The organism is Levilactobacillus cerevisiae (assembly GCF_003946245.1).
Taxonomy (GTDB): domain Bacteria; phylum Bacillota; class Bacilli; order Lactobacillales; family Lactobacillaceae; genus Levilactobacillus; species Levilactobacillus cerevisiae.
The window spans coordinates 1-43575 of sequence record NZ_RHNN01000030.1; the positions used below are offsets into that span (position 1 = coordinate 1).

Genomic DNA, 43575 nt, shown 5'->3' on the forward strand with positions numbered 1-43575 from the left:
CATTCTTTGATTATACAAAAATATCCGTTGCCAGTAATCAAATTCATTTGATTACCAACAACAGATATTTTAGAACCATTTTTTTATTTTGGCATATTGCCTGGATCAATTGTGTATGGCAGATCATACACAGCGACCACTTAAAATGTACCACCATTTCAGCGATAGATCTGTGTAAGCCGTGAGGACGGGAAAAATCGTTACCGTACATGAGCTAAGAAAAATGAAGAGGTGGCGGATCAGCGGTAAGTCTGAGCTGAAGCTGGGTAGGTACAGAACCCTGTGTCGATGGCGTTAGGACGAGCGTTTTTTCTCGGCCTTACACCACTGGGCGAGCTTGAAGACTCGTTTTATGAGGCTTCAAGTCGAACCCGGAGACCGCTCTTTGGCTCCGGGTGTCCCCCCACAGGGTGGCGTACCTACCCAGCGAAGCGGAAATAGACCTACCGCGGTTCGTTGATGATGGTGAAGTTGGCATTTGCCGTTGCGTCAATGACGGGGTGTTCCTGCAGATAATCCGCAATGATTTCGCTCATCGCACCCTGGCTTTCAGCCACAATCTTGTCCGCACCAAACATGTCGTAGTGCCCACCACCAACAGCGCGATACTGGTTCAGCGCAATTTGTAGTTGCTGGTCTGGGGTGACCGGTTCACCGTGATAAATCAGCTTTTCCACGCGTTGACCAACGGGATTAGCGATGTTTAATGTGTAATTAATGCCCTCGTACATATCGTAATTATACTGGCGGTGCTTGGGGTGGATGAAGGCCGGATTCACAATGATCTCGCCATCCTTCACGCTAAAGTAGCGCGCACTGACCTCCAAAGCGGCCCGCAAGTCTGCCCCGGTAATTTTCAACAGGGAGAGGCCGTTGGGGTACACGTAGTTCGTCATGATATTACGCATGGTGATGGGATTTTCAAAGCCGCGCGCCTCGTTGTTAAAGAGGGCCGTTGCGGAAATGTCGGCTCCCATCGTGGCCATTTGAACTTTCTGGATGAACTCAATATAAGGTGTTTCATGAATACGGGCGTCAAAGGGATCATCAAAGGTCATGTCGCCTTGAATATGGCCGAGCGGCTGATCTAGCCAGTGGCCGACCGCGTTGTTCAGGCCGGTTGCGGCGGTGATTACCTTGGCATCCAAAGGCGCGTCCGCAGCGGAAACCAGCTCTGATTCGTGGTGAGTCACGGTCACTTTGCCATTGGCATCGTGGTCAAGGTCCAACGTAATCTTACCGACAGCCTGTCCGCGGAACCCGGGTTGGGTCGTGGGAATGTCAAAGACGTCAGTTGCCAGTTGACGATGTTGGTGGCCGGTGACCAAAGCGTCGATACCCGGAATGGCCTCTAAAATGTGGTAGGCTTCGTTTTCGCCGACGTGGATGTCGTTAGGCTGGCCGGTGGTTAAATCGCGCTCAAAGCCGCCGTGATAGCACACAACGACCACGTCAGCCTGCTCGCGGATGATCGGGACGTATTTCTTGGCGGCGATAAAGGCCGACTCGAACTGAAGACCACTGATGTTGGTGGCCTTTTCCCATTTGTAGACGGCCTGAGTGGTCAGACCCAAGACGCCAATCTTGATGCCATCTTTTGCGATAATTTTGTAAGGCTGGCCGTATTCCGGATCCCCGTTGGCATCTAAAATATTGGCGCACAAAATTGTCCGCTTGGCGTCACGAATGGCGTCCTGTAGGTATTCCTGGCCATAATTAAATTCATGGTTGCCCAGAATACCACAGTCGTAATTAATTTGATTATAAATGTTGAGCAGTGGTGCGGGGTTGCGGTCGGGCTGGACCCGCGCAACGTAGTAGGCCAACGGCGAGCCTTCGAGGAAATCGCCGTTTTCAATGGTGACCACGGGGCCCTGTTCCTTGGCAGCGGCTTGCTCGCGGGCGATGACCGTGGCCGCGCGGGCCAGGCCAAATCCCTGGTGGCTTCCCTTTTTCACGTAGTTCGTGGGGAAGACGTACCCGTGGGTATCACTTGTCGATAAAATTGTCAGCTTCATTAATGTCACCCTCCAATAGGAAGTCTGGCTGGCCACGGGTCACGTAGACCAGTTGCTGGCAGACCGTTCGCGAAAAGACGCCGAAATCTTTAACGTGTTAAAGAAATTATAAGCTAGTTTGCGTTGCGTGTAAATTTTACCTGGCAAAAATCGTGAAATTTTCTAATTTTTCTTCACCAAAACGATTGTAGGGGGTGAAATTAGGGCTTATCAGCGAGTCAAAATGAGCTGAAATGTTGTGGGTACTGTTCGTTCCCGGCGGCGGGTTCAAAACGCTCTGCTGTGGGGTCGGTTCCAGCCTTAGAAGCGGCTTCCACCTCGACTTTGAGCCACAAGGCGGTCTCAAAGGTCGTCCCATGCTCTAAACTGAGAAAACCGGTCGCACTGTTCGTTCCCGGCGGCGGGTTCAAAACGCTCTGCTGTGGGGTCGGTTCCAGCCTTAGAAGCGGGCTTCCACCTCGACTTTGAGCCATAGGGCGGTCTCAAAGATCGTCCCATGCTCTAAACTGAGAAAACCGCTCAGTTAAGACCATCGACACAGCTGAGCATTTTGACCCGCCTCTGGTCACTGACACTGTCCAAGCTGGGCTCATTTGGATTATCCCTGCGGCTGAGATTGGTTTAGAGCCGCCCCCCCACAAAACTTTGATGAAGTTAGACTGTAGACGCTAACTACAGGCAGATATGGTCGTTGAACTGAGATGACGTAGTGGCGCTAACGTCTTAGTCCACAACGACCTCTGACCATTACTGTTCAGTTTCCAGGTAACAAAAAACGGCGGCCAGACCTTAATCGTCTGCGTCGTCGCTTAGAGAAAAACGTATCTTACGTTTGGAGTGGGCTGGTTGCAGTAGCAGTGCCGCCCGTTATTTTTACTTGGAGGAGTAAAATTGGTAACTTATTCGTTTGGTTAGTCGTAAGTTATGCAATTACTATACCAACAATTTGTGAAGAAAATGTGACGGAAATATTACAAACAACCCATCCTGGTGAATCATGGCCCGTGAAAACGCTGCGAATAGCGGGAACTAACGAACAAGCCATCCCCGGTGTGACGGGGAAAAGCGGTCCAGTGGCGCGGACGCAAACGGAATAAATCACAAATGAAGAAAATTTTTCAAAGCGAATACTTTATGAAAACCAGCCATCCAATTTTCATAGAGGATAGCCTGCAGACAGAATTCGCTTGGTAGTTGCGGCAGCACGCTAGAATATGGGCAAAGTTGACTCACTCACACTGACATCGACTGTGGCCAATCAGCGCAGACAAACGTTGCCAGTCCAGCGATGGTCACACCAATGTCGGATTGAAGAACAATCTTAGCCGGAGGACCGCCCCTCAGGCCGCAGGCGCTCCCCACAGCAGACGGAATCTCTGGCAGCCGCAGGTGGTAATTAACCACTAATTTCGTGGATTGATTCTCCGTTAGCTGGACCGGCAATGCTAAGGCTAGTCGGTTGTTGCGAGCTCTTGCATGTAGAGCATCTGGTCCGTCGAAATCTGCTGATACAGCTCATCGGCCAGCGCGGGTGACAGTTCCTTCAGGCTCCGCTTCTGGCGAATATAGGTGTATTCATATTGGAAGGCCTGAATGAACAGCTCGTTCTGCTGATCGGTAATTTCCTTGGACACGTAGCGCCGGTGACGGGCGTTGTAGTAGTTCCGCACGGCATTGACTTCCGCTTGGTTATCCACGCTGGAAATGTCGGTCAGGTAAGCGACGACGTTGTTGTACACGTCCTGCTCAATTTGGAGAAAGGCTTCCCGGCGTTTTGCATCCTCTTCAGCGTCACGCCGTGGCCGTTCCCGGGGCGTTCGGCGTTCTTGTTGGACGCGTTGTTGGGCGAGCCAGCGTTCCTGTTCGGGCGTCCGCGGCTGTTGCTGGAGGCGCTTTTGTTGCAGGGCAATTCGTTGTTCTCGGTGGCGCCGGCGGTTAACCGTGTGGGAAATCCGGTGGCTTACGAAGCGGAACCATAACGAGAAATTCACAAAGGGATTGTTGTGGCTCATTTGGGATTTAATCAGTAAGACCCGGACGTAGCGACTGGCAAATCCTTGGGAAATGGTGCCCGCGTCGGCCATGTCTTGGACCGTTTTGACCTCGATCTGGGTGGCGTGGTTGAGAAGCTCACTCATTTTCTGTTTGTCGGGACGGGCGTCGGTGGCTTGACTGTTGAGGACCTCAATCACGGCCTGCGTGGCGCTCGGATCGTCCGGGTTTTCCTGGCTCAAGCGTTCGGTGGCGTAGGCTACCAAGGCTTTACGTTCGCGCAAGGCTTCGGCGGGGTCGACCGGCAATTTTTTATTTGGAAGCAACAAAGGTAAGACCAGTGTTGGGACTAGTAGGCTCAGTACAATCACGACCGCCGCGATGAAAATCATCGAGTTCCGGAAGGGGAAAGCCTGGCCATTTAGCGTCAAAGGTAGTGAGAAGGCCATGGCCAAGGTGATGGTTCCGTGGACGCCGGAGAGGGCACCGACGATGGCGTGGTGCGGCCGTTCTGATTTTTTCGACCGAATCAACGCCCAGTCGAAACGAATCCAGAGATACCGGAGGGTTAGCATGACTAGGTAGAGGACGACGGCCAGGAAAATGTAGGTCGGAATGGACTTTGAGCTATCCTGTTGAATATTTACCCAGACAGTGGGCAGGGAGACGCCCAGCAGGACGAAAACGAAGCCATTGAGGATGCTGGTCAGGATCCGCCAGGTCGTCCGCGATACCAGTTGGAGCTGGGTGCTGGACAGTCGCAGTTGGTTGTTGGAGACACTGTACATCAACCCAGCAGCCACGACGGCCAAGATACCTGAGAGGCCAACGTGTTCAGCGGCTAAATAAATCATGAAGGGCACTAAAATGTCGTAAGGGACAATCACGCTGGAGGAATCCTTCCCGGTACGAACCAGGAAGACCCGCGCCCAGACGGCGACGACCCCTAAAACGAGACCAATCAGCAGCCCGCCAAAGAAGACGATGAGAAAATGTTTGATCCCACCACCAACGGAAAATTTGCCGGTGGTGAAGGCGGTCAGAGCCAAACTGAAGGCAACCAAACCGGAAGCGTCGTTGAAGAGCGACTCGCGTTCCAGCATGCCCATGACCCGCTCCGGCACCGCCATGTTGGTGGTGATGGAGCTGACCGCGACGGCATCAGTAGGGGTCACAATCGCTGCGAGTGCGAAGGCCAAGGCTAGCGGCAGGGTGCCCAGAATGGCGTGACTGAGGTAGCCCATGAGCACGACCGTGAGAATGGCCAGCGCGACCGCCATGGACAGCACGGACCCCACGTTATGCCGGAGCTCCCGGGCGTTGGCGTTGCGGCCGTCGTAGAACATGAGCGGCGCAATGATCAGGAGCATGAAGACCTCAGGCTCGAGGATGAAATGGTGGTATAGGGGTACCAGCGAGAGCAGGGCCCCCGCAAAGATTTGGTAAAAGGCCTGCGGAATGGCGGGAAATAACGGGTAAATTGTATTCGCCACAATGGTTGCGATAACCAAGAGCAGGACGGCGTAGAAGACTTCCAAAAAAATCCCTCCCAATTGAGATTGAACGTTGGCTCTTATTTTACGCCAATCGGCTGAGAAAAGGGGGATCAATTCTCTGGGAGTTTAGTCAAACTCATGTTTAACCATTCACTTGGCGGTGGATGGGCGCTTGAGAGCGATTAAATTGTGTATTATGAATAATCATGCTGATGTTTTGGATATAAATACAATTAATAAAAAAAGAGACGCCAGGGGGGTTAGTTTGTAAAAGTCCGGAACCTATCAGAAGATAATTGATTGAGTAGACGAACTTTGTGCCCCTATTGGTTGCCGACGTTCCGGGAATTAATGTCTTTTCTCACAAGCGAGTGGGGTCAGTTCAAAATGGTTGGGAGACACAACCAACCCACTAAAAAATGTTGCCCCTAATTTAGAAAGTTTCCAAAAAAGGTTGATTATTCATTCAATTGTGGTAACATATAAGTTGGTTCTACTAGATGATTCGCTGAATTGTTTAAGTAAGCTTTGTTATGTTGTCTGTTATCGTTACTCAATCCAACGATAAGGAAGTGCTGAATATGATTAATTTGTACATTGCACCAAGTAGCGCATCCAGCCGGAAAGCACGCGCTTGGCTCAAGGACCACGACATTGCGTTCGCAGAACGGAATATCAAGTCCAAGCCATTGAACGCGGCAGAAGTTAAGCAGATTCTCCGTTTAACTGAAAACGGCAGTGAAGATATTATCTCCACGCGGTCTAACGTGTTCAAGGAACTGCACGTTGATTTGGACAGTCTGTCTGTCAGCCAGTTAGTCGACCTCGTTGTGGAATACCCAGACTTGATCAAGCGGCCCATCATTTTCGATGACAAGCGACTTGAAGTGGGTTACAACGAAGAAGAGATTCGGCGGTTCTTGCCTCGCGATGTGCGGACGGCGGAACTCCACCACTTGGAATCACAATTAAGCTCATAGAATGGATCGATCAGTTCTCGGGGGAGTGCTGGTCGGTTTTTTATTAATAAAATTATAAACCACGCTGCGTGGGCGACCGTTCCTGGTTACCGCACCGGCAGGGCAAGCAAAAGAAAAGCTGACTCGGAAATCATCCTGATTTCTTAGTCAGCTTTTTTGCGTTTGAAATTAGTGACTCGCTTTTAAGTAGCTCTGTGCCATCTGCGTGTATCCCAGTTGTTCCAAGGTTTCCGCAATGGTTGCGGTGATTGTACCGGTCGCCACGACGTCGAAACCAGCGAGCTGGGCGACAATTAGGCTCTCCACGCGGTGAACAACGGTGGGGTCGTTGGTGAGGCTAGCGAGGGTCGCGTGAATCTTCCGCGAATTAAACGGAGCGTGCCTTCCGTTAGGGGTTTCCACGGTAAGACCGGTTGGGTCCATCGTCGCCTGTGATCTTCTGATAACGTCCATCGTCTCTTACCCTCCTAGGTGTTTTGGGCGGTTGAATGGGTTGATTAGCAGCTCATTCAAAAATGCCCGTACAACTATCTTACGATGAATTCAAGAAAAAAACAACTAGATATGGGGGGTAAATTTCACCTATTTCTACATGTGGGGGCAAAACCACAGAGCGTGGTCGACCGTTTTTTACGTTAGATTCCTTTGAGGGTTTCTTGGGCGTGAATTTCCTGGGCCAACAGGGCGTTGGTTGGGGCCGGCACGTTTAATTTCGCCCCCAAAGCGGCAACGTAGCCGTTGAGAAAATCAATTTCGGTGGGCCGCTGGTTGGCCATGTCCTGGTGCATGGAGGGGTAGTGACCGCCATTGGTCTCGGGTGAAAATTGGGCGGCAATCAGCGCCGTGACGTCTTGCGCGTTGAAGTCAACTTCGGCGGCATCCGCGACGGCCTGGAACTCGTTGAGCACGGCATCGTTCAGCGTGCGCCAGTTAGGCAGGGCGCCAAACTCGCCGATGTTGCAGTCAAACAGGGTGCAGTAAGTGTTGAGCACGCTGTTCAGGCCAGCCTTCTTCCAAATGGCGGCCATCACGTTAGCGGCCGGACTGGCGTTGAGACCGGCACCGTTGAGCGTGGTCAGTAAGCCGGGGAGGTCGGGAAATTCGGCCGGTACCACGGCTTGGAGAGAAATACTACCGGTCCCCGTCACCTTGATGTGGCCGGGGCCAGTCATGCCCGAAGACCAGATGGTAGTGCCCACAACGATTTGCTTCTTAGGCACGTGCCGCTCAATCGTTTCGACGTTGCCGATTCCGTTGGCCAGCGTCAAGACGGCTGGTTGATTGGCCAAGACATCGCTGAGGGCCGTCAACATGTGATCCATCTGCATGGCTTTCGTGAAGAGAATAACCAGGTCAAATTGCTCGGTCACGTCCTGGGGCGCCTTGGCGGTCATGGGATAAACGTGATCCTGGCCATCGTCGGTTGTGACGATCAGCCCATCGCGGTTAATCGCGGCAACGTGGTCGGCCCAGTTGTCGATCAGCGTGACCTGGTTTCCAGCTTCCTGAAGTTTAACGCCAAACCGACTCCCCATGGCACCGGCGCCAGCAATTGCAATTTTCATAAAGAACACGCTCCTCAAGTAGTAGATTTAGGTGACGCACTGGCGGCAAGCTGCTGGAACACTAAACTGTCAGACTGCAGTTTGCCGGCCAAATGCGAAACACCCGTCATTAGTTTCAGTGTAGCAGTTTTACGCCAACATGTGGTGAGGAAGGTGTTGTTGGTCTGGGGATTGTTAGGGTGGCGTATGTAAATGGGAGGATAAGATGAAGGCGGTCAACTTAGCAAGCATTGATTGGGTCACCTATTTTAGTTTTCAGGCGTTCGTACACGACTACAGGTAAAATCAATTTTAAAAGGAGAACAACAGGTAGGATCACTACCAGGGAAGGTAAAATCAGTCTAAGCCGATAGGACGGCGAGAGTGGGTTCAGCCGTGGGGATTACCCTGGGGGGGTGGTCGCCTAGAAAATTGATGTGTTTGAGCCGCGAATCTTAACGAAAAAGCGGATAAAACACGATGAGTCGCACAATCTCCGTTGCAGGTAAAATCAATGTTAGCCGCAGGGAGGGTGGCAATGTGCCAAGCCGTGGGAATTGCCTTAGTGGCGTGAGCCGCTTAGGCAATTGATACCTTTGAGCCGCGATTCTTAGCGGCCCAAAGTAAGTCTGGAGACCGCTTTTTGGCTCCAGACGTTCGCCCACAGCGTTCCGGTCACATTGCCACCCTCCCGGAGGCGCGGCCAAGCCGCATTGATTTTTTACCTGCAACCGAAAGATTGACGATTGACATCGGCGGGGCAGTGGGCTAACATGAAAATCAATCATTAAATGAGAAAATAGTGAGAAACTTTATCATGAGGAGCGATGCGTATGCCAAAAGGTGTCAGTGCACAGGATCTGTTCAAATTAAAATCGGTGACTCAGCCGTTAGCCGCAGCTGGTCAAGTCTTTTTTGTGGAAAATGGTATCGACGAGGCAGCCAATGACTACCGCGCCCAACTCAAAAAAGTGGACGCCGCGGGTTATTCCCAGGTCGTGGCCACGAACGGTAAGCTAAACGTTCAGCCAGCCGTGGCGGGCAAGCAACTGTTCTACGTCGCCACAGTTGGGGACGCCAAGGCACAGCTCTTCCAAGTGGCCAGTGCTGGTGGGGAGCCACAATTGGTCACCACCGCAACGCCCCAAGAAGCCGTCAATACCGTGATTGCCGCGGCCGATGGCAGCAGCGTGTATTTCAAAACGACAGAAACGGCCGAACAGCCGAAATTGCCGAGTCCCCAAGCCTTTCCGCAAACGCGTCACGTGGAACGACTGGTTAACAAGGCGGACGGCTACGGCTGGTTACCGCTCGATGTGACCTACCGTTTGCGCCGCTTCCAGCCAGCGACTGGCTTAGTGGAAGAAATTCAGCAACAGGGATTTGATTTCAGCCTGACCTCCGTGAGCGACGATGGCCGCTACGTGACCGTTTTACAGGACGATGATCCCGCTGATGAGCGCAACTTTGCCCACGGCGCCTATAGTTTGGATACGCAGACGGGCGAAACGGTGGACCTGACCGCGAGCCTGGCAAATGGCCATTTTGAAGACGCCACCTTCGCGCCGGACGGTCAGCACGTCGCCCTGATTGGGGACGACGGCACGTCCGGGTTACATACGGTGGCCAACCTGTATTTGGCCAACCAGACGACCGGGGAACTCCAGAACTTAACCGCCGACTTACAAGCGGACCTCGCCCCAGAATTTGCCGGCGATTTCGTTCAGCAGGCCGGTGGCAAATTGGTGCGCTGGCTGAACGCCGACCAGTTTGTGTTTGCCGCTTGCTTCCATGCGCATAGCCAACTCTACGTGGGGGATGCGACCGGCGTGAAATTGGTGGACGACACCGCACGCCAGATTGTCGACTTCACCGTTGTTGATGCGCAAACTGTGGTCCTCGCCGTTTCGTATCAGGACAAACCGAGTGAACTGGTGACCTTGAACGTGGCCACCGGGCAGGAAACCGTTGCATACGATCCCAACGCCGCTTACGAAGACACCCACGAGTTTGCTCATCCCCAACACTTTGACTTTCAGTCCGCTGATGGTCAGGCGTTGGAAGGGTGGTACTTACCAGCGCAAACGCAGGCGCCCAAGCAACCCGTACTGCTCTACGTTCACGGGGGGCCGCACGCCAACTATGGGGACACGTTCTTCTATGAATTTCAGGTGCACGCGAGCCGTGGCTTTGGCGTGGTCTTCTTTAATCCGCGGGGGTCGACTAGCTACGGTCAGGCCTTTGAGAGCAACGTGAACGGTCACTACGGCGAGGATGATTTCAACGACGTGATGACCGGTCTCGACGTGGCGTTAGAGAAATTTCCGCAGCTCGACGCCGACCGCCAGTATATCGCTGGGGGCTCCTACGGCGGGTTCATGACCACCTGGGCAATCGGCCACACCAAGCGCTTTGCCGCCGCCGTTTCGCAACGTTCCGTCACCAATTGGATCAGTCTCTTTGGGACCAGCGACATTGGCTTTTACTTTAACCCCGAGGAACTCGACGTGGACCTCTTCGCGGAAGGCGGGGTTGAATCCTATTGGAAACAGTCGCCGCTGGCCTACGCGCAAAACGTGACAACGCCGATTCGCCTGCTACACGGGGAGTGGGACATGCGCTGTCCCATCAGTCAGTCGGAGGAATTCTTCACCGCGGTCAAACGCAACGGTGTCGATGCCGACCTGATTCGCTACCCCCAAAGCTTCCACGGCATTTCGCGTGGGGGACTGCCAAACTTACGGGTCCAGCGTTTGGACGATATGACGGAATGGTTTACGGCCCATCCGTCGGTGCAGAAGTAAGCGGTAGTTAACCTGACGACTGACTAGAAATAAAAATACAAATATTTATAATGGACTCACTCACTTAACAGGGGTGAGTCTTTTTGATACGGAGATGTCCGGTGATTACCCATTGGTTATGTACACAGGCGATTCAGAAGCGTATCCTAGCAGGTGACGCAATTTTTCTCGAAAACTGAATTGGTGAGTGCAACTTATATGGATAAAAAAATTATATCAGGGTCATTCTGGCTCTCATTTGGGAGTATTTTTTCACGGGTCTTGGGGGTTGTTTACCTGATTCCGTGGTTGGCGATGATTGGGTCGCCACAACATCAAACGGTCGCGCAGGCCTTGTTCAACACGGCTTACACGCCGTACGCGTTGTTCATCGCTCTGGGAACGGCGGGCTTTCCGTCTGCCATTGCCCGGCGCGTGGCGTTTTTCAATGGTGAAGATAGCTTTAATAACTCAAAGCACATCGCGTTTGCGGGCTTTGGCTTCATGGTGGTTTCCGGCGTGATCTGTGGGGCCTTGCTGTACGGGTTAGCGCCCGTGCTGGCGGCTAATAGTCCCGTGAGCTCGGTGGTCAATGCGACGGTTGCGATTCGGTGCCTGGTACCGGCGATTGTGATTCTGCCGTCGATGAGTATTTTACGGGGCTGGTTCCAGGGAAACGGGGACCTCAAGCCGTTTGGAATTTCCCAGCTGTGGGAACAGTTTATTCGGATTATTGTGATTTTGGGCGGCACCTACGTCCTGATTGAAGTCTGGCACCAGAGCTACGTCCAAGCGGTATTCATTAGTGTGGCGGCGGCCTTTGTTGGCGCGATTGCCAGCTACCTGTACCTGCTGGGTCACCTGTGGCGCCAGCGCAACGCGTATCGACGGTTGACGGCCAAGAGCCAGGCGGGGAAGCAACACGCCGCTGGACAGTTGCTGAAAATGATTGGCTACGAGTCGATTCCCTTTGTGATTGTGGGTTCGGGAATCACACTGAGTCAATTGGTGGATCAATTGTTCTTCAAGCAGATCATGCAAGGCCTGTTACACCAGTCGGCCGCGATGACCCAGTACGTGTTCACCATCTTCTCGGCCAATCCAAACAAGATTACCACGGTGATTGTCTCACTGGCGATGGCCGTGGCGGAGACGTCGCTGCCACTGTTGGCGGGAAAATTGGGTAACATCAAGGAAAATCGGCCCCAGATTGGCGCGCTACTGACGAATAATTTTCAACTGTTAACGTTCGTGCTGCTGCCACTAGTCATTCTGGTGAGCGTCTTTGCCTACCCGACCTACGGCATCTTCTTCAACTTTGATGGCGCCGGGGCCACGTATTTGGTCGCAAATGTGTGGCAGAGCCTGATTCTGGGCCTGGCACTGGACCTTCTAACAGTCTTACAGGCGTTGCGGATGAGTAAAAAGGCGACGACCTACCTCTTGACGGGGCTGGGCATCAAGGTGGCCCTGCAACTGCCGATGGTTTATCTCTTCCAAGGGTATGGCGCGTTGCTGACGACGGCGATTGCCTTTGGCTGGATCACGGTTGTCAGCTGGCGACTGATTCGGCGGAGTTATGCGGTCAAGCTGAGCGATATCATTCCGATTGCGCGGTTGAATTTGATTTTCGCTGTAGTAGCCACGATTCTCGTCGATGGCTGTCAGTGGGCATTTGGTCATGCGTTTTTCACCAGTAAACTGCTGGCGATGGGGTATGTTGGCGTGCTGGGATTGATTACACTGGGGATTTATATTTGGTTGGCCAATCGGTTGGGAGTTGCGCAGTTGATTTTTAAGCGCCCGATTAAAGTCGCTTTGCGGCGATAGCCCTGAGTTAATTTTAAAAGAATTATAGAAAAAGGGATGTTGATTCTCGACTTTGTGTTGAGAATCAACATCCTTTTGAATTGGATGAAATTCAAGTTCAATCCTTTCAGTGGATTGATTGTCAGTGACTCTTTAAGATTGAGATGAACCATTTTGCTCATCACTTTCCTTGAGTGATTCTAAGGTGTCTTTATACTGCTCGTAGGCCGAATCCATGGCTTCAACGAATTTTTTTGACAGTAGTTCATCATCCAATATGGTAGTTGATTCGACATTTAACTCACCCGTGCCAATCTCGAAAGATTTGTTTGGTTTAGGAATTTTTGACATTGCTGGCCATCTCCTTTTTATGATTTGCATTGGTTTGCATTGGCTTCTCATTGGAGCAAATACAGTATAACTTAAATGTGTACTTTTCGAAAATTTCTATTTCTTTGAACTAGATCTTGAATACTATTGACTATTTTGCAGCTGTTTTTCTAAGCGTTGTTATCGACCGCTTACTGATGTATGCTTAAGAAGCAAGTTAATTGAAAACGGCGATTCTTGAATTTTCAAAGCTTGATGTGACGGTGTTTTCTTAGTGTATTCCCCACAGGTGTGGGGGTGATCCTAATGATGACTTAGATGAATTGGTTGGTTCTGGGTATTCCCCACAGGTGTGGGGGTGATCCCAAATTGTCGCTACGAGAGGTTGAACAAAAGATGTATTCCCCACAGGTGTGGGGGTGATCCTATCTTCAAGTGCCTTTGCGTCTTTAAAAGACTGTATTCCCCACAGGTGTGGGGGTGATCCCTCTAATGCAAGTGCTTCAACCGTTTCTTCTGCGTATTCCCCACAGGTGTGGGGGTGATCCTGACCAGCGGTAGCAGCACGAACGTTAACAGTTGTATTCCCCACAAGTGTGGGGGTGTTTAAAAAGTCTCGGGTAAAAGTGCATAATTTTTCTGTTTAGGCATCCGAATTTTATTGAGGGTGCCTTTTATGTACTGAATGGAACAGATGGTTGGTGTGGGTGTGAGTCAGCCCTAACCCTAAAACCTAGCTTGCCCTAGGTCGCCAACCTGTCTCTCACCCGAAAATCCCAATCCTGGCAGCCGCCGAAACGTGCTACGTGAGCCAGGTCCCTGCGCTTAAACAGTGATAGAACATCTAATTGGTTTAGGACTGACGCTTCAAATCACTTTGTTTTAGGTCGTCAAACTGTCTCTCGCCCGAAAATCCCAATTCTGGCAGCCTCTGAAATGTGCTACGCAGGGCAACTGGTTCCGCTTAACAACGCTAAGCAAAGCCCCCAGGCCCGGGGCTTTCACTTAGCGCCGTTAATGCTCGCCAGCTGTGCGCCCTGCTCCGCACTCTTTACCCAAAAATCCCCCGTCGTGACGTTACGACGGGGGACACAGTTTATTTCACTTATGAAGGTTGGAACTGTTGATGTTACCTGTTATTCGACGGAACCGACACGGGCGTAACCTACAGCGTGCCACCATGGCGCGTGAACGGCTTCAGTGACCACACCGCGGTTTTGGGAATCGATCATGCGACCGTTACCAACGTACAGACCCACGTGAGAGATAGAACGCTTTGAGCCACCGAAGAAGACCAAGTCACCCTTCTTGATGTTCTTGTAAGTCACGTGTTGGTACTTGTTGTATTGCGCTTGGGCAGTCCGGGGGATGGTCTTGGAAGCGGCCTTCTTGTAGACGTAGCTGGTAAAGCCAGAGCAGTCAAAGCGGGAAGGACCAGTTGAGCCCCAACCGTAAGGCTTACCTAATTGGGCTTTAGCAACCTTGGAGATCTTGTCGTAAGACATGGTGTCGTCGGCGTGAGCAGTTGCGGGTTGAACGATAGCGAACCCAGCAATAGCAAATGCGACCGTGGCCATAATAGTTAAAACAATATCAGTAAACGTCTTCTTCATAAGTGTAAACAAACTCCTTCAAATTTTTTAGATTTTAGTATTAAGTGTTACTCGTTGCGAATCAACATGCTTAATACTATCAGGGAGTTGTTACAGAAATGTCTCAAAGAAATATCAATCGGATTAAAGCTAAAATGACGTTTTGAAACATAAGCCGTTAATCAGCGAGATAAGCGTGCGGAAAATGCCGGTGTGACGCCATTTCAGGGGTCAATGTGATTTGTTGCAGGCGGTTGGTTGTTCGGGGGATGAAGAAATAAGTTAGCCGGTCTAAATCGATGATTCCCCGGTAATGGGTGTAATTATGGTTCCCCTGATCCCGCCGTGTGACATCATATGGTAATATAACCTCGCCCAGCCAATGAAAAAGTTGGGTCGTTGCCGCGGCCGTGGTGGGTGCTGGTGACGTTCCCCAGCGCCGCAGCGCCATGTGAATGAAGCGCCGCGTGGGAACGGAGCCCGCTGGCAAGGGGGTTCCGGCAGCGATGGTGGCCTTAGCAGCCTGAATGGTCGCTGGCGTAAACGTGGTGCCAGGAACTCCCAGAAAGGCGTTTAGATTAGCCAGGTGCGTCGCCAGGACCGGTGTGTTGGTCAAGACCCTCGCCGGATCCGGTTGGGCTGTTAAGGGCCCGCCAGTGGGTTCAATCACCAGCGTTTGCCCGGACCGGTCACTGAGAAGCCAGTGGAAGGGGTAGACATATTTGTCCGCGCCCCATTTCCGACCGACCAGGGTGACCTGTGGCAAATCGGCCACGACTTCGGCCAGGGTAGCGTGTTCGCCCAGCACCCAGTTGATGAAGTCCTGCGGCGTTAAATTGGTTTGGCCGGGGATGGGGGCGTCAGCGTAATCCACGGCGCCGGGCAGGTACAGTTCGGCACACGTGATACCGGTTTCATTTACCCCGTCGGCCATCAGGTACCCAGAAAAATCCGCCGCCATTCGACCGCCGCCCAAAAGCGCGTAACGCGTGGTCCGGGACGTCCCGAGCGCCGTTTGCCAGTGATAGTTGCGGGGTAGAAAAACGGGGCGCCAGGGTGTGGTCGTGGGAAAATCCATGGTTCGCCCAAAAAAGTGGTGGCCTGTAGCGGCCGTATAGGTTAGACTAGTACACACAAGGGAGTCCTCCTTGTTCATAAAGTAGAAACAAGTTCAGTATAACATTGAAATTCGCCGGGACTGCGGCTTGTATTCCTGGCGTGAATCTCGTAAGCTATTTACAGAGATGATTTACCCGAATTTGAGGCTTAATTTTGGAAGGGAACTGGGAAAATGAAATCGACATGGAATTTGGTGGGGATGGCACTGTGGTTAGTGGTCCTCGTAACGCTGGTTTGGATGGTCCACGACATGCGCGTGCGGCGGATTCGACTCATCGTTAAGGAACATCACAGCTTCTCGTGGCAGAACTTGACCATTTCAACGATTGAGCTGGTCGTCTGGCTACTGTTCTTCGGCGGCATGAGCTACACGACTTTCTTTCAAAATGTGAACCAGCTGGGCGACCGCGTGAGCCAGACCACGCGCTACGAACCGTTAGTGATCAACACGGGGAACGGCAGCGGGTCCGCGTACTACGTCACCGTCAACAATAGTACCGGTAAGAAGCCAGTTCAGACCTATACATACCTGACCGAGGGGGAAAAATACCAGGTCAGCAGTACCGTCGCGACCGTTTCGGCGGGCAAGAAGGCCATTAACCTGCCGGCGTCGGCTTACAATTGGGATACCAAGAAGGTCGCCAAGTACGACCAACGCCACCAAAAGGCTTGGGTCGGCGTGATTGAGACGACGTACAAGAAGTCCTTTGTCAACGGCATTGGCCTGCACGCCGGTCGTTTGGCCAACCGCTTCACGTTGATTCGAATTCCGGATCACTCGTTTATGCAGAGTGAATAAGAAACAAGTGTAGCATTGCTGATTAGCTGGCATGTAGCTAGTCGCAAAGAAAAAAATCGCCTATAAATTCCGATTATAACGGGATTTATAGGCGATTTTGATTTTCTTGCGTAATTAGGCGGAGATAACTGGCCGCTCTGTTATGCTGGAAAACAGTAGGGGTTAGGAGAGTGGCGCTGATTTCGTTCGACTCAATTGTCGTTTCTTGGGAATTGAAAAGGATAGGTGAAAGCCAATGCAACAAAAATCTGTCGAGAGGAACTTAGCTATGGGCACCTGGATGTCATTCGTGCTAGGTCTGGTAGCGCTTTTATACCAGATTTGGCGCGACCAGCAACCGCCAAAAAAATAAGCCTTCCCTCAAACTTTAGCGGTTTGGGAAGACTCGAGTCATGAGTTGAACCTAAGCGGCTACCGTCCTTTTAACGGCTAGCTACCATCTGAGAAGTCGGTGTCAGACCACCGGCTTCTTTTTGATTGTCTACAGTATAGCACGAAAGCTTGGTGGTTTCAGGTGATTGTGCTTGGCCAATTAGAATCAGAAAAGGATGTAGCGTGCGTCAATGACTAAGTTTGTGTAGGTGCCAGCGCCAAGTCTTCAAGTGCTATCCGGTAATTGCGGCCATTTCATCGTCAGGAGTCATGATGCTTAACAGCAAGCACCACTCCCAGAATGATGATGACGACCCAAACGCTAATTTTTAACCAATTCGTATTCTCAAGACTAAATGTCAAAACAATCGCCAAGAATGCTAAGACGCCCCAGATTATTTGCCAACGCCGCTGCCACATGATTTCTAGCCTCCATCTATTAGGCTAGTTAACTAAAACGTATTCGGATCCGCCGCTGCCGGTTCATAATCGTCCATCTGCGTGTCGCGGTAGTCCCACCACTCGTTTTCATAGCCGAAGAAACCAGCTTCCTGCATGGCGCGGTCCAAAATTTGGTAGTGTTTTTCCTGCGTCGCTGTCCTTGGATGATCCCGGTGAGCGGCGGCGGTGAAGTCGTCAAACGGCGTCTGCATTTCCAGCTCATTGCCATCACGGTCACAGAGCGTTAGGTCAAAGGTCACGCCCTTTTGATGTGAAAAATTCGGGTTGGGCTTGGCCACAAATGAAGGGTCCGGGTAAACGTCATACAGTTTTTCCTGGGCGGGTACGGGACGATAGGCGTCCCATACCTTCAGCCGGTAGCCTTGTTCACGCAAGAGTGCGCTGGCCTTGGCGAGTTTCTTGGCGGTTCCAGTCCGAGCAATCGCGGTGGTGAAATCGTAAATCACGTGATGCGTAAAGTTGTCAGAAGTGGCATAGCGCAGGTCGACCAGGATGCTGGGGTCCAGCGCTTGAACGTTGGTAAAGCCAGTTTCGAGTTGTGTCATGGTGCACCTCCAAAATGTACTTATGCTGGGCTGGGCTAAATTTTCGCCTTACCGGGCGGCGGAAATAGACTGGAACGCTGGGGGAAGGACGCCCGAAGCCATAGAGCGGTCTTCGAGCTTGCTTTGAACCGCCAAAACCGCGTTTCAAAGTCACCATTCTTTGAGAAGGGCACTCCAAGAATCCCCCGGCTGAGTCTATTTCCGCCGCCCTCACGGCTGACATTAGCCTAGCCATCAACGACCATTATTATTCAGACGGGTGTGATGATGACCAGCATAGTGGTTAATCACAGTATACCGGGTTCCACCAGGGAAAGCTTGTGAAGTGGCTTGAGAAAAGTGGGTTAGGATTGGTTACGTGAAAAGTGTTGATGTGGCGTTGGTCAATTGTGAATATTTACCGACCTGTGCTTTACTGCTAGCGTTGCCATGCCACTTGCACAGGACACTCGGTAGGTTGATCGATGGGGCAAGACTGTTTTCTTTGGCACTAACTAGGGGAGCCGGAGGCAGTCAGGTACGGAATCCTGTGTCGGTGTTGTTGGCTGGGATGAACTTTTCACAGCCTTACAACACGGGCCAAAGGTGAGACTTGCCGGGCTTGCAAGGCTCACCTTTGAGGCTGAAGACCGTACTTCAGGCTTCAGCCGTGCCCCACAGGCTGGAAGTACCTGACTGCCGCAGGTGGACCGGCAAGTTTGCGCCAAAGAAAAAACGGTCGACTCCCCTAGGAGACCAACCGTTAGTCGGGAAACACGAAAGTCACTCAGCTCTCGCACTATTCATTTTACGCGTTTGAAAAAATTCGCTAAGTCATAATGCCTAGTTGGTTCGCTCACTAGCCAATCAGCGGGCGTGTTCCAGCCGGTCCTGGGCGTAAATGCCGATGTCGGCGACGTGAATCGTGCCGGCGTGGTGCTTGCCCTCGGTCGTCAGGAGGCCAATCTTGTTGTAGGCCATGGTGGTGGTGCTGTCGGCGACCACCGCGACGCCCATAACTTCACCTGTGTCGGCGTTGATGCCGGATGGCACATCGATGGCCACGGTCTTGGCGTCGGCCGCGTTAATCGCGTTGATGGCGTCCGCAAATTTGCCAGTGACGTTGCGGGACAGGCCAACGCCAAAGATTGCGTCGATGATGACCGTTGCGTTGACCACGTGGTTCAGGTCGTTGGTGACGGGGATGTTGTAGTAGTTCGCAATTTTCAGTTGTTGAGCCGTCTGTGGGGTGGCTTTTTCCGGATTGCCTAGTAAATAAACTTCGACGTCAATGCCGCGAATCTTGAGCAGGCGAGCGACCGCGATACCGTCGCCGCCATTGTTGCCGGTAGCGGCCACGACCACGACACGACTCAGGTCGAAGTCGTCATTTAAAATGTTGTTGAAAGTTGCCAAGGCGGCCCGTTCCATCAGGACAAGCGCGGGGATGCCAATCACGTTGATCGTGTGGGCATCGTAACGTTGGGCCTCGGCAATGGTAATGGCTTTACTCATAAAAATCCCTCCTTAGTCGGGAAAGGCGTGACTAGTGGGTGTCAGATTGCTGGTCACGGAGAACACGTGCAGAAAGTAATTGTAGTTGGGTGGTAATACTGGCGTAGTCGAAGTCGCTGTCGGGCGGCGTGGCCTGTTGCCACCAGTCGTGGAGAACGGCGATGGCTTGCTGGACCATTTTCTCGCCGTCCGGGGTGAGCTTGAGCCGGCGGTTGCGGCGGTCGTCCGGGTCAGTTTCCTTTTGTAACAGGGATAAGCTGACCAGGTGCTGTACCATGCGGGCCATCAAGCCTTCGTCAACGGCCATCGTCCACGCGGCGCGCCGTTGGTTGAGCTGGCTAGTCTCGGAGACCAGCACTAACAAATAAAATTCGGTGATGTTGACCGGCATTTCGTCGGCCTCCAGGATCTGGTTCATTGCCCGCTGAAATTGCCGGTGGAGGATGGCCAAATTCGTGGTGAAGTCTAAAATTGCGTCTTCCATAAGTCTCCCCACCTCCTAAGTTAAATCTTGTTTGAGTGTGATTGGGCTAAACGCGACGCCTCCGGGATGACACGGGTTGCGCCCGCAATCACGCGAATCACGAAACTTACCGCGGCTGGGTCCATGTGCGTCAGCGATTCGATTTAAGCAGGTGAGCCACATGGAAGCCAGTCGTTCATACACCCCTAGTTTACACCAGATTGCCAGGAAGGATAACGCTTTGACTCTATTCTTTCGCTGAACGTGCTAGAATAGCAATAAAACTAATTATGGGAGGCATTTTACATGTTTATTCAAGTTCCAACCGATATGGATGAGGTGCAATTGCGCCAGCTACAACTGAAGCAGCAGGGCGAGACGGTTACGGAGGAGGTCATCATTCGCCAGGCCGTGCTGGATATTTTCCAAAATGTGCTCGATCAAATTGAAGACGGCCATTATGACACGGCAGATTGGGCTGATGAAGCGTTGACGGTGACTGACATTGACGGCGTGCAAACCGCGGTGATCCAGCCTCAGAGTGACTCGTTCATCACCGATTTCCGCCAGAACGCAGACGCCACGGAAGACTATTTGGAGCAACAAGCCATCAAAGCTTCCGGTGCACGGTAGAAATGTTTGGCCATTTGACTAATTTGGCGTTAAAATAAAGGTGCTGGGCGCCCTTAGTGTAATGGATAGCACATGAGATTTCGGTCCTCATGATCCGAGTTCGACTCTCGGGGGGCGCATTGTGAGTTTTGGTTGATAGACCGGTATTTCTGGACAACCATTTTCGCCTGAAGTCTCGAATGACTGAGAGCTTGTACGAGATGTTGAGCGTAGCCAGGGGTTCCGCGAGAGCTGTGACTTGGGGACTTCTGAAAATATGAACGCAAGTAGATGTGCTTTTCTGTTCATTGTGTAAGAATCTCCGTGTTATAATCTGGGTACAACGAAGTAAGAGCCTCACGAACCTTACCCGTTACTTGTGTGGAATGAGAGCTTCGACGATAACCGTAATGCCTTGAATAATGTTGATGATTAGTAGGATAGTTGTCAATTTGGCGTTACGGTCGGTGGGGCTTTTTTTCTTGCGGTACTGCACATGTTGTTTCGCTACTCTCGGGACGCATTCTTGCGAAAAAAGTGAATAGAATCGTTGATTTGACGCCATTCTTGTGTGGCGCCTTTTTTTGACGACGAAAAAAGCCACCCACAAAACGTGGATGACCTTCCTAAAACTTGTCCTAGTCCTGATGCCGTGGTGGGTTTTCCCACAATTTTTCCACGGGTTCGCCGGCATTAAATTTAGCCACGTGGTCGTCGTAATGTTCTAATTTGTAATCCAACAAGGCGCGTACATCTTTTAAATGATCAATCTTGTCATCAAGCTCGTCGCGTTCATCACGCAGGACTTGCTTCTGAGCGCCGCCAATATCTTTCTCATCCCGCAGTTGGGATAATTGGCAAAACTCGATTAAGGATTCAATTGAGAGTCCAGCCGAGCGCAGGGTCGTAACCAGATAGACCCAGTTCAGGTCGCTGATCGTAAATTCCCGGTAGCCACTCTTATTTCTTGCGACCGGGGGAATAACGCCAACCCGCTCGTAGTAGCGCAAAGTTTCGGTCGTTAGCCCAAACAGTTCGCCAGCTTGTTTAATGTTCATCAGCAATTTTCCTTTCATTACATTGGTGTATCGCCGTCGGTGCCAGGTTGGTCAATACCAATGCTAGCCCGACTAGCAAACGTTGGATCGGCAATGATTTTGGTGACGACAGCGGCCACACTCTTACGGGAGACACTGGTTCCCTTAAAGGGGTCACCCTTTTGTGTCAGTTCGTAATCCGTATTGTCACGGTTGTTTAACCAAGCTAGCCGCAACGTGGTGTAGTCCAAGTTAGAAGCAACTAAGGCGTCATCGGAAGCTTTCCCTACTTGGGCGCCTTTCCCAATCATTTGCTTGTTCCACTCGCCAAATTTACCCGGAACTTCGTCGTAGATTCCTAGGTCATTCACGGAGATGACACGCGCGACCCCAGCAGCTTGCATGGCCGCAATCACGGTTTCAGTCAGCTTAACGGTGCCGGTAGCGCCCATGGAAACGAACACGATGTCTTGATTGGCCATGGCGGTTGTCAGGGCAGACTCGTCCAGAACATCGCCAGTTACAGCAGTTACTTGAGCATTCACCAAGTCGCTGACCCGATCTGCGTTGCGTAGGTATAACGTCACATGATTGTCGGCGTTAGCGGTCAGGTTGGCGGTGACTAACCGTGCGATTGCACCGTTACCACCTAAAATTAAAACGTTTGCCATGTTAAATCACTCCTCTAATATTATATTACAAATACGATAATAAACCTTGAAGTTAACTTCAAGGCAAGGCGTTTTGTCATAAAAATAAAAAAGTTGCGCTGTAAATTAAACAACAGCGCAACTTTTAAGATCGGATTAAAGACGGGTGCTTAACCAGTCCACCAACTTGTTCAATTCCTGTTCAACATATTCTGGCTTCCAATACGTTTCAATGTGGTGGGCGCCTTCGATTAAGAAGAGCTCCTTATCAGAGGTTCCCGTGGCGTTCGCGTAGGCCTTTTCGGTTAGGTAGAAGGTATCAGCTGCCTTACCGGCCATCATCAATAAGGGGACGTTGACTAAATCCATGTTCTCGGAGGCATCGTAAGTCATTAAGTTTAAGAAACTGCTGACGGTATAAACGAAAGAGGACTTTGGGTGGGCGTGGGTTTGGGCGTAGTAGGTGTAGCCTTCCTTGTAGAGATCGTAAGGTAATTTGGCAGCATCTTCAGGGGCCATTTCCTTCAAATCAGGGGTATAATCTACGCCTTCACCGCGAACCTCTTTTTCCCGTGCTTCTGAAGCGGTTTTTAGCCGGTCCTGAATGGTGTTGGCTTCGGAATCCATGAAGCCGTTCCGCCGAACTAAGCCGGAGTTAAAGGCAGACAGGGTTGCGACCACTTTAAACCGCTTGTCGGTCTGACCAGCACGTAAGGTGTAGCCACCGCCACCACAGATACCAAAGGCACCCATGCGGTCATAGTCTACGCCGGGGAAGAGGGACAAGGCGTCAGCCATCCCGTGGATATCTTCTACCCGGTAGGCAGGGTTGTCGACCATCCGTGGTTGACCTTCCGATCCGCCTTGATAGGAGGCGTCGGCAGTAATGGTGATGTAGCCGTGTTCAGCTAGGCGTTGGGCAAATAAGCCGGCAACTTGTTCCTTAACACCGCCATTAGGATGTGCAACGGTTAAGGCTGGATATTGCTTCTCCGGGTCATAGTTTGCTGGCGTGTAGATGTTGGCAGCAATCTTTAAGCCGTTTAACGTGTAATTGATAGGGTGAATGTTAACCTCACCAGGTTTGTTTTCAGTGATAGCGTCCGCATAAACCAAGCCCCAAGGATTATCGTTAAACTTAGGCAGTTCAGCAACGTTAGCATCCGTTAAAATCATTTTTGACATGGGAATCCCTCCAATAAATATTAGTTTATTAATTTTTAGTTCTCTGAGATGAAGACGCCGGTTACTTTAGCAAGGCGCGGTCACTCAAATAATGGTCAATGGTGTCGTTTGAGTTGGCCAGGAAGCCGGCTTGCAAAGTGGCACCGCTGTTTTCAGCCATTTCTTCAAGAAAGGCCGTGTTGGCACTCATGGGAGTGCTCATGCTGGTAGCAAATGGAATGACAGTTTTGCCGGTCAAATCACTTTGCTCGAAGAAAGTATTCACGAACATTGGTGGCCGTTGGTACCAGATCGGAAAACCAATAAAGATGGTCTTCTCATCGGTTAAATCAGGCAGATTGGTAATTTGGGGATGTGTATCGCTATCAATCTGTTGTTTTGAAATTTCAGTGACTAAATCGTATTCAGTCGGATATGCTGGGTTAATGTCGAGTTCAATGAGTTTACCGTTCGTTTTGGCCTGAATATGTTGCGCCGCTCTAGCGGTTGTTCCTGAGTTGGAATAGTAAAGAATTAACATAACGTAAAACTTCCTTTCCTTAATTGATGAGCCTAGTGTAATCCTTGAAGTTCACTTTAAGGCAAGCGGAAATTTTAAAAATTTGGGACTTGCCAACTAAGGCCTAGATCCGCTAGATTAATTGATTTTGCGGATCTAAAACCAGCGATTCAGCTAGGAGAATTTCGCTATAAAGGTCATAAACAACAGTTGAACTTACCACGTGGCGTCGCGCTAAATCATAGAGATAAGTTCGCTCCGCAGTAAAGGCCGCCATTAGGGCTCGCCGTTGTTCCACGCTTTGGAGGGTCGATAGGACATCTGTCCGCGTGCTAGCGCGCCGCCACTGGGTGACAAAGGAACCAATCTTATTGTGCTGGTCCTGATCTTTAATATCGTAAATAACCAAATTACGGACTTCGCTTGGCAGAGAGAGATTTTGGACCGCCTCAACGCCGATTAAAACCATTTTGTGGCGAACTTCCGTAGTTTGCTGGTTACGATTCCGTTCGTCCAAATCAACGGGTAGCCACCAGCGAAAGATTAGGGTGGGGAGCAGCATGCTAAGAATAATCACGACGGTCTCAACGAGTAAAATTAAATTGAAGGTGGCTGTTCCGAGATGGCTAGCTGTTAACGAAAAGGTCATGGCTAACGTGACTGTCCCGTGAACACCACCCAAAGCGAATAGCGTGGCCGTGCGATTACTCTTGTCACCGACCAAAAAGCGTGCATAAAGCCAACGACAGATGAACAGAGCAAGATAGGCCACGATACCAATCAGCAGCCAATCAAAGGACCCGATGACTTGCGTGTAGTTAGCGGCGAAGATACGTTCCAGGTTCAACCCCAGGATGACGAAGACGAAACCATTTAAAATTTGATCCATAAAGTTAATGGTCTGAATGCCCAGGTGCATCTGGCGGGGCGCAGCGAACCGGCTACGACTCGCCTCACTGTTATGAATCAGTCCGGCAGTGACGACGGCAATAATCCCTGAGATACCAGCTTCCTCAGCAATCAAGTAAATGACTAAGGGTGTCAACACGTAAAACAGATTTTGGGATGAGACCACGTTGACGCTGCTACGCACAATGGATTGGCGGAGTAGTGCAAATGCACCAGCCAGTAAAGCACCAAGAAGTGCGCCACCACCGGCCGACCAGAGTAAGGCACCGATATTATGCAGTAAGCCCAGATGTCCCGTTGTGCGCCAGAGCAGAGCGGCCTGCAGCAGAACAATCCCAGATGCATCGTTAAAGAGGGATTCCATTTTCAGGCTAGACTTAGTAGCGGCCGGGAAGGTACGTCCGGTGGTCACGGAGTCCAGGGCCGTTGCGTCGGTGGGCGTACAGATAGCAATCATGATTAGGGCAATCGGCAGGGCTAAGCCAAAGATTCCAGATAGAATCACTGTCGCCACGGCTGCTGACCCAATAGCCAAGACCCCCGCTGAGCCCAGAATGCTGGGAATCCGCTTACGAACCATCAGGATGGGCGTCCGCTGTGCTTCGAAGAACAGGAGGGGCGCTAGGATAATGAGCATAAAGACGTCGCTATTTAACGTCAATACCAGGTGATTTGTGAAGGGAATGGCTGCGACCACGATTCCCATTAAAACGTTAATATAGGTCCTAGAAATTTTAGGAACCAGCCGGGCCAAGATGTTGCTTACAGCGACGGCAATTAATAGAACAAAGAAGGAGACAAATAGACTCATGGGACTTCCCCGCTTTCATACTGATGCCCTTACTGTACGCTATGTTGGGCGCAGTTCCTAGCTGAAATTTCAGGGGAGTAGGTGCATCTGCAGACGGCAAAAGAACAGCATCGGGGGATGTTGTTCTTAAGCGAAAGCTAGACTAGAGACGAGCTGATAAGAAGGTGTCGATATTTTCAATGGCACTTGGCACGTAGTCATGACCATCGTATAAGTCGAAGTGGCGGGCTTTAGGGATGATGACCAGTTGCTTGTCCGTGCTGGCAGCATTTTTGAACATGACCTCGGCACCAGGACGGGTAAAGGCGTTCTCCCCGCAAATCATCAAGAATGGTAAATGTAAGTCCTTGACGATTTCAGTTGGGTGGAATTGTTGCCAGTCTAATTGGGACCAAGACACAAATTCGACCCGGTTGACAGCGGCGCCCCGCTTGTGATCGAAGTAGTACTCAGCGCCCTCAGAGCCAGGTTCGATTAAGTCTAAACGGGTGGCTTTTCCGGTACTGGTGTACAGCGTCTTTTCTTTTAAAATTTCTTCTTTAGGTGCAGTCTCAACGGTATCAATGATTGTGAAGGGGTTGACGACCGCAATGGCCTTTAACCGGTTTTCATTCAGGGCAGCCAATGGTAAATAAACACCAGAGCCACAAATGCCAATTGCACCTAAGCGGTCGGCATCTACGTTGGGGTAGGTGGCCAAAAAGCTAATGGCGCTGTGAATATCGCTGGCCTTAATGGCAGGATCTTCAGTTCCACGAGGTTGGCCTTGACTGGCACCGATATAAGAATAGTCATAGACCAGCGTCAAGTAGCCCCGAGTTGCCATTAATTGTGCGTATAAACTTTGGGTCTGTTCCTTGGTGGCCCCCATGGGTCCCTGGACAACCAGCGCTGGCAGTTTAGCATCGGCCGGCATGTTAGCTGGGGTATAGACGATCCCAGCTAATTTGAGATGAGAGTCTTGATTTTCAAAGACGACCGGGGTACTGTCAAATTCTTCTAAAGGTGCCTTTTCTACTGCAAATTCGCTCATAAATTATTCTCCTCGTATTCTACTGCTTATAGGTTGCGTTCAGCCATCCAGTTGCCCATGTGGTCGGCAACTTCTTGGTTGTTTAAGTCTTCAAACATGAAATGATCATTACCATGAATGCCTTCATCAGGTAGGTAAACGACCTTGGCATCACCACCATGGCGGTTAACCGTTGCGACAAATTCGTTTGCTAATTGTTTAACGCCACGCCAGAAATCCCAAGCCGGAACGTTGGAAGGTTCTGACGGGATGTTGTCACCAAAGTAAATGGCAATTGGCTTCTTGACTAATTCAGCGAAGTCCTTGGCTGGGACGCCGACACCTTGAACGGGCATCGGGTATTTAGTTGGAATAATATCTGGCACTTCATCTTCTGGAAAGACAAAGGTACCAGGTTCAATTGCGATGATCCCGGTGACGTTTTCACTGGCCATACCGATGAACCAGCCAGGGACGCCTCCTTGAGAATGGCTCACTAAGACAGCCGGTCCGGATTTTTCATAGGCGGCAACTAGCGCGGAGGTAATAACGGGAATGTCAAACTCACCGGTATCTGGCGTCATTTGCCGGAAGAATTGGTCAAGTGACGCATCGTCTTTGGGAAAGGCCGTATTTTCAATAAAGTTAGGCCATAAGCCTAAACGGAACTGGGTGAACCAGTTTTGGTCATCTGGTGTCGCGGGAATCTGAGTGGCTACTGATGATTGGCCAGCTTCACCACGTCTAGGTTGATCAATCAGGTAAACGCCGTAGCCCTTTTTCAAGAAGATGTCAGAGAAACCAGGACGGCCATCAGGCGTAGACATCCAACCGGTCCGTGATTGGCCATAGCCGTGAAGGAACATCATTGCGTGGCCGTTACCATCAACGGGGAGCTGATAGAGGACACTGGCATGATCGGCGTGACGGGTTTGGCCAGCTGGGGCCATTTGACCATTGATAGGATCGAACGTGCCCGCGGCTTGTTGGAAGGTGCCGCCAGCTGAAAATACACCTTGTTTTTGAATCTTTAAGTAGTCTTCTGTCATTATCAGTTCCTCCTTATTTTTCCGTATAAACTTCTTTAGCCAGACTAAATGCCGTCCAAGCTTTAGGCCAGCCACAGTAGAAGGCTAACTGTGTAATGATTTCAACGACCTCATCCTTAGTAATCCCATGGGCCTTGCCAAGTGCTAGATGCGCCTTTAGTTGTTGAAAGTTGCCGCCAGACATGAGTGCGGCAATGGTAATCATACTGCGGTCATGGGCTGAGAGTTGACCTTCACGAGACCAGACTTCTCCGAATAAAACGTCATCATTAAGTTCTGCAAATTTAGGGGCAAAGTCACCTAAATTATCGCGACCAGCTGTTTGTTTTTCTGCCATGAGTTAATCCTCCTACTTATCCAAGTCTGCAAATTCTGCGTCAGTTACTGGTTCGAGCCATTCAGTAGTCCCCTTGCTAATGGCCAAGTGTGTGAACCAACTATCCTTCTTTGCGCCGTGCCAATGCTTGACGCCATCGTGAAATACGACCACGTCGCCAGGCTTCAGGCTCTGAGCGGGTTGACCGTCAATTTGGGCCCACCCTTCACCAGAAGTGACCAGGATGATTTGATAGCCATCGTGGTGCTTGTGCCAATTGTTGCGAACGCCAGGTGCAAAATTCACGCTAGCGACACTGACATCAACGTCGTCTGTTGGTGGCACTAAGCCGGTGAGATAACTGTTACCGGAAAAGTACTGCGCAAAGGCTGTGTTTAAGTCACCAAAGCCGAAGATATCGTTCTTTACTTCTTGTTCATATTTTGCCATGAGAATGCCTCCCTTAAGTTAACCTGTTTTAGTAGAAAGATGGTTTGTCAAAGTAGGTATCGGGTTCGCCAATACCAAAGCTTTGACGACTGTACTGACCGCTAGCATCGTGTAAAATGGTTGCGATGCCCCGGGCAACCGCTTGGCGACTGACTTGGGCGTTCTTGAAGGGTTGACCTTTAGGAATCAGTTCGTAATTTTCATTGCCGGCTTGATTGAACAACCAGGTCAGGCGTAACACGGTGTAGTCAGCAAGGTCGGAGTCTTCCATAACCTCGGCACTTGCTAGCATGGCATCTTCACCAGCTTGGCCACCAACCATGCTTAAGTTCCATTGACCGAATTTGCCAGGAACTTCGCCGTAGATGCCGAGAATATTGGCACCAATTAATTTTGTAACATGGTTAGCGTCTAAAGCCTTGACCACGTTTTGAACATCTGAGGTTAAATGCATATGGTTGAGGTAAGCGGCGTCAACACCCTTTGCTGCTGCAGTCAAGGCGGCTTCGTCTGCAAAGTCGCCATTGATCAAGGTGACCCGGTCGTTCGCTGCGTACTGGTTTAAACGGGTGGTCATGTTACGACCATACAAGACTAGCTCGTCGGTCGTTTCGTTCAGTAACAAATCCGTTAAGTAGCGAGAAATTTGACCAGCGGCACCTAATACTAAAATTTTCATATAGAAGCAATCTCCTTTTATAGGCAAATTAAGTTCAAAATGACAAGTCGTTTGGGCCAACGTGATGGCTCTAGGTGACTATGTGTTAGATCATAAACCTTGTAGCTAACTTTAAGGCAAGGGCTTTTTGAAAAATGTTTCTTGCGCGTGTGCAAATTGATTCGTCGCCGAGGCCAACGTGTGACCACCATGCGGGTCTTTCCAGTAGCTAAGGTGCTCGACGTCAAAGGTGGTGGATAGCTGGCGCAATCGCGTAATGAGCGGAGTCATTGAATTCTGCGTGCCATCCTGACTACCAACCGTTGCTTCAATGTGAAAGGGTGCTGGTTGGCTGTCCTTCACAGCTGCTATGAGTTTTTTAGCAGTTAGGTCGGGTTGCAAGAGGCCACCGTCATTGGTGATGGTCCAGCTATCGCCAGCCATGGGGGCGAAGTACGCGAAGTAGGCTAGCCGTTGCTCAAGAACAGACCAAGTTGTGATGGCGCCCATGGAGAAGCCTGCAAATGCCCGATGTTGCCGACTGTCGATTAGATCTTGCGCCCGACCACCGGCTGCATACGTCCGGTAGGCGGTTTCAACGGCTGGTAAAAGTGATTGGCACAGCTCTGCTTGAACAAAATCGGTAATGTAATCGCCATCATTTTCCCAGCTCCCAGTTGGCTCGCCGGTTGTCGGGTAATAGGTAGGTGTCACCACGATTTGTGGTAGCAGCTCGCCAGTGGCCATTCCCTGATCCAGCATCCGTCTGAAGGCAGCGTCGTGCAGAAAAGTTGTCTCATTCATGCTCCAGCCGTGCATCAGGTAAGTGACATTGAATTGCTGGGATGGTAGCTGGAAATAGGCAGCAGGTAGATAAATTAGGGCGTGGCGCGGTTGCTCTTGTTCATTACGGTAGCTTAGTGGAACGAGCCGGCTAGCAGTCGCGGTTGGTCCTTGGTTGACATTGTCTACGGGAATGAAATCATCTCCAATACGGTAATTTATTGAAAGTAGACTTAACTAACGAAGCTAGAATACACCTTAAAGTCGACTTGAGGGCAAATGATATGATTTAATTTCAAAGAAAAATGTTTACAATATAACTTGGTTCTTGAATCACCCCATGGATGCCAAAACAAACGTCCCGTCTTTGTTGCTAGACGGGGCGTTTGTTGAGAAAAGCTATTTTAAATGATCCGGGAATGTGGGGTCAATCCCTTGGGGGAACTTATCTAGGTTAGGATCAACTAGGACATCAACATAATGATTAATCCAGTGATTGATCATAATATAGTGTCCTTGGACCTTCTCGAGCTCGGCTAGAATCCTTTCCTGCTCGTCAGTCATAATCTTGAGCCGCTGTCTGAGCGTTTGCTTACCTTCAGCAGAGAGCTGAACGTATTCTCTGATGGTGGGCACGGGCATGCCCAGTTCGCGTAAGGTAATCACCATTTTGATCCACGCAAGATCATTCTCAGTAAAAACACGATTATTGTACTTGTCACGTTTGACCGATGGCAGGAGCTGTTGATGATCATAGTAGCGAATGGCTGATTGCGAAATACCCATAAGCTTAGCGACTTCTTGAATTGTCATGATTCTAAACCATCCTCCGTCAGGGCACTTGTCTAGGTAATACGTCTGACAAGTACAGCTAATATTTACATCTGTCGTTATTTGATATAGGTTCGTGATGTCTAGCGTCAGAACGTGTCAACGGCTAGAAGCGCAGTAGTACGAACACAGCTTGAACGCTACCTTAGGGGAAGGGGAAAATAAAAAGGATTGCCCGATAGACAATCCTCCGTGTAGTAGACTGAAGTGTGTGTACGAAGGTGCTTGGCTAGATGGCAGTATCAAGAGGTAAAGGCTCTTAGTTTATAGGGTAACCCCTAAAGCCGACTTTAAGGCAAACGCTTTCTTGCAAATTAATCAATTAAATGATGTTGCTTGAGGTAGCGGTTAATCGTCGACTCATTGTTTGCACGAAAACCTGGCTGCAATGTGAGTGCTTTACCTTTAGCCATGCGCTTCAAGTAAGGGGTGCTTACACTGATTGGACTGCTCATGCTAGTCGTAAACGGAATGACCGTCTTGCCGCGAAGAGTGTTGGCTTCAAAAAAAGTGTTGATAAACATGGGTGGCCGGTGATACCAAGTTGGGAAGCCTAAATAGATGGTCTTGTAACTCTTTAGGTTAGGTGTATTGGTAATTTTGGGCCGGCTATTACGATTGATTTGTCGTTTGGCAACGGTCACTAATTTACCATAATCTGTGGGATAGGCAGGAGACAATTTGAGCTTAATTAGGTCAGCACCGGTCTTCCGCTGTAAATACTTAGCAGCGGTTTCGGTGGTCCCAGAGTTGGAATAGTATAAAATTAAGGCCTTGCCATTCTTTTTAGAAGTATGGGTCGTCGCGGCTTGCGTTTGGCTGGTAGCAGCGGTGCTAACGGTTATCCGCTGGATGGCATAATAGCCACCGCCAAAAATGAGTAAGGCTAGTAGAATGAGTGACACAATAGTTTTTTTTGACATAATTAAATTCCTCACTTTGCGTATTTGTATTTGATGTGTTTCATCATAAACCTTGTAGTTAGCTTCAAGGCAAGGGGGGTTCAAAGAAAAATAAAAAAAAGTGCTAGAAGGCGCTTACTGACGAGCATTAACGGGATAACTGGCTAATCCTGGACTTGGATTGTTTGGTTATTCCCGTTAAGCGGAGTCAGTTGTCTTCTGGCACATGTTTCGGCAATATTAATTTGAAAATAAAAAGAGGTTGCGACATTGTCACGGCCTCTTAGACACTTCAAGTGTTCAGTTTTCTTAGTGTAAGCTAGCAATCCGGGCAACGGCGGCCGGGTCACGGTGATCAAAGAATTGGCTTTCTTTCCGGTCTAAACCACTAATGGCCTTCAATTCTTCATCAGTCAACGTGAAGTCGAAGATGTCGAGATTCTCTGCCATCCGCTCTGGGTGGACGGATTTAGCTAAGGCAACAATCTTCCGTTGGGTTAACCAACGCAGAATAACTTGGCCCACGGACTTGTTGTGGCTTGCTGCAATTTCACTTAACACATCGTTGGTGAAAATGTTGTGTTTGCCTTCAGCAAATGGTGCCCAAGCTTCCGGTTGAATGTTCTGCTGACGCATGAAATCAATGCTAGTTGGTTGTTGGTTCCAGGGGTTGATTTCGATTTGGTTCAGGGCAGGCTTAACGTCATTGAACAAGCTTAAGTCAATCAGACGGTCGCTGTCGAAGTTGGACAGACCAATTGATTTAATCTTGCCTTCCTTTTGCAGGTCTTCCATGGCTCGCCATGAACCGTAAACGTCACCGTAGGGTTGGTGAATAAGGTAGAGGTCCAAGTAGTCGAGTTGCAGTTTCTTTAAGGTTGTTTCGAAAGCCTTTTTCGTTGCGTCGTAGCCGGTGTCAGTGACCCAGAGCTTAGAGGTAACGAACAAGTCCTCACGCTTAACACCAGCGCGCTTGATACCTTTGCCGACGGCTTCTTCATTGCCATAGGATTGGGCAGTGTCAATTAAGCGATACCCAGCATGAATGGCATCGACAACGGCTTGTTCGGCCGCTGCTAAATCAGCAATTTGAAAGACACCAAATCCAAAGACAGGCATCTTGTTACCATCATTTAAGTTTACAGTTTCCATGAAAAAACGCTCCTTTAATTAATTCGATGAGTTCATCATAAACCTTAAAGCTAGCTTCAGGGCAATAGAAGTTTGAAAAAAATCAGATTTTAGGTCAATTTGCTCTGATTAGATGGGTGAGACGGCGTTCTTCCGAAGGGGAAAGCTAAGGTTAAAGGCCTAGCGACGCAACACGACGAGGGCGACGTTGGCATAAAAATAGCGGTATAAATCGCCATCCTCAGTGGATGCCATTTATGCCGCTAATGTCAGATCATTTTAAAAAAGGATGCTTAATCTTTGGCGTTGACTACCAGGTGTTCGTTCACAAAGGCGTCAAAACCCAGTTCGTACATTTCCCGACCGTAGCCGGAGTTCTTGACCCCGCCAAATGGGAGCTCGGGTAACGTTGCCCAGACACGATTGATAAAGGTCATGCCGGCCTCAATCTGTTGTGCAACGGCGTCGGCGTGCTTCGTGTCTTCCGTGAAGATGGCACTGCCCAAACCATAACTAGAGTCGTTGGCTAAAGCAATGGCTTCTTCTTCCGAGTTCACTTTGTAGACGGAAGCCACAGGGCCAAATAATTCTTGGTTGTAGGCGGGATTGTCCTTCGTAATGTCCGTCAAAATTGTTGGCTGGAAGAATTGGCCAGGTAAGTCAATCGGATGGTTGCCATAAAAAACCGTAGCACCGGCGTCAACCGCGGCATCGACCTGTTTTTGCAAAGTGGTTTTGGACTTCGCTGAAGACAAGGGGGCTAGCGTGGTTGCTGGGTCCATTGGATCACCAGGCTTAACCTGTTCAAAGGCCTGCTTCAGCATGGTTAAAAATTCATCATACTTATCTGCCATGACGATAAATCGTTTGGAAGCTGCACATATTTGACCGGCATTAGATAGACGAGCGACTGGCGCAACCCGCTTGACCTTGTTCATGTCAGCATCTGATAAGACAATGAATGGATCGTTTCCGCCCAGTTCCATAGTGGACTTCTTTAAGTTCTGACCAGCCGTCTTTGCCACGGAAGCGCCACCGCGTTCGGAACCAGTTAAAGCAACACCCACGACTCGAGGGTCGGCAATCGCCTTATCTACTTGGTCGTAATCGACAAACAGGTTGGTTAAACTGGCGGTTGGTGCACCGGCCCGCCGAATAATATCGACAAAGGCTTCGGCGCTACTTGGCGTATTTGATGCGTGCTTCAAGAGCATGGGATTACCAATCATGAAGTTGGGCGCAAAGACCCGCATGATTTGGTAGTACGGGAAGTTCCAAGGTTCAACCATGAACAAGACGCCTAGTGCCTGTTTTTCATAGTAGGCGTCGCCAATGACGGTGTCGAGCGGTTTACGGGCTAAAAATTCGGCAGCGTGGTCGGCAAAGTAATCGGCGATGTCAGCGCAGAGCTCAACCTCAGCTTCTGATTCACCAATGAGTTTTCCCATTTCTTGGGTGACCGTGGTGGCTAACTGGGTCTTTTCGGAACGCATCATAGTAGCAATCCGGTGTAACGTGTCCCGGCGAGTCTCACTGGGCTCGTTGCGCCATTTGAGATAAAGCGCATGACTATCTGCTAAAATTTTTCCCAACTGGTTGTCAGAGATGTTCTCGTATGAATTCAAAACGTGGTTATTAAATGGATTGATCGTTTGGTAAGCCATTTATTGGTGCTTCCTTTCTATTATTAACTGCGAGTTGCGTTAGCTGAATCACGCAAGTAACCATAGCGTAAACCTTGAAGCCGACTTCAAGGCAAGCCTTTAAGCAAAATCTTTTAGCATTTTGTGAAGTGCCTGTTTAAAAGTCGTTTCAGCTGTGGTGTGCTGATACTGATAAAAGTCAGGGTACTTCGTTTTTAAAACGGACTTCGGGTTTAACCGCCAGGCCTGGTCTTTGTAGAAAGCCGTGTAGGAGATGGGTTGCCATAAGGCCAAGGCCGTCTGGGCAGAAATCAAGGTCGGTAATTTGCTGAAGAGTTGTGTGACCTGATCAGGCGTTAAGGTATCCTGTACAACTGTTTCCAGTTCACGATAGGTGCTGGTGAATCCTAAGCCGAGGACCCGGGTGCCATTGCTCTGAGGATTATTCATGACAGCTAGTTCCAAGCCGGCAATATCACGAACGTCCACACTGTCCATGGGGCCATCAACCAGCTGTCGACTGCCGTGCAGATACGCGTAAATCATGTCGTGTTGCCAAGGGGTGAAGCTGGGGCCAACAATGTTGGTGGGGTGGATAACGGTGACCGGCAAATTAATAATATTAGCCAGGTCACGGACGCGTTGTTCCTCACGAACCTTCATGTTAATAAAGGGCTCGTAAGCGGTATCCATGTGGTCGAGGTCGGGCCAAGTGTCTTCATCGATTGTAGTGACAGTCGGATCAGCAATTCCCATGTCGATGGCAGCCACTGAGCCAATTTGAACGAGTTTTTGAACCGTATTGGCTTGGCTAATGCCTTTAAAGAGATTATTTACAGCCCGAATCTTGGTGGCAATAAAATCTGCAGTTGTTTGTTCATGGCCCGTGAACGGTGCGGAGTTATTGAAGACCCACTGACTCCCAGTTAGTGCCGTTGCGACCGCCGTCGGTGAATCCAACAGGTCAGCTTGAACACCATGAATGTTGGGCAAGAGCTCAGTTAGGGTTGCCAATTTATCAGCGTTACGATAGGTACCCGTGATGTTCGTGTACCCAGCATCAGTCAGCGTTTTAGCTAACCATGAACCAGTGTATCCAGTAATTCCGAGAATGACAATTTTATCGGTTTTTTGCATGTGCTTCCTCCTAGATTTAAAAAGGTGTGCCCTAAGACAATTTCAGATGAGAGCCAGATCAGTAGACCTCTCTTTAGTACCAGACTACGCTACTCTAGAAAAACGTTCTGAAATCAGTCTAGATTTCAGAACGTTTAAATTTGCCAGCCATTAAGCTTGTTTGGTTGGGTAAATGGTAAATTCATTAACATTAACGTCTTCGGGTTGGTCAATGGCAAAGTTCACGACTTTAGCAACGGCTTCAGGACTGATACCAACTTGCTTGTAGAAGGTATCCATACCCTTCTTGGTGTCTTCATCCGTAATGGTATGCAACAGTTCCGTATTGATGGCTGCTGGATAGAGACTAACGGTCCGAATGTTAGTGCCTTCTTCAGCGCTTTCCATCCGAATAACTTCCATTAAATTACGGACTGCAAACTTGGTTGCACCATAGACCCCGGCACCGGCAAAGCTCTTAATCCCAGCAACAGAAGAGGTCGTAATGATTTGGCCGTGCTTTTGAGCTGTGAAGATGGGCATGACAGCGGCAATACCGTGGAGCACACCACGTAAGTTAATGTCGATCATCGTGTCCCATTCTTTCGTGTGCAGGGCACTCATTGGTGAGGAAGGCATAATGCCGGCATTGTTAAAGATGACGTCCAGGCCACCAAATTTGTCCTGTGCCAATTGGACTAAGGCGGTGACGTCTTCCTGTTTGGTAACGTCCGTGACACGGTAGGCTGCGGTGCCCCCTGCGTCTTCAATATCCTTAACGATTGCTGCTAAGCGGTCTTCACGGCGAGCACCTAGGACAACCTTTGCCCCATTCTGTGCCAATAATTTTGCGGAAGCTTCACCCATTCCAGATGAAGCACCGGTGATCACGATTACTTTATTTTTAACAGTCATATTTAATTTCCTCCTAATATTGTCTGGTCGTTTCAAAACATACAGTCTATCGTTTGGCCAACGAATGATGACACCCAACAAATTTCGAGGGAAATTGCCGGGTTCTTGCGAGTTGCCAGAAACACCGCTGACCTTGATTCAAAATGAGTATGGACCTTCAAGTACACTTTAAGTCAAGCCTTTCTCAAAAGAATTTTTCTACTCGCAGCCAACAAATTTTTATTTGCGACTAGTAAAGATGAAGAGACTTCAAAAGCCGGAATGGTCCATTTGACAAAAATGACTTGAAGTCATATTATGTATCTCAACGTAAGAATGACTTTGAGTCATATTTTAAGGAGAGATAGAAATGGATTATAGAACGTTAAATAATGGTGTCAAAATGCCTATGATTGGGTTAGGTGTCTTTCGGATAACGGATGACGCTGAATGTGAAGAAGCAGTGTACCAGGCCTTGAAGCAGGGATACCGCTACATTGATACGGCAACGGCCTATGAGAATGAAGAAGCCGTTGGTCGCGGGATTCGGCGAGCCGGGATTCCCCGTGATGAGCTATTCATTGCGACAAAATTGTGGCTAACGGATGCGAACTATGAGGATGCCAAGCTGGGCTTTGAGAGTTCACTAAGACGTTTGGGATTGGACTACATTGATTTGTACATTATTCATCAACCCTATAATGATTACTACGGTGCTTGGCGGGCGATGGAAGAGTTGTATCAAGCTGGAAAGATTAAGGCACTGGGTGTCGATAATTTCCGTCAAGATCGCTTAGCCGATTTTATCCAATTCAATGACATCAAGCCCCAAGTAAATTACTTGGAGACCCACCCGTTCTACCAACGACAAGATGAGCTAGACTATTTAAACAGCCAGGATATTTTGCAAGTCGCTTGGTCACCGTTTGCGGCCGGCCAGTTTGATATTTTTAACAATCAGACATTAACGGCCATTGCTGAGGTTCATGGCAAAAGTGTCGGGCAAGTTATCTTACGCTGGCTGTTGCAGCGCGGGATTGGGTCAATTCCTAAGACGAGCCATCTGGATAGAATGCGTGAAAATCTGGCTGTCTTTGACTTTAGCCTATCGGCGGATGAGATGGCCCAGATTTCATTGCTAGATGCGAACAAAACTGTGGTTGGCAAACGCGAGACGGCAAAAGGTGTGCTGGCGTTCTTTGATGACTTTAAGGACTTGGATACGCGTGCGTAAGGACTTGTTGAAAGGAAGCTGTGAGTTTTGAATAAGCAATCTAACCTAGGTCCAGTCGTTGGGCAACTAGCGGGAACGGACATCTATGCAAATCAACTACAACGAAAGAATTCTGGTTGGGGCGGCGGTAAATACACACCGTCCGATGGCCAGGATACCAATCAAGCGCAACCGGCAGTACGCAGGCTAACACCAACGGCTAAAAGTATCGTCATTTACTGGTCACGTTCAGGATCGACGGAATTACTAGCCAGTAAGTTGGTGGCGGCCACAGAGAGTGATGTGCTCGAAATCACCCTGGCAGAGCCATATCCGGCAGACTACTTACAAACCCTTGATCGCGCTAACTTTGAACGGGAGAGTAACACCCCGCCACGGGTACAGCTGAAGCTACCGGATTTGAGCCAATATGAGACGGTTTATCTGGGCTTCCAGACCTGGGCAATGACGCTTAGTCAGCCAATGAAGGCATTTTTAATCGACTTCGGGGATGCGCTGGCTGGCAAAAAGGTTGCCCCCTTTGAAACTGAAGGTGGCGATGGTAGTGGAGAGAGCATCCGCGTTATTCAAAATATTTTAAGGACGAAGGGTGTTAGCAAGGCCTCACTAACCGCGCCCCTGGTGATTGATGGTAATCGGGTAGATGAAGCTGATGGTGAGGTAGCTGCGTGGTTAACGCGAGTTGCTAGGTAATCAGGCTAGAGCTAACACGATGAGAGAAAGTGGGATTAAACATGTGATGCACTAGATATGACTGAAGGCCATATTTAGTGCATCTATTTATGAAGGGATGATAAAGTTGAATCGAAATAAAAAACTGATCGTCACGTTTGCCTTAATTCTATCAAACGGGATGGTTGGTTTAGATGGCACAATTGTGAATACGGCCTTGCCAGCCATTATTAGTGATCTCCATGGGCTACAGTATATGGGCTGGATCATTGCGATTTTTCTCTTAGGCATGGCAATTTCGACGCCCCTATGGAGTAAATTCGGTGAGCGTCAAGGAAACAAGCTGGCGTACATGGCCGGAACTGGACTCTTTGCTGTGGGTGCCCTCTTGCAGGGAATTGCGCCCAACATTGTTTGGTTTATTATGGCACGGGGCTTAATGGGCATCGGTGCCGGTGGGATGAATACGATTCCTTTCATTATTTATGCGCAGATATTTAATAACCTGAAACGCCGTGCGCAAGTGATTGGCATTGCGACCGCTAGCTTCAGTACGGCGTCCATCATTGGGCCGCTAGTTGGTGGCTGGTTAGTCGATGCTTTCAGCTGGCACTGGGTCTTCTTCCTGAATTTACCAATCGCTGTGCTGTCGATTTTTTTAGTGGCAGTCTATTTGAAATTAGATGAGCATTTAAACCGGTCATCAGTTGATTACTATGGCGCCGCCTTGATGATTTTAGGATTGTCGCTGATTTTAGTTGGCATTCAATTGTTAGGGGCAGCATCGATTTGGATGACGATTGGTTTAGTTGCGGTGGGGATACTCGTTTTGCTAGGCATGGCGCGGGTTGAGGCGCACGCTGCAGATCCAATCATTCCTAGTCGGCTATTTAAAAATCCCAAATTAGTGATCGATTTTACGTTATTTTCCATCCTGTGGGGTGCATTCGTGGCGTTCAATATTTATATTCCTATGTGGGCACAGGGAATTCTGGGATTAACGGCACTGGTTGGTGGGATGACACAGATTCCCGGGTCAATTACAAACTTCATGGGTTCTGAGATTGGGCCGCTGTACCAGCATAAATTAGGCCGTTACGGCATTATCAGTCTTGGCACGGGGGCGTTTTTGATTGCGTTTCTAGGGATGGTACTGGCGGGTAATCACGCCAATTATTGGTTTTTGCTAGTCATGGGTGCTTTTGAAGGCCTGGGCCTCGGATTATGTTTCAACGTTCTGCAAGTGGCTGTTCAAGACGATGCGGGCATTAAAGACGTGCCGATTGCGACATCGTTTGCTTATCTGGTACGGATCTTAAGCCAGACGTTTATGTCCTCAATTTATGGGGTTATTTTAAATCAAGCGCTAAACTCCGGGGTTAAAGCGTCTCATGGACAGGTGACGATGGGCATGCTGAATAAGTTGAGCAATTCACAGGTGGTGGGTGAACTCCCACAGGCACTGCTCCCGACCATGCGGCAGATTATGTATAACGGGCTTCATCACATTATGCTGACCGCTCTCGGGTTAGTCCTGGTGGTCGTCATTATTTTAGTGATAATTTATGTGCGTTTGCTACGACGGCATGCTAGTCTGATTAGGGAGTAACAGCGGATTGATGCTGTCCAGTTAGGATAAAGGGAATGGTGATTGGAAATGACTAAACGCGATGAAAATGCCAAAACAACTCGCCGGAAATTATTGGATGCGGCCGACCAATTGATTGTTGAGCGGGGGTATGAAAATGTTTTTGTGGAGGATATTACGACGGCCAGTGGCGTGGCTAAGGGAACCTTTTACAATTATTTTCCTAAAAAAGAAGATATCATTGGTGAATTAGAACGAGAACATTTCAGTCAACTGAATGCACAAATCAATGAGATTTCAGATGAACTGACGCCGGCCGCAAACATTTCGGCTTACTTAGCCAACTTTATGCAGATTACGGCGAAGGCCGGGGTAGAACGTGCCCGTGGCTGGATTCGTTTTGTGGCAGTCCCTAATTCTCCCGATGACAAATGGACGTATGATTTTGGAAAAGTTAGTGATTTATTGATCCAATTAATTCAGCACGGACAGCTAGAGAAAGAGACCCCCGTAGAAATGATTGCACAAGTATTATCCATGCAATTGTATGGGGTGATATTCTCTTGGGTGATGAATAAAAGCATCGATCCGCAGAAGGCAATTCAAAATTTTTGTGCGACACTGGTCGAACCACTTATTCAGCCATATATCACTGCCGTATAATGTTGGGCTTAACTGACTACCTTGTCGAAAAAAGCTGTTAGTCCAATGACTAGCAGCTCATCGCCCGTGCATGAAATTGGTGACAGTCTGGTGACGGTTTGAAACTGATTGCTGATTCCGAATGGCTAACGATTCTCAAAGAATGCGGGTTACCAGCGAATTATGGTTGCCTCTGGAGATACCTGGAGAGTGACGCAGAGGCCTCGGGGGGCGCATTCTTTTTAACTAAGGTAGAATTACGTCTTCGAAAAAAATCGACACCAACTACTCGTAATGAGTCGTTGCTGCCGATTTTTTCTGCTAGTTAAATGGTCGTTTGATACCGGCAACGTAAGAGCGTTGGCCGTTCTTGATGTTGGCGACCATGATTCTTGGTGGCCATGATTCGATGACTTTCCCCTTGCCTAAGTAAACGGCAACGTGCCAGATTGTATGGGTACCGGGTTGGTAGTAGAATACAAGGTCACCACGTTGTTTGTGATTGTAGGCTACGCGATGGAGTTTCTTAGCAGCCCAAAGGTTACGGGAATTCCATTCGTTACCCGGGTAGGCGTGGTGAATCGAGCTGGTTGGCAGGGGACTGATACCACCGGCGTACAAGGCTTGCATCACTAAGCCGGAGCAATCGGTGCCATATTTGGGGCTGGATGAAGAACCAACTAAGTAAGGATTGCCCTTATACTTGTAGGCTTGATGAATCATGGCATCAATGTGGGCCTTACGTCCTTGCCAGGCTTTGGCACCCAGTGGCGCAGTGTAGCTATCAATGCCAGTCCAAGCATCTTTGGTGTACCCCATTTTAAGCCAGGTCGCCTCGTTAACGTTTCCAGTCACTTTGAGGTGGTGGCGTCGTTGAAAGGCTTTGACGGCGTTGTAGGTGGCTTGATTATAGTTGTTATAGCCATTTGACGTATGCATCTTTTTCATGATGTACCAGGTCTTGATGCCTTCATAGTGACGCTTAACGGTGTAGCCAACCTTGCCGTAGGGCTTGATTCGTTGATAGTGAACTTGATAATACTTGTGAGGATTTTGATAACCAGCCGTTTTAGCGACGAACGCCTTATTAGCTGTGATGTATTTGTGACCGCTGGTTTTAAGAATGGGCGCATGGCCAGCAGTTTTGGTCACACCAGTAATCTTAACGAAATTGCCGGATTTGACGGTTTTATGTTTGCTGGTTTTGGCCGCGTTGTTATACATAATGATGGTGTGCTTGGTCTTGATGATTCCAGGATTAGTGGTGTAATAACTGGCAGCCTGGGCAGTGACAGTTCCCGCGGTACCCAAGGTGAGGGCAGCGGCAAATGTTAGCCATAAAGCAGAATGTTTCATGATGGTTCCTCCTAAAAAAATAAGTTAATAACTTAAGGCCCGGTAGGCATCCAGTTTACGGTGATGCGTGAAGCCTGCGTTACTGAGTGACCGGCGCTGGTAGGTCCACGGGTCGTTGAAATAGAGACGAGTACGGGTGTAACCAGAGACAGTCACGGCATGATTACTGAACCCGTCAAAGTAGCCGAGCCAGATAACCACGGGCTTGTTGTGGTGAATGTAACTCTTGATAGTGGTTAACTTGGCACCGGTCAAATTCTTGCTGGTCCCCACGTGTTTTTTGACCAATTTGGTTAAGCCACCTGGATAAATGTACCAACCAGACTTTTTATAGGGACTGCCGACAAATCCTTTGTTCGGATTTTTATTGCGGGGCATCTCTCTAGCTAAGCCGGATTTGGTGACGGTGGCACCGGCAAATTGGAGCATCATGGCAGTCGCGGTAATCTCGCAACCTGTGGGCAATTGCGGGCGTTGGGCAATCAACGGAACGTAAAGCTTATACGTCGATTTGATTGTCGCGTTTTGATTGACCCAACCAGTACGGGTGTGGTTGAATGTGAATTTAAGCCATTTAGTCCCGTTAACGATTTCGGTTCTGGTAATGTGGATGGCCCGATTAGCAAACGCGTGACTGGTACTAATCTCGGTTAAGTTGTTGGCGGAAGTCTTGTAGCCGCCGGTGGCGTAGATCTTGTAATTGTGGGACGCGGTGTTGCGCATGGTCGTGTAATAATTAACCGTTTGCAGGCTAGTCACGGGATCAAAATTAGTTGTGGCGGCTTGGGCATGGGTGATTGTCGCGGGGATGAGTAAACCGAGCGACAGAGCCGCAAGTACTAAGCTTGGTTTATGAAACAACGGGGTCACCTCTTCTTTCGTTCATGGTCAGAACAGCCACAAGCAAATGGCTGATAAATGGTGTTAGATTACTTGGCCCCCAGAATAGCAGCGTTAGCTACCGATGGCCGATAGGATCCGTGACTTGCTGCATATTGGGCGCCAATACCAATGACGTTGTTTGCTGGATTCAATAAGGCATCACGATGACCCCAATCACTGGTAGCGTCATAGTAAATATATTCGAGTACCATGGCTTTTCCGGCATTGTACGAATTGTTAACCGTGATATTGAATGTTTCTGATGAGGTAGAAGTGTTGTCAGAGTTAGCGGTGTGATAGACCGCATTTATCATGCTAAAGCCGAGAACTTCGGCAGTATCATAATCGATACCAGCAGCGTCACATTCGTGGATAAAGGCTGTGTTGCCATCAGTATCGTCGTGTGAATAGTGGGTAAGGATTTCATTTGCCCGTGTGGCGGTCACGCCGTCTAAGGCGGAATCTTCAGCTAGGGGACTGGTGCCACGTTGTGTCCGTTCCTGATTGACGGTGTCCAAGAAGCCCCGTTGATAGTCACGCAAGTTCATACTGAACGTTTGGTTACGCTCAGCCGTGCTGCCTACATTGTTGTTGGACGCAGGTGTAGTGGTCGTAGGCGTGGTAGCGGTGCTTGTCTTGGCGTTCGTCTTGGTACTGGTCTTAGTACTTACTTTAGAACTTGATACCCGTTTCAAGGCGCCACGCCAAGTCCAAACGGTATGTTTAGCAGTTTTGAACTTGTAATACACAGCCTTCTTGCCGTTCTTGGTCACATGCACGGCATAGGTGACAGTCACCTGGCTACCGTACGCACCGAGGCGTGCACCGGTGACACGGGGGGAGTGTCAAATTTTTTGTGTAAATGGAAGTCCTCTCCCATTAGCTAGCTTCTAATACATGGATTCTAACGTATCT

The 43575-nt window shown here is 49.6% G+C and carries 40 protein-coding genes, 1 tRNA gene and 1 CRISPR repeat array; of the genes, 10 read left to right on the top strand and 31 right to left on the bottom strand.

Going from position 1 to position 43575, the window contains the following annotated elements; all coding sequences use genetic code 11:
* Positions 1-443: 443 nt before the first annotated feature.
* Both EKM99_RS12715 and EKM99_RS12725 read right to left on the bottom strand, forming a co-directional pair.
* On the bottom strand, positions 444-2018 hold the full coding sequence (locus EKM99_RS12715; RefSeq protein WP_125583788.1) for a bifunctional metallophosphatase/5'-nucleotidase: 1575 nt from the start codon (positions 2016-2018) through the stop codon (positions 444-446).
* Positions 2019-3469: 1451 nt separating this feature from the next.
* Positions 3470-5548, bottom strand: a complete 2079-nt coding sequence (locus EKM99_RS12725) for a cation:proton antiporter (RefSeq protein WP_125583790.1) — start codon at positions 5546-5548, stop codon at positions 3470-3472.
* Positions 5549-6087: 539 nt separating this feature from the next.
* Between EKM99_RS12725 and spx the strand changes: the two genes are divergently transcribed.
* Positions 6088-6486, top strand: a complete 399-nt coding sequence (gene spx / locus EKM99_RS12730) for a transcriptional regulator Spx (protein ID WP_125583791.1) — start codon at positions 6088-6090, stop codon at positions 6484-6486.
* 168 nt (positions 6487-6654) lie between these two features.
* Here the strand turns inward: spx and EKM99_RS12735 are convergent, their stop codons facing one another.
* Both EKM99_RS12735 and EKM99_RS12740 read right to left on the bottom strand, forming a co-directional pair.
* Entirely contained in the window at positions 6655-6939 is a 285-nt protein-coding gene (locus EKM99_RS12735) for a hypothetical protein (RefSeq protein ID WP_125583792.1), read from the bottom strand.
* 182 nt (positions 6940-7121) lie between these two features.
* Positions 7122-8051 (bottom strand): ketopantoate reductase family protein, encoded by a 930-nt coding sequence (locus tag EKM99_RS12740; protein ID WP_125583793.1) that lies wholly within the window; start codon positions 8049-8051, stop codon positions 7122-7124.
* 812 nt (positions 8052-8863) lie between these two features.
* On the opposite strand from EKM99_RS12740, the gene EKM99_RS12745 reads away from it, so the two are divergent.
* Both EKM99_RS12745 and EKM99_RS12750 read left to right on the top strand, forming a co-directional pair.
* Positions 8864-10834, top strand: coding sequence for a S9 family peptidase (locus EKM99_RS12745; RefSeq protein ID WP_125583794.1), 1971 nt, complete (start codon positions 8864-8866; stop codon positions 10832-10834).
* 198 nt (positions 10835-11032) lie between these two features.
* On the top strand, positions 11033-12643 hold the full coding sequence (locus EKM99_RS12750) for a polysaccharide biosynthesis C-terminal domain-containing protein (protein WP_125583795.1): 1611 nt from the start codon (positions 11033-11035) through the stop codon (positions 12641-12643).
* 132 nt (positions 12644-12775) lie between these two features.
* On the opposite strand, the gene EKM99_RS12755 is transcribed toward EKM99_RS12750, so the two are convergent.
* The 3 genes from EKM99_RS12755 to EKM99_RS12765 form a co-directional block, all read right to left on the bottom strand.
* The gene (locus tag EKM99_RS12755) at positions 12776-12973 is read right to left on the bottom strand and encodes a hypothetical protein (protein ID WP_125583796.1); all 198 of its coding nucleotides are present in this window, start codon (positions 12971-12973) and stop codon (positions 12776-12778) included.
* Between the two features lie 255 nt (positions 12974-13228).
* Positions 13229-13561: direct repeats of the CRISPR family, unit length 28 nt; unit sequence GTATTCCCCACAGGTGTGGGGGTGATCC.
* Positions 13562-14088: 527 nt separating this feature from the next.
* Positions 14089-14565, bottom strand: a complete 477-nt coding sequence (locus EKM99_RS12760) for a C40 family peptidase (protein WP_125583797.1) — start codon at positions 14563-14565, stop codon at positions 14089-14091.
* A gap of 157 nt (positions 14566-14722) precedes the next feature.
* On the bottom strand, positions 14723-15679 hold the full coding sequence (locus EKM99_RS12765; protein ID WP_125583798.1) for a linear amide C-N hydrolase: 957 nt from the start codon (positions 15677-15679) through the stop codon (positions 14723-14725).
* Between the two features lie 156 nt (positions 15680-15835).
* On the opposite strand from EKM99_RS12765, the gene EKM99_RS12770 reads away from it, so the two are divergent.
* On the top strand, positions 15836-16462 hold the full coding sequence (locus EKM99_RS12770) for an LVIS_2131 family protein (RefSeq protein ID WP_125583799.1): 627 nt from the start codon (positions 15836-15838) through the stop codon (positions 16460-16462).
* A gap of 633 nt (positions 16463-17095) precedes the next feature.
* On the opposite strand, the gene EKM99_RS15875 is transcribed toward EKM99_RS12770, so the two are convergent.
* The 4 genes from EKM99_RS15875 to EKM99_RS12785 all read right to left on the bottom strand — a co-directional run bounded on the left by EKM99_RS15875 (position 17096) and on the right by EKM99_RS12785 (position 19819).
* Positions 17096-17254 carry a hypothetical protein gene (locus EKM99_RS15875; protein WP_164511606.1) on the bottom strand — a complete coding sequence of 53 codons (159 nt, stop codon included), beginning with the start codon at positions 17252-17254 and terminating at the stop codon, positions 17096-17098.
* Between the two features lie 32 nt (positions 17255-17286).
* On the bottom strand, positions 17287-17841 hold the full coding sequence (locus EKM99_RS12775) for a M15 family metallopeptidase (RefSeq protein ID WP_125583800.1): 555 nt from the start codon (positions 17839-17841) through the stop codon (positions 17287-17289).
* An 846-nt stretch (positions 17842-18687) separates the two neighbouring features.
* Positions 18688-19335: an NAD(P)H-hydrate epimerase gene (locus tag EKM99_RS12780; protein ID WP_125583801.1), complete on the bottom strand. Its 648-nt coding sequence runs from the start codon at positions 19333-19335 to the stop codon at positions 18688-18690.
* Positions 19336-19366: 31 nt separating this feature from the next.
* Positions 19367-19819 carry a MarR family winged helix-turn-helix transcriptional regulator gene (locus tag EKM99_RS12785; protein ID WP_125583802.1) on the bottom strand — a complete coding sequence of 151 codons (453 nt, stop codon included), beginning with the start codon at positions 19817-19819 and terminating at the stop codon, positions 19367-19369.
* A 285-nt stretch (positions 19820-20104) separates the two neighbouring features.
* Here EKM99_RS12785 and EKM99_RS12790 point away from each other — a divergent pair, with 285 nt between their 5' ends.
* Positions 20105-20431: a hypothetical protein gene (locus EKM99_RS12790; protein WP_125583803.1), complete on the top strand. Its 327-nt coding sequence runs from the start codon at positions 20105-20107 to the stop codon at positions 20429-20431.
* A gap of 47 nt (positions 20432-20478) precedes the next feature.
* Positions 20479-20550: transfer RNA gene (locus tag EKM99_RS12795), tRNA-Arg, on the top strand.
* Positions 20551-21048: 498 nt separating this feature from the next.
* Here EKM99_RS12795 and EKM99_RS12800 read toward each other — a convergent pair.
* From EKM99_RS12800 to EKM99_RS12880, 17 genes are all read right to left on the bottom strand, one after another.
* Entirely contained in the window at positions 21049-21468 is a 420-nt protein-coding gene (locus EKM99_RS12800) for a MerR family transcriptional regulator (RefSeq protein WP_125583804.1), read from the bottom strand.
* A gap of 17 nt (positions 21469-21485) precedes the next feature.
* Complete coding sequence (locus EKM99_RS12805; RefSeq protein WP_125583805.1) at positions 21486-22118, bottom strand: NAD(P)H-binding protein; 633 nt, start codon at positions 22116-22118, stop codon at positions 21486-21488.
* 135 nt (positions 22119-22253) lie between these two features.
* On the bottom strand, positions 22254-23282 hold the full coding sequence (locus EKM99_RS12810) for an alpha/beta hydrolase (RefSeq protein ID WP_125583806.1): 1029 nt from the start codon (positions 23280-23282) through the stop codon (positions 22254-22256).
* Between the two features lie 61 nt (positions 23283-23343).
* Positions 23344-23802 carry a flavodoxin gene (locus EKM99_RS12815; RefSeq protein ID WP_125583807.1) on the bottom strand — a complete coding sequence of 153 codons (459 nt, stop codon included), beginning with the start codon at positions 23800-23802 and terminating at the stop codon, positions 23344-23346.
* 112 nt (positions 23803-23914) lie between these two features.
* The gene (locus tag EKM99_RS12820; protein WP_125583808.1) at positions 23915-25501 is read right to left on the bottom strand and encodes a cation:proton antiporter; all 1587 of its coding nucleotides are present in this window, start codon (positions 25499-25501) and stop codon (positions 23915-23917) included.
* Between the two features lie 142 nt (positions 25502-25643).
* Positions 25644-26534 (bottom strand): alpha/beta hydrolase, encoded by an 891-nt coding sequence (locus EKM99_RS12825; RefSeq protein WP_125583809.1) that lies wholly within the window; start codon positions 26532-26534, stop codon positions 25644-25646.
* Between the two features lie 26 nt (positions 26535-26560).
* Positions 26561-27562, bottom strand: a complete 1002-nt coding sequence (locus EKM99_RS12830; RefSeq protein WP_125583810.1) for an alpha/beta hydrolase — start codon at positions 27560-27562, stop codon at positions 26561-26563.
* Between the two features lie 13 nt (positions 27563-27575).
* The gene (locus EKM99_RS12835) at positions 27576-27899 is read right to left on the bottom strand and encodes a carboxymuconolactone decarboxylase family protein (RefSeq protein WP_125583811.1); all 324 of its coding nucleotides are present in this window, start codon (positions 27897-27899) and stop codon (positions 27576-27578) included.
* 12 nt (positions 27900-27911) lie between these two features.
* The gene (locus tag EKM99_RS12840) at positions 27912-28328 is read right to left on the bottom strand and encodes a cupin domain-containing protein (RefSeq protein WP_125583812.1); all 417 of its coding nucleotides are present in this window, start codon (positions 28326-28328) and stop codon (positions 27912-27914) included.
* Positions 28329-28356: 28 nt separating this feature from the next.
* Positions 28357-29007 carry an NAD(P)H-binding protein gene (locus tag EKM99_RS12845; protein ID WP_125583813.1) on the bottom strand — a complete coding sequence of 217 codons (651 nt, stop codon included), beginning with the start codon at positions 29005-29007 and terminating at the stop codon, positions 28357-28359.
* A 111-nt stretch (positions 29008-29118) separates the two neighbouring features.
* Positions 29119-29790, bottom strand: a complete 672-nt coding sequence (locus tag EKM99_RS12850) for a hypothetical protein (protein ID WP_125583814.1) — start codon at positions 29788-29790, stop codon at positions 29119-29121.
* Positions 29791-30168: 378 nt separating this feature from the next.
* Positions 30169-30582: a MerR family transcriptional regulator gene (locus tag EKM99_RS12855; RefSeq protein ID WP_125583815.1), complete on the bottom strand. Its 414-nt coding sequence runs from the start codon at positions 30580-30582 to the stop codon at positions 30169-30171.
* 332 nt (positions 30583-30914) lie between these two features.
* On the bottom strand, positions 30915-31523 hold the full coding sequence (locus EKM99_RS12860) for a flavodoxin (protein ID WP_125583816.1): 609 nt from the start codon (positions 31521-31523) through the stop codon (positions 30915-30917).
* Positions 31524-31811: 288 nt separating this feature from the next.
* Positions 31812-32654: an aldo/keto reductase gene (locus EKM99_RS12865; RefSeq protein WP_125583817.1), complete on the bottom strand. Its 843-nt coding sequence runs from the start codon at positions 32652-32654 to the stop codon at positions 31812-31814.
* A 272-nt stretch (positions 32655-32926) separates the two neighbouring features.
* Entirely contained in the window at positions 32927-34297 is a 1371-nt protein-coding gene (locus EKM99_RS12870; protein ID WP_125583818.1) for an NAD-dependent succinate-semialdehyde dehydrogenase, read from the bottom strand.
* Positions 34298-34396: 99 nt separating this feature from the next.
* Entirely contained in the window at positions 34397-35413 is a 1017-nt protein-coding gene (locus EKM99_RS12875) for an NAD-dependent epimerase/dehydratase family protein (protein ID WP_125583819.1), read from the bottom strand.
* Between the two features lie 150 nt (positions 35414-35563).
* Positions 35564-36307, bottom strand: a complete 744-nt coding sequence (locus tag EKM99_RS12880) for an SDR family oxidoreductase (protein ID WP_125583820.1) — start codon at positions 36305-36307, stop codon at positions 35564-35566.
* 349 nt (positions 36308-36656) lie between these two features.
* Between EKM99_RS12880 and EKM99_RS12885 the strand changes: the two genes are divergently transcribed.
* The 4 genes from EKM99_RS12885 (at position 36657) to EKM99_RS12900 (ending at position 40443) form a co-directional block, all read left to right on the top strand.
* Positions 36657-37520 carry an aldo/keto reductase gene (locus tag EKM99_RS12885; RefSeq protein WP_125583821.1) on the top strand — a complete coding sequence of 288 codons (864 nt, stop codon included), beginning with the start codon at positions 36657-36659 and terminating at the stop codon, positions 37518-37520.
* A 27-nt stretch (positions 37521-37547) separates the two neighbouring features.
* On the top strand, positions 37548-38213 hold the full coding sequence (locus tag EKM99_RS12890) for a flavodoxin family protein (RefSeq protein ID WP_125583822.1): 666 nt from the start codon (positions 37548-37550) through the stop codon (positions 38211-38213).
* Positions 38214-38310: 97 nt separating this feature from the next.
* Positions 38311-39801 carry an MFS transporter gene (locus EKM99_RS12895; protein WP_125583823.1) on the top strand — a complete coding sequence of 497 codons (1491 nt, stop codon included), beginning with the start codon at positions 38311-38313 and terminating at the stop codon, positions 39799-39801.
* A 48-nt stretch (positions 39802-39849) separates the two neighbouring features.
* Positions 39850-40443, top strand: coding sequence for a TetR/AcrR family transcriptional regulator (locus tag EKM99_RS12900; protein WP_125583827.1), 594 nt, complete (start codon positions 39850-39852; stop codon positions 40441-40443).
* 300 nt (positions 40444-40743) lie between these two features.
* Here EKM99_RS12900 and EKM99_RS12905 read toward each other — a convergent pair whose 3' ends face one another.
* The 3 genes from EKM99_RS12905 to EKM99_RS12915 form a co-directional block, all read right to left on the bottom strand.
* Positions 40744-41778 carry a DUF5776 domain-containing protein gene (locus EKM99_RS12905; protein ID WP_125583824.1) on the bottom strand — a complete coding sequence of 345 codons (1035 nt, stop codon included), beginning with the start codon at positions 41776-41778 and terminating at the stop codon, positions 40744-40746.
* Between the two features lie 24 nt (positions 41779-41802).
* A complete protein-coding gene (locus EKM99_RS12910; RefSeq protein WP_125583825.1) occupies positions 41803-42639 on the bottom strand; it encodes a C39 family peptidase in 837 nt (278 codons plus the stop codon).
* Between the two features lie 68 nt (positions 42640-42707).
* The gene (locus EKM99_RS12915; protein ID WP_125583826.1) at positions 42708-43457 is read right to left on the bottom strand and encodes a CAP domain-containing protein; all 750 of its coding nucleotides are present in this window, start codon (positions 43455-43457) and stop codon (positions 42708-42710) included.
* Between the last annotated feature and the right edge of the window lie 118 nt (positions 43458-43575).

Coding starts and splice junctions, on each gene's coding strand:
- EKM99_RS12875 (WP_125583819.1), bottom strand. CDS start 35,413: ATGCAAAAAACCGATAAAATTGTCATTCTCGGAATTACTGGATACACT.
- EKM99_RS12755 (WP_125583796.1), bottom strand. CDS start 12,973: ATGTCAAAAATTCCTAAACCAAACAAATCTTTCGAGATTGGCACGGGT.
- EKM99_RS12820 (WP_125583808.1), bottom strand. CDS start 25,501: ATGAGTCTATTTGTCTCCTTCTTTGTTCTATTAATTGCCGTCGCTGTA.
- EKM99_RS15875 (WP_164511606.1), bottom strand. CDS start 17,254: ATGTGGCAGCGGCGTTGGCAAATAATCTGGGGCGTCTTAGCATTCTTG.
- EKM99_RS12870 (WP_125583818.1), bottom strand. CDS start 34,297: ATGGCTTACCAAACGATCAATCCATTTAATAACCACGTTTTGAATTCA.
- EKM99_RS12735 (WP_125583792.1), bottom strand. CDS start 6,939: ATGGACGTTATCAGAAGATCACAGGCGACGATGGACCCAACCGGTCTT.
- EKM99_RS12895 (WP_125583823.1), top strand. CDS start 38,311: ATGATAAAGTTGAATCGAAATAAAAAACTGATCGTCACGTTTGCCTTA.
- EKM99_RS12740 (WP_125583793.1), bottom strand. CDS start 8,051: ATGAAAATTGCAATTGCTGGCGCCGGTGCCATGGGGAGTCGGTTTGGC.
- EKM99_RS12900 (WP_125583827.1), top strand. CDS start 39,850: ATGACTAAACGCGATGAAAATGCCAAAACAACTCGCCGGAAATTATTG.
- EKM99_RS12815 (WP_125583807.1), bottom strand. CDS start 23,802: ATGTTAATTCTTTACTATTCCAACTCAGGAACAACCGCTAGAGCGGCG.
- EKM99_RS12770 (WP_125583799.1), top strand. CDS start 15,836: ATGAAATCGACATGGAATTTGGTGGGGATGGCACTGTGGTTAGTGGTC.
- EKM99_RS12865 (WP_125583817.1), bottom strand. CDS start 32,654: ATGGAAACTGTAAACTTAAATGATGGTAACAAGATGCCTGTCTTTGGA.
- spx (WP_125583791.1), top strand. CDS start 6,088: ATGATTAATTTGTACATTGCACCAAGTAGCGCATCCAGCCGGAAAGCA.
- EKM99_RS12775 (WP_125583800.1), bottom strand. CDS start 17,841: ATGACACAACTCGAAACTGGCTTTACCAACGTTCAAGCGCTGGACCCC.
- EKM99_RS12715 (WP_125583788.1), bottom strand. CDS start 2,018: ATGAAGCTGACAATTTTATCGACAAGTGATACCCACGGGTACGTCTTC.
- EKM99_RS12850 (WP_125583814.1), bottom strand. CDS start 29,790: ATGAATGAGACAACTTTTCTGCACGACGCTGCCTTCAGACGGATGCTG.
- EKM99_RS12760 (WP_125583797.1), bottom strand. CDS start 14,565: ATGAAGAAGACGTTTACTGATATTGTTTTAACTATTATGGCCACGGTC.
- EKM99_RS12805 (WP_125583805.1), bottom strand. CDS start 22,118: ATGGCAAACGTTTTAATTTTAGGTGGTAACGGTGCAATCGCACGGTTA.
- EKM99_RS12835 (WP_125583811.1), bottom strand. CDS start 27,899: ATGGCAGAAAAACAAACAGCTGGTCGCGATAATTTAGGTGACTTTGCC.
- EKM99_RS12855 (WP_125583815.1), bottom strand. CDS start 30,582: ATGACAATTCAAGAAGTCGCTAAGCTTATGGGTATTTCGCAATCAGCC.
- EKM99_RS12745 (WP_125583794.1), top strand. CDS start 8,864: ATGCCAAAAGGTGTCAGTGCACAGGATCTGTTCAAATTAAAATCGGTG.
- EKM99_RS12810 (WP_125583806.1), bottom strand. CDS start 23,282: ATGTCAAAAATGATTTTAACGGATGCTAACGTTGCTGAACTGCCTAAG.
- EKM99_RS12750 (WP_125583795.1), top strand. CDS start 11,033: ATGGATAAAAAAATTATATCAGGGTCATTCTGGCTCTCATTTGGGAGT.
- EKM99_RS12825 (WP_125583809.1), bottom strand. CDS start 26,534: ATGAGCGAATTTGCAGTAGAAAAGGCACCTTTAGAAGAATTTGACAGT.
- EKM99_RS12905 (WP_125583824.1), bottom strand. CDS start 41,778: ATGAAACATTCTGCTTTATGGCTAACATTTGCCGCTGCCCTCACCTTG.
- EKM99_RS12840 (WP_125583812.1), bottom strand. CDS start 28,328: ATGGCAAAATATGAACAAGAAGTAAAGAACGATATCTTCGGCTTTGGT.
- EKM99_RS12880 (WP_125583820.1), bottom strand. CDS start 36,307: ATGACTGTTAAAAATAAAGTAATCGTGATCACCGGTGCTTCATCTGGA.
- EKM99_RS12800 (WP_125583804.1), bottom strand. CDS start 21,468: ATGAACATTAAACAAGCTGGCGAACTGTTTGGGCTAACGACCGAAACT.
- EKM99_RS12860 (WP_125583816.1), bottom strand. CDS start 31,523: ATGTCAAAAAAAACTATTGTGTCACTCATTCTACTAGCCTTACTCATT.
- EKM99_RS12885 (WP_125583821.1), top strand. CDS start 36,657: ATGGATTATAGAACGTTAAATAATGGTGTCAAAATGCCTATGATTGGG.
- EKM99_RS12830 (WP_125583810.1), bottom strand. CDS start 27,562: ATGACAGAAGACTACTTAAAGATTCAAAAACAAGGTGTATTTTCAGCT.
- EKM99_RS12780 (WP_125583801.1), bottom strand. CDS start 19,335: ATGAGTAAAGCCATTACCATTGCCGAGGCCCAACGTTACGATGCCCAC.
- EKM99_RS12845 (WP_125583813.1), bottom strand. CDS start 29,007: ATGAAAATTTTAGTATTAGGTGCCGCTGGTCAAATTTCTCGCTACTTA.
- EKM99_RS12790 (WP_125583803.1), top strand. CDS start 20,105: ATGTTTATTCAAGTTCCAACCGATATGGATGAGGTGCAATTGCGCCAG.
- EKM99_RS12785 (WP_125583802.1), bottom strand. CDS start 19,819: ATGGAAGACGCAATTTTAGACTTCACCACGAATTTGGCCATCCTCCAC.